The sequence below is a fragment of the Dyella jejuensis genome, from assembly GCF_044904675.1.
Classification (GTDB): Bacteria; Pseudomonadota; Gammaproteobacteria; order Xanthomonadales; family Rhodanobacteraceae; genus Dyella_B; species Dyella_B jejuensis.
This window is the reverse complement of sequence record NZ_JADIKJ010000001.1, coordinates 57,672-115,342: the sequence shown is the minus strand read 5'-3', so window position 1 is coordinate 115,342 and position 57,671 is coordinate 57,672. Positions and strand designations below refer to the sequence as shown.

47 protein-coding genes (1 of these 47 only partly in view) are annotated in these 57,671 nt (G+C 61.7%); 26 read left to right on the top strand and 21 right to left on the bottom strand.

Going from position 1 to position 57,671, the window contains the following annotated elements; translation table 11 throughout:
- Positions 1 to 359 carry the 3' portion of a cryptochrome/photolyase family protein gene (locus ISP15_RS00455; RefSeq protein WP_404543840.1) on the top strand. The gene continues 1,057 nt to the left of window position 1, outside the view, so only the last 359 of its 1,416 coding nucleotides appear in the window; its start codon lies beyond the left edge, outside the window; the stop codon is at positions 357 to 359.
- Here ISP15_RS00455 and ISP15_RS00450 read toward each other — a convergent pair.
- Positions 341 to 1,540 carry a cation:proton antiporter gene (locus tag ISP15_RS00450; protein WP_404543838.1) on the bottom strand — a complete coding sequence of 400 codons (1,200 nt, stop codon included), beginning with the start codon at positions 1,538 to 1,540 and terminating at the stop codon, positions 341 to 343. The genes ISP15_RS00455 and ISP15_RS00450 overlap by 19 nt on opposite strands.
- A 44-nt stretch (positions 1,541 to 1,584) precedes the next feature.
- Positions 1,585 to 2,997, bottom strand: coding sequence for an MFS transporter (locus ISP15_RS00445; RefSeq protein ID WP_404544352.1), 1,413 nt, complete (start codon positions 2,995 to 2,997; stop codon positions 1,585 to 1,587).
- Positions 2,998 to 3,276: 279 nt separating this feature from the next.
- On the opposite strand from ISP15_RS00445, the gene ligA reads away from it, so the two are divergent.
- Positions 3,277 to 5,670, top strand: coding sequence for an NAD-dependent DNA ligase LigA (ligA, locus tag ISP15_RS00440; protein WP_404544350.1), 2,394 nt, complete (start codon positions 3,277 to 3,279; stop codon positions 5,668 to 5,670).
- 5 nt (positions 5,671 to 5,675) lie between these two features.
- Complete coding sequence (gene epmA, locus ISP15_RS00435) at positions 5,676 to 6,650, top strand: EF-P lysine aminoacylase EpmA (RefSeq protein WP_404543834.1); 975 nt, start codon at positions 5,676 to 5,678, stop codon at positions 6,648 to 6,650.
- 2 nt (positions 6,651 to 6,652) lie between these two features.
- Here the strand turns inward: epmA and ISP15_RS00430 are convergent, their stop codons facing one another.
- Positions 6,653 to 7,303, bottom strand: a complete 651-nt coding sequence (locus ISP15_RS00430; RefSeq protein WP_404543832.1) for a response regulator — start codon at positions 7,301 to 7,303, stop codon at positions 6,653 to 6,655.
- 144 nt (positions 7,304 to 7,447) lie between these two features.
- Between ISP15_RS00430 and ISP15_RS00425 the strand changes: the two genes are divergently transcribed.
- Together ISP15_RS00425 and ISP15_RS00420 are read left to right on the top strand one after the other, a co-directional pair.
- Positions 7,448 to 8,137 (top strand): response regulator, encoded by a 690-nt coding sequence (locus tag ISP15_RS00425; RefSeq protein ID WP_404543831.1) that lies wholly within the window; start codon positions 7,448 to 7,450, stop codon positions 8,135 to 8,137.
- A gap of 132 nt (positions 8,138 to 8,269) precedes the next feature.
- Positions 8,270 to 8,515 carry a hypothetical protein gene (locus ISP15_RS00420; RefSeq protein ID WP_404543830.1) on the top strand — a complete coding sequence of 82 codons (246 nt, stop codon included), beginning with the start codon at positions 8,270 to 8,272 and terminating at the stop codon, positions 8,513 to 8,515.
- 272 nt (positions 8,516 to 8,787) lie between these two features.
- Here ISP15_RS00420 and ISP15_RS00415 read toward each other — a convergent pair whose 3' ends face one another.
- The 6 genes from ISP15_RS00415 to ISP15_RS00390 all read right to left on the bottom strand — a co-directional run bounded on the left by ISP15_RS00415 (position 8,788) and on the right by ISP15_RS00390 (position 16,714).
- The gene (locus ISP15_RS00415; protein WP_404543828.1) at positions 8,788 to 9,795 is read right to left on the bottom strand and encodes an NAD(P)H-quinone oxidoreductase; all 1,008 of its coding nucleotides are present in this window, start codon (positions 9,793 to 9,795) and stop codon (positions 8,788 to 8,790) included.
- 19 nt (positions 9,796 to 9,814) lie between these two features.
- Positions 9,815 to 10,516: a pirin family protein gene (locus ISP15_RS00410; RefSeq protein WP_404543826.1), complete on the bottom strand. Its 702-nt coding sequence runs from the start codon at positions 10,514 to 10,516 to the stop codon at positions 9,815 to 9,817.
- Positions 10,517 to 10,620: 104 nt separating this feature from the next.
- The gene (locus ISP15_RS00405; RefSeq protein WP_404544348.1) at positions 10,621 to 12,054 is read right to left on the bottom strand and encodes an MDR family MFS transporter; all 1,434 of its coding nucleotides are present in this window, start codon (positions 12,052 to 12,054) and stop codon (positions 10,621 to 10,623) included.
- 237 nt (positions 12,055 to 12,291) lie between these two features.
- The gene (locus ISP15_RS00400; RefSeq protein WP_404543824.1) at positions 12,292 to 13,497 is read right to left on the bottom strand and encodes an acetyl-CoA C-acyltransferase; all 1,206 of its coding nucleotides are present in this window, start codon (positions 13,495 to 13,497) and stop codon (positions 12,292 to 12,294) included.
- 133 nt (positions 13,498 to 13,630) lie between these two features.
- Complete coding sequence (locus ISP15_RS00395) at positions 13,631 to 16,018, bottom strand: 3-hydroxyacyl-CoA dehydrogenase/enoyl-CoA hydratase family protein (protein WP_404543822.1); 2,388 nt, start codon at positions 16,016 to 16,018, stop codon at positions 13,631 to 13,633.
- Positions 16,019 to 16,099: 81 nt separating this feature from the next.
- Positions 16,100 to 16,714 (bottom strand): TetR/AcrR family transcriptional regulator, encoded by a 615-nt coding sequence (locus ISP15_RS00390; protein WP_404543820.1) that lies wholly within the window; start codon positions 16,712 to 16,714, stop codon positions 16,100 to 16,102.
- 226 nt (positions 16,715 to 16,940) lie between these two features.
- Between ISP15_RS00390 and ndk the strand changes: the two genes are divergently transcribed.
- The 13 genes from ndk to tadA all read left to right on the top strand — a co-directional run bounded on the left by ndk (position 16,941) and on the right by tadA (position 30,455).
- Positions 16,941 to 17,366 (top strand): nucleoside-diphosphate kinase, encoded by a 426-nt coding sequence (ndk, locus tag ISP15_RS00385; protein ID WP_404543818.1) that lies wholly within the window; start codon positions 16,941 to 16,943, stop codon positions 17,364 to 17,366.
- A gap of 8 nt (positions 17,367 to 17,374) precedes the next feature.
- Entirely contained in the window at positions 17,375 to 18,493 is a 1,119-nt protein-coding gene (gene rlmN / locus ISP15_RS00380) for a 23S rRNA (adenine(2503)-C(2))-methyltransferase RlmN (protein ID WP_404543815.1), read from the top strand.
- Positions 18,483 to 19,277: a type IV pilus biogenesis/stability protein PilW gene (pilW, locus tag ISP15_RS00375; RefSeq protein ID WP_404543813.1), complete on the top strand. Its 795-nt coding sequence runs from the start codon at positions 18,483 to 18,485 to the stop codon at positions 19,275 to 19,277. Before rlmN ends, pilW begins: the two co-directional genes overlap by 11 nt.
- Before the next feature lie 71 nt (positions 19,278 to 19,348).
- On the top strand, positions 19,349 to 20,323 hold the full coding sequence (locus tag ISP15_RS00370) for a helix-turn-helix domain-containing protein (RefSeq protein WP_404543812.1): 975 nt from the start codon (positions 19,349 to 19,351) through the stop codon (positions 20,321 to 20,323).
- 155 nt (positions 20,324 to 20,478) lie between these two features.
- A complete protein-coding gene (locus ISP15_RS00365) occupies positions 20,479 to 21,129 on the top strand; it encodes a YfgM family protein (RefSeq protein ID WP_404543810.1) in 651 nt (216 codons plus the stop codon).
- The gene (gene bamB, locus ISP15_RS00360; protein ID WP_404543809.1) at positions 21,126 to 22,325 is read left to right on the top strand and encodes an outer membrane protein assembly factor BamB; all 1,200 of its coding nucleotides are present in this window, start codon (positions 21,126 to 21,128) and stop codon (positions 22,323 to 22,325) included. The genes ISP15_RS00365 and bamB overlap by 4 nt, the downstream gene beginning before the upstream one ends.
- An 18-nt stretch (positions 22,326 to 22,343) precedes the next feature.
- Entirely contained in the window at positions 22,344 to 23,738 is a 1,395-nt protein-coding gene (gene der / locus ISP15_RS00355) for a ribosome biogenesis GTPase Der (protein ID WP_404543806.1), read from the top strand.
- 118 nt (positions 23,739 to 23,856) lie between these two features.
- On the top strand, positions 23,857 to 25,026 hold the full coding sequence (moeB, locus tag ISP15_RS00350; protein WP_404543804.1) for a molybdopterin-synthase adenylyltransferase MoeB: 1,170 nt from the start codon (positions 23,857 to 23,859) through the stop codon (positions 25,024 to 25,026).
- Between the two features lie 90 nt (positions 25,027 to 25,116).
- Entirely contained in the window at positions 25,117 to 25,968 is an 852-nt protein-coding gene (gene folD / locus ISP15_RS00345; protein ID WP_404543802.1) for a bifunctional methylenetetrahydrofolate dehydrogenase/methenyltetrahydrofolate cyclohydrolase FolD, read from the top strand.
- A 163-nt stretch (positions 25,969 to 26,131) separates the two neighbouring features.
- Positions 26,132 to 27,589 carry an IMP dehydrogenase gene (guaB, locus tag ISP15_RS00340; protein WP_404543798.1) on the top strand — a complete coding sequence of 486 codons (1,458 nt, stop codon included), beginning with the start codon at positions 26,132 to 26,134 and terminating at the stop codon, positions 27,587 to 27,589.
- Positions 27,590 to 27,684: 95 nt separating this feature from the next.
- On the top strand, positions 27,685 to 29,265 hold the full coding sequence (gene guaA, locus ISP15_RS00335) for a glutamine-hydrolyzing GMP synthase (protein ID WP_404543797.1): 1,581 nt from the start codon (positions 27,685 to 27,687) through the stop codon (positions 29,263 to 29,265).
- 175 nt (positions 29,266 to 29,440) lie between these two features.
- A complete protein-coding gene (locus tag ISP15_RS00330) occupies positions 29,441 to 29,713 on the top strand; it encodes a hypothetical protein (RefSeq protein WP_404543795.1) in 273 nt (90 codons plus the stop codon).
- Positions 29,714 to 29,966: 253 nt separating this feature from the next.
- Positions 29,967 to 30,455, top strand: a complete 489-nt coding sequence (tadA, locus tag ISP15_RS00325; protein WP_404543793.1) for a tRNA adenosine(34) deaminase TadA — start codon at positions 29,967 to 29,969, stop codon at positions 30,453 to 30,455.
- Here the strand turns inward: tadA and ISP15_RS00320 are convergent.
- The 3 genes from ISP15_RS00320 to ISP15_RS00310 all read right to left on the bottom strand — a co-directional run bounded on the left by ISP15_RS00320 (position 30,426) and on the right by ISP15_RS00310 (position 33,609).
- A complete protein-coding gene (locus ISP15_RS00320) occupies positions 30,426 to 31,298 on the bottom strand; it encodes an NAD-dependent protein deacetylase (protein ID WP_404543791.1) in 873 nt (290 codons plus the stop codon). The genes tadA and ISP15_RS00320 overlap by 30 nt on opposite strands.
- A gap of 117 nt (positions 31,299 to 31,415) precedes the next feature.
- Positions 31,416 to 32,777: an alpha-L-fucosidase gene (locus ISP15_RS00315; RefSeq protein WP_404543789.1), complete on the bottom strand. Its 1,362-nt coding sequence runs from the start codon at positions 32,775 to 32,777 to the stop codon at positions 31,416 to 31,418.
- Positions 32,778 to 32,823: 46 nt separating this feature from the next.
- On the bottom strand, positions 32,824 to 33,609 hold the full coding sequence (locus ISP15_RS00310; protein ID WP_404543787.1) for an IclR family transcriptional regulator: 786 nt from the start codon (positions 33,607 to 33,609) through the stop codon (positions 32,824 to 32,826).
- A gap of 507 nt (positions 33,610 to 34,116) precedes the next feature.
- Between ISP15_RS00310 and ISP15_RS00305 the strand changes: the two genes are divergently transcribed.
- From ISP15_RS00305 to ISP15_RS00290, 4 genes are all read left to right on the top strand, one after another.
- A complete protein-coding gene (locus ISP15_RS00305) occupies positions 34,117 to 35,136 on the top strand; it encodes a glucokinase (protein WP_404543786.1) in 1,020 nt (339 codons plus the stop codon).
- Between the two features lie 9 nt (positions 35,137 to 35,145).
- Complete coding sequence (locus tag ISP15_RS00300; protein WP_404543784.1) at positions 35,146 to 36,819, top strand: alpha-L-fucosidase; 1,674 nt, start codon at positions 35,146 to 35,148, stop codon at positions 36,817 to 36,819.
- A 137-nt stretch (positions 36,820 to 36,956) separates the two neighbouring features.
- On the top strand, positions 36,957 to 39,914 hold the full coding sequence (locus ISP15_RS00295; RefSeq protein ID WP_404543781.1) for a TonB-dependent receptor plug domain-containing protein: 2,958 nt from the start codon (positions 36,957 to 36,959) through the stop codon (positions 39,912 to 39,914).
- Between the two features lie 588 nt (positions 39,915 to 40,502).
- Positions 40,503 to 40,769 carry a hypothetical protein gene (locus ISP15_RS00290; protein ID WP_404543778.1) on the top strand — a complete coding sequence of 89 codons (267 nt, stop codon included), beginning with the start codon at positions 40,503 to 40,505 and terminating at the stop codon, positions 40,767 to 40,769.
- Positions 40,770 to 40,872: 103 nt separating this feature from the next.
- Here the strand turns inward: ISP15_RS00290 and ISP15_RS00285 are convergent, their stop codons facing one another.
- Positions 40,873 to 41,889, bottom strand: coding sequence for a polysaccharide biosynthesis/export family protein (locus ISP15_RS00285; RefSeq protein ID WP_404543777.1), 1,017 nt, complete (start codon positions 41,887 to 41,889; stop codon positions 40,873 to 40,875).
- Between the two features lie 431 nt (positions 41,890 to 42,320).
- Between ISP15_RS00285 and ISP15_RS00280 the strand changes: the two genes are divergently transcribed.
- The 3 genes from ISP15_RS00280 (at position 42,321) to ISP15_RS00270 (ending at position 46,396) form a co-directional block, all read left to right on the top strand.
- Entirely contained in the window at positions 42,321 to 42,755 is a 435-nt protein-coding gene (locus ISP15_RS00280) for a low molecular weight protein-tyrosine-phosphatase (protein WP_404543775.1), read from the top strand.
- A gap of 23 nt (positions 42,756 to 42,778) precedes the next feature.
- Positions 42,779 to 44,980, top strand: coding sequence for a polysaccharide biosynthesis tyrosine autokinase (locus tag ISP15_RS00275; RefSeq protein ID WP_404543772.1), 2,202 nt, complete (start codon positions 42,779 to 42,781; stop codon positions 44,978 to 44,980).
- A gap of 81 nt (positions 44,981 to 45,061) precedes the next feature.
- Complete coding sequence (locus ISP15_RS00270) at positions 45,062 to 46,396, top strand: lipopolysaccharide biosynthesis protein (protein WP_404543770.1); 1,335 nt, start codon at positions 45,062 to 45,064, stop codon at positions 46,394 to 46,396.
- 136 nt (positions 46,397 to 46,532) lie between these two features.
- Here ISP15_RS00270 and ISP15_RS00265 read toward each other — a convergent pair whose 3' ends face one another.
- The 8 genes from ISP15_RS00265 to ISP15_RS00230 form a co-directional block, all read right to left on the bottom strand.
- On the bottom strand, positions 46,533 to 47,702 hold the full coding sequence (locus ISP15_RS00265) for a right-handed parallel beta-helix repeat-containing protein (RefSeq protein WP_404543768.1): 1,170 nt from the start codon (positions 47,700 to 47,702) through the stop codon (positions 46,533 to 46,535).
- 260 nt (positions 47,703 to 47,962) lie between these two features.
- Positions 47,963 to 49,144: a glycosyltransferase family 4 protein gene (locus ISP15_RS00260; RefSeq protein WP_404543765.1), complete on the bottom strand. Its 1,182-nt coding sequence runs from the start codon at positions 49,142 to 49,144 to the stop codon at positions 47,963 to 47,965.
- Between the two features lie 33 nt (positions 49,145 to 49,177).
- A complete protein-coding gene (locus ISP15_RS00255) occupies positions 49,178 to 50,344 on the bottom strand; it encodes a right-handed parallel beta-helix repeat-containing protein (protein ID WP_404543762.1) in 1,167 nt (388 codons plus the stop codon).
- Positions 50,341 to 51,807, bottom strand: a complete 1,467-nt coding sequence (locus ISP15_RS00250) for an asparagine synthase-related protein (RefSeq protein WP_404543760.1) — start codon at positions 51,805 to 51,807, stop codon at positions 50,341 to 50,343. The genes ISP15_RS00255 and ISP15_RS00250 overlap by 4 nt, the downstream gene beginning before the upstream one ends.
- Before the next feature lie 204 nt (positions 51,808 to 52,011).
- On the bottom strand, positions 52,012 to 53,514 hold the full coding sequence (locus ISP15_RS00245) for an asparagine synthase-related protein (protein WP_404543757.1): 1,503 nt from the start codon (positions 53,512 to 53,514) through the stop codon (positions 52,012 to 52,014).
- A complete protein-coding gene (locus ISP15_RS00240; RefSeq protein WP_404543755.1) occupies positions 53,511 to 54,566 on the bottom strand; it encodes an EpsG family protein in 1,056 nt (351 codons plus the stop codon). Before ISP15_RS00240 ends, ISP15_RS00245 begins: the two co-directional genes overlap by 4 nt.
- 15 nt (positions 54,567 to 54,581) lie before the next feature.
- Positions 54,582 to 55,490, bottom strand: coding sequence for a glycosyltransferase family 2 protein (locus tag ISP15_RS00235; protein WP_404543753.1), 909 nt, complete (start codon positions 55,488 to 55,490; stop codon positions 54,582 to 54,584).
- Positions 55,491 to 55,533: 43 nt separating this feature from the next.
- Positions 55,534 to 56,691: an undecaprenyl/decaprenyl-phosphate alpha-N-acetylglucosaminyl 1-phosphate transferase gene (locus tag ISP15_RS00230; RefSeq protein ID WP_404543751.1), complete on the bottom strand. Its 1,158-nt coding sequence runs from the start codon at positions 56,689 to 56,691 to the stop codon at positions 55,534 to 55,536.
- A gap of 670 nt (positions 56,692 to 57,361) precedes the next feature.
- On the opposite strand from ISP15_RS00230, the gene ISP15_RS00225 reads away from it, so the two are divergent.
- Positions 57,362 to 57,616: a hypothetical protein gene (locus ISP15_RS00225; RefSeq protein WP_404543748.1), complete on the top strand. Its 255-nt coding sequence runs from the start codon at positions 57,362 to 57,364 to the stop codon at positions 57,614 to 57,616.
- Positions 57,617 to 57,671: the final 55 nt, after the last annotated feature.

The following is a 57,671-nucleotide window of genomic DNA, read 5'->3' as shown; positions in this document are numbered from 1 at the left end:
TCCTCACCAAGAACCTGCGCCAGCATTGGCGCCATGGGGCGCGCTGGTTTTGGGATACGTTGGTGGACGCCGATTTGGCGAGCAATACCTTGGGCTGGCAGTGGGTGGCCGGTTGCGGTGCCGACGCGGCGCCGTATTTCCGTGTTTTCAATCCGGCGACGCAGGCACGGAAATTCGATCCCCAGGGCGAATATATCCGCCGCTGGCTGCCGGAACTGGCCGGCGTGCCGGAAGCTTCGGTGCATGAACCCTGGAAGGAGCCGTCGTTGCTCAAGCGCAGCGGCTATCCCGCACCGGTGGTTGACCTGGGCGAATCGCGGCAGGCGGCGTTGGCTGCCTATCAGGCGTCGCGCGGCTGAGCGGGCACGGTGCCGGCGTTTCGCCGCAATAGCCATGCGAGGATAGGTGGCGTCACCATTGCCGTCAGCAGCGACATCGCCACGATGATCGCGTACATCTGGTCGCTGAAAATGCCCGCCGCCAGGCCCAGGCTGGCAATGACGACGCCCACTTCTCCGCGCGGCACCATGCCGAAGCCGACAATCATTGCGCCGCCACGGCCCAGTGACAGCGCGCCGAGAAAGCCGCCCAGCAACTTCGAGACGATGGCGATCACGGTGACCACGGCCAGCGCGATCAACGCATTGGCATTGGCGAGTTGATGCAAGTCGATTTTGCTGCCGGTAAGTACGAAGAAGAAGGGGGTGAGCAACGCGAGCAAGGGTTGGATCTGTTGTTCCAGCGTATGTTGCTGCCGGGTTTCGGAAGCAATCATGCCGGCCAGGAACGCGCCGATGATCGCCGCCAATCCGAACAAGGTGGAGACGTAAGCCAGCCCGAGGCAAAGCGCCAGCACGATCAATAGCGGCGAGTGGACGCTGCGCGGCTTGTCCAGCCAGGTCGAGTTCCAGCGCATCACGCGCGTGCCGCCCCAGCCGATCACCGCAATAAAGCCGATCGCGCCTGCCAGCACCATCAGCAAATGCGCGGGATCGAATCCTTCGCCGCCCTGCAGCGAGGCCACCACTCCCAGCAGCAGCATGGCGAGAATATCGTCGATCACCGCGGCGCCAAGGATCACCTTGCTCTCCACCCGCTGCAACACGCCCAGTTCCTGTAGCACGCGCGCGGTAATGCCTGCCGAAGTCGCCACGAAGGCGGCGGCGACGAACAGCGATTTACCCCACTCGAAGCCGCTGGAATGCGCCCACAGGCCACCCATGGCGAACGGCAGCAACACGCCGAGCACGCCAACCAGGAATGCCGATTTGCCCACTTTTTTCAGGTCTTCAAGCCGCGTTTCTAGCCCCACCGAGAACAGCAACAGAACCACGCCGATTTCCGATAGGACATCAAGCGGCGTGCCTGAAGCAATTTGCGCAGGAGTGATCCAGCCCAGCAGCGACGGGCCGATCACGCAACCGGCGGCAATCTCGCCCACCACGCCCGGTAGCTTCAGGCGCTGCGCGACCTCGGCGCCGATTTGCGCGGCGACGAAGACGATGAATAGCGACAGCAGGATTGTGTTGGCGTGATGCATGGTCGGGATCCATCGATCATGAGCATGCCTGCCATGCTACCCGTTCATGCAGTGGATGACACCGAGCCCGCGGGTGGGACTTTGTCGAGTCTGGCAAACACACGGCTGGCGATGGCCGTAATCACGGCCAGCACGATCACCGTCCAGCGGAACGCCGCCACGTAGGCGGCATTGCTCTGGCCATGCAGCAAGTTCTGCATCAGGATGGTCGCCAGGGCGATGCCAAAGCTCATCGACAGGTATTGCGTGGTGGAAGCCATCGATGACGCCATCGAAGCGTGCCTGATATCCAGGTCGGTATAGACGAGCGTGTTCATGACCGTGTATTGCATGCCCATGAAGCCGCCATATACGAACACAAGCAGCGCGATCAGCAGCATCGGCGTATGCGGGCCGAGCAGGGCGAACAGCGCCAGCAGCACGGCGACGATCAGCGTGTTGCCAAATAGCAGGCGGCGGTAGCCCAGCCGTATCAGCATGCGATTCACCAGCCATTTGGCGCTGATCGATCCCAGCGCCTGCGGCACCATCATCATGCCGGCCATCAGCGGCGACCAGCCGCAGCCAACCTGCAGGAACAACACGATCAGCAGGAACATGCCGCTGATGCCGAGCCGCGTAAGCAGATTGCCCGATAGCGCCACCCAGACGCTGCGCACGCGCAACAGGCTCAGGTCGGCCACCGGATGTTCGATACGGTGGCTGTGCCAGACATAGGTGATGCCAAAAACCAGGGCCAACATCACCAGCATTCCCATTTGCGCCCAGCGCACGGTCTGGTCGGCGGCAAACTCGGAGGCAGCCAATAGCAGCGCGGACGCCGCAGCAAACAGCAGAAAGCCGAACAGGTCGAAACGATGGGCGGTATCCAGGCGGTATTCGGGCATTTCCCGCAAGTTGAGCCACACCCCGACCATGCCCACCGGCACATTGAGCAGGAAAATCAGCCGCCAGTTGGTGTATTCCACCAGCGCCCCGCCCAGCAGCGGACCGAGCACCGAGCCGAGCAGGCCAAAGGTGGCGACGGTGCTCATCACTTGCACGAAATCGCGCTTGTCGATGGTGCGGACCAGCACGTAGCGTCCCACCGGCATCAGCGCCGCGCCGCCGCACCCTTGGAGCACGCGGGCCATGACCAGTTCCGGCAGGGTTTGCGAAACGCCGCAGAGCAGGGAGCCGATCGCGAATACGCCGATGGCGACACCGAACACCCGGCGCGTGCCGAAGCGATCGCACAGCCAGGGGCTGGCCGGTATCAGCACGGCCAGGGTGAGCACATAGCTGGTCAGCGCGCTGCGCATGTTCAGCGGTGTCTCGTGCAAGGCAGTGGCGATTGCCGGGACCGCCGTATTGACGATGGTCGAATCGAGCGACTGCATGAAGAAAGCCGCGGACACCAGCCAGATCAGGCCGCCATAGCGCTCCCGGGAGGAAATCGTCGCGCCCGTTTCCGCCATGGCCGTAGCGGCGGCAGATGAAACGGGAGGGGAGGAAGGCATGGCGGTATGATACCTGCTATGGCAGTTATTAGGCTTAAAGAATGTGGAATCGGCTGAAATGCCTGCGCTCGAACGTGCCGGCGTGGCTCCCGTACTCACGAAGCAGGAGCGCATAGTGGATGCGGCATGTTGCGCGCCGGTGCTTCGGCCGCGCGAGCCTTGCGCCGGCTGGAATCCGCGCGCCGGAACAAGACCGGCCGGCAACTCCGCAACCCCGCGAATCGTTACACTTCCAGCATGAGTAAATCGTCAGCATCCCTTCTGCCGGCGCATCGTGCGGACGACCTGCGCAAGCGAATCGACCAGGCCAACTATCGCTATCACGTCCTCGACGATCCGCAGATCACCGATGCCGAGTACGACGCCTTGATGCGCGAGCTGGAAGCGCTGGAGGCCGAATACCCGCAATTGGCAACACCGGACTCGCCGACCCGGCGCGTGGGTGGCCGTGCCCGCGGCGGCTTCGCGCAAGTGCGCCATGCATTGCCGATGCTGTCGCTGGGCAATGCCTTCGAACAGGAGGGCGCCAGCGACCGGGAGCGATACCGTGAGGTGGCAGAGTTCGAGCGCCGCATCGAACAAGCCCTGGGGCGACGCAACCCGGTGTTCTCGGTCGAGCCGAAACTCGACGGCCTCGCCATCAGCCTTCGCTATGAGGGTGGCGTGTTTGCGCAAGGTGCGACTCGCGGCGACGGCGAGACCGGCGAAGACGTCACCGCCAACCTGCGCACCGTGCGCGCCATTCCGCTGCGGCTGCGCGGCGAGGACTGGCCTCGCGTACTGGAAGTACGCGGCGAAGTGATCATGCTGCGCAAGGATTTCGAAGCTTTCAACGCTTATGCGCGCGAACACGGCGAGAGGCCGCTGGCTAATCCGCGCAATGGCGCCGCCGGCTCGTTGCGGCAGTTGGATCCGGCGATCACCGCCCGGCGCAAACTCAGCTTTTATGCCTATGCAGTGGGCTTGGTCGAGGGCGGCGACTTGCCGCCGACGCATTCCCAGACCTTGCAGAAGCTACGCGACTGGGGCTTTCCGGTGTCGATGGAGGTAGGCGTCGCCAAAGGCTTCGAGGGTCTGATCGCCTACTTCCAGCGCATCGGTGCCAAGCGCGATAGCCTGCCTTACGACATCGACGGCGTGGTCTACAAGCTGGACGATTACGCCGGCCAGCGCGAGATGGGTTTTGTCGCGCGCGCGCCACGCTGGGCGATCGCGCACAAGTTTCCGGCACAGGAGCAAAGCACATCGGTGGATGCGATCGAGATACAGATCGGCCGTACCGGCGCCGCTACGCCGGTAGCACGGCTGACGCCGGTGCAGGTCGCAGGCGTTACCGTAACCAATGCCACGCTGCATAACGCCGATCAGGTGGCGCGCCTGGACGTGCGCGTGGGCGACACGGTGATCGTGCGTCGGGCAGGCGATGTAATTCCCGAAGTGGTGCGGGTGATGGAGGATCGCCGACCGCCCGGAACGCAGCCCTGGTCCATGCCGGCGCATTGCCCGGTATGTGGCTCGGCACTGGTGCGTGAGGAAGGCGAGGCCGCATGGCGTTGTTCAGGCGGATTGGTATGCCCTGCGCAACGCAAGGAAGCCTTGATCCACTTTGCTTCGCGGCGGGCCATGGATATCGAAGGTATCGGCGAGCGTTTCGTCGATGCGCTGGTGGATTTTGGCTACGTGCACACGCCAGCCGATCTGTACCGGCTCTCGCTCGAGCATTTCCTGGAGATGAAGCAGCGTGCCGATGAGCGCGACGGCACTACGCCCGAAACAGTCAAGGGCGGCAAGGTGGCCACCAAGTGGGCGGAGAACCTGGTTGCGGCCATCGAGCACAGCAAACGCACCACGTTGGCGCGCTTTCTCTATGCACTCGGCATCGTGCACATTGGCGAAAGCACCGCCAAGACGTTGGCGAGCTGGCTGGGGCAACTGCAGTGGGTGCGCAGCATGCCCGCCGCGATTCTGCGTGAATTGCCGGACATCGGCGGCGAAGTAGCCGGTTCGATCGCCGCATTTTTCAGGCAGGATGGCAACCGCGCGGTTGTGGATGCGCTATTGAAGGCCGGCATCACGCTGAGCGACGAGACCGATCCCGCACCGCGACTGCACCAGCAGCTGAGCTTGGCCGTGCTGCTGGAGCACGCCGGCATCCATGGCATCGGCCGTCGCAACGCGGAACTGCTCGCCACGTATTTTTCGTCGATCGACGAGCTTTACGCCGGCGGCAGCGCACACTGGATGACCGCCGGATTGCCGCAAAATGCGGCATCCAGCTTGGCGGAATTCCTGGCCAATCCCGATCGTCGCACTGCGTTGCAGGAGGCGGAGGCAGCCATGCATCGGCTGCTGGCGGCGACACCGCAAGCTGCTGCAGCCAACGCCCAAGCGCTGCCGCTGGCGGGTCAGACAGCAGTACTTACCGGCACACTTGCCGGCATGAGCCGCGATGAGGCGAAGGAAAAGCTTGAGGCGCTTGGCGCCAAGGTGGTGGGCAGTGTTTCGAAGAAAACCAGCTTCGTGGTGGCGGGAGAGGCGGCCGGCTCCAAGCTCGAGAAGGCGAACGAGCTTGGCGTGGACGTATGGGATGAAGCCCGTTTGCTTGATCTGCTCAAGCGGCACGGAGCCTGAGCGCCATGGAAGCCAACAGCACTATCCTCACTCCATTTCGCCGGCGCCTGCAAGGACGCGCGCAACTTTATGCGATGATCCGGGCGTTCTTCGCCGAGCGCGGCGTGCTGGAAGTCGAAACGCCGATCCTGTCGGCGGCCGGCAATACCGATCCCAACATCGAAAGTTTCAGTGCGCCCTTCCATGGACATGTCGATGCTGGCGCGCGTGAACGCTGGCTGCGCACTTCGCCGGAACATCCCCTGAAGCGCCTGCTTGCCGATGGGGTGGGCGACTGTTACGAACTCGGTCGAGTCTTTCGCAACGGCGAAGCAGGTGAGCGGCACAATCCCGAATTCACCATGCTGGAGTGGTATCGCGTCGGCTGGACGCATCGCCAGTTGATGGAGGAGACCATCATGCTGGTCGAGTCGGCACTGGCGCTGGTAGGGCGGCGTGCCGAGGTGCTGATAGAAGGTTATCGACAGTTCTTCATCGATGAACTGGGCCTGGACCCGATGCATGCCAGCATCGACGAACTGCGCAAGCCGCTGGCCCGCTACCACATCGATCCGGAAGGACTCACGCGCGACGACTGGCTTGATCTTTTGATTACCCACGAACTGCAGCCGGCTTTTCCGCGCGACCGCATTACGGTGATCCACGATTACCCGGCCAGCCAGTCCGCGCTCGCGCGCGTGCGCCCTGGCGAGCCGCCACTGGCGGAACGGTTCGAGCTGTACCTGGGGCCATACGAACTGGCCAACGGCTATCACGAACTCAACGACGCGGTGGAACAGCGATTCCGCTTCGAGCGCGACAATGCGCGGCGGCGCGAGCGCGGCCTGCGCGAGATGCCGATCGATGAACCATTGTTGGCGGTGCTGGGACGCATGCCTGATTGCGCCGGCGTGGCGTTGGGCATCGAGCGTTTACTCATGTGCCTGGCGGGTACCGATCGGATCGGCGACGTGCTGGCTTTTCCGTTCTCGCAGGCCTGATTTTATTTGCCGGACGGCTTTTGCGTGAGGCCAAGCTCGATTGCGTATTTGAACAGGTCCGCATCCTGCTCGATGCCGAGCTTGCGCATGGCGCTGATCTTTTGCGTGCTGATGGTCTGCTTGCTGCGACCGAGCTTTTCGGCGATGGCGTTGATGCTGTCGCCGCTCACGTACAGGGCGATGACTTCGGATTCGCGTTGCGACAGCCGGGAAGAAGTGGTGGTATGCGAGGCCTTCATTACCTTGGTGATGCGCGGCGAGAAATAGCGGCGGCCCAGATGTACTGCCTGCACCGCATTGCGCAGATGCGACATGTCGTCGGCCTTGCTCAGGATGGCGTTGACGCCGCGCGCCAGCAGGCTGCGGACCAGCACGGCCCGGTCCATGCTGGTGATGATGATGATGCACAGGTCCGGATAGCGCTGGCGAAGGAAGTCGACCAGTTCGAGTCCATCGCCGTATTGGCCGCCCGGCATGGCATAGTCAGTGATGAGCACGTCGCACGGTTCGGCATCGAGCAGGGATACCAGTTGCGTGGAATCGACCGCGGAGCCGATTCGGCGCACCGTGTTGAGACTGTCGAGGGCTGCCTCGATACCTAGCCGGATCACCGGATGATCGTCAGCCAACACGACACGAATATGGTTGTCCATCCTGGTCGCGCCTATCCGCAGATATCGACAGAAAACGGCTTTCTGCCGCCCGGATCATCGTAATACAACCCGTCAGCAAGGGCACTATGGGCTGTGCTAGCTTAGGCGCCGTCCCAAGCGGTCCACGGATTCGAGGAGCCTACTTTGACCATACGGGTTGCCGTAGCTGACGACCACCCGACCTTGCTGGCCGGGATGGAGCACCTGTTATCCAAGTTCGAGGGGATTGCGTTGATCGGCCTGGTCTCCGACTCCACGGCGTTGGTGGATTTGCTTGGCCGGTCGATTTGCGATGTTGTGGTCACTGACTTTTCCATGCCAGGCGGTCGCTACGGAGATGGCCTGTCACTGCTGCGTTTTCTAAAACGACGGTTCCCTGCGATACGCCTGGTCGTGCTTACCAGTATCGAGAACAGTGCCGTCATGCAGGGTATTTTGAATGTCGGTGCCACCGGTATCGTCAGTAAATCCGATGAACTTGCCCAGCTGGAGGTGGCCATTCGCATGGCGCACCTGGGCAATCGCTATCTTTCGCCCAAGGTCGAGCAGTTGGTCAACCAGGCGGTGGAGGAGGGCGAGGAAGGGCGTTCAGCGAAGCTCAGCAAACGGGAAACCGAAGTGCTGCGCATGTTCGCTGAAGGGTTGAGCGTATCGGAAATTGGCTTGCGCGCAGGCCGCAGCAGCAAGACCATCAGTGCACAAAAGATGGCTGCGATGAAGAAGCTCGGGCTGAAACACGATACCGATATCTTCAATTACGCACAGACCCATGGCTTGGTGCAGGCATCGCAGACGTCCCAGAAGAACGCGAGGCGGGATGACAGCTCTGTGTGAAAAATCCTACGCACTGTGCGCGTAGGCGTGTTGTTCGATAGGCATGGTCCGATAGCGCGTGGTTGTCTATGTAGATAGCCTCTGTTCAGTCGAGGCCGATCGTCAGTGGGCCTTTCACGTACAAAGGGACTTATGGACGAGTCATACGACGCCGCCGTCTCTGCCGCCTTGCTCAGTTATAGCGTGCTGAGCAAGACGCAGCGTGCCGTCTTCATGGATCGCCTTAATCATTTCCTGTTCGTATCCCCGCAGCAGCAGCGGCGATTGGCGAAGGACTGGTTCGATTCATGCAAGGACTCAACCACTCCCCTGGTGCAGATGATCGCCGAATCTTCCGCCGCCTACGTGACGCAAAGCAATGGCCGCAAGAGAAAATAGCCCTCCAGGTGGCCTGTTCGCACTACCTGCGTAGCCCGCGTTAGCGTTGTGCGGCTGTCAGTGGTTATGCGTGGCGCAGGCCCTGCCGCCAAGGCAGGTCGCGCGCTGCCTCACGAACCGCGAGGTTAACCCGAAGGGCGCGGGGTCTGCCGCCAGATGGCCTCAGCACCCGGTCATGTACGGACGTACTCCCTCGTTCTTGCTTCGCTGGCGAGCAAACAGCTGCTGGCGCGCGCCATGCCAATAGTGTGAATGGGCCTTGGCTCCTTGCATCACCAGCGCAGCATGATTTTGCCGATATGCCCGCTGCTTTCCATCAGCGCATGCGCATCAGCCGCGTTGGCGGCCGGAAAGGTCGCGTGGATTACCGGACGCAAGCGTCCCTCGGCAAATAACGGCCAGGCGTATTCGTACAGCTTGGCCGCGATCGCGGCCTTGAAGCTGGGAGATCTCGGCCGCAAGGTCGAGCCGGTCACGTTGAGGCGGCGGCGCATGAGCTTGCTGGCATCGACGCTGACCGTGTTGCCGCCAAGGGTGGCGATGAGGACCAGGCGTCCGTCCTCGGCCAACGCTTCGATTTCGCGGGCAACATAATCGCCGGCAACCATATCCAGAATCACGTCGACGCCAATGCCATCCGTCCATGCCTTGCTGCGCTCGACGAAATCGTCGGTGCGATAGTTGATGGCGCGCGCACCGAGCGATTCGCAGGCGCGGCATTTCTCTTCGCTGCCGGCGGTCGCGAACACAGGATGCCCGAGCGCATGGGCGAGCTGTATGGCCGTAACGCCGATACCGCTGGAACCACCCTGGACGAGCAACGTTTCCGGAGAGCCATCTTCCCTTTTGCCGAGCCGTCCGCGATCGAACACGTTGCTCCACACGGTGAAATAGTTTTCCGGCAGCGACGCGGCTTCCAGCACGCTCAACCCGTGTGGCGCCGGCAGGCATTGGCCAAGCGGCGCTACCGCGTATTGCGCGTAGCCGCCGCCAGCGAGCAACGCACATGCGGTATCGCCGCGCTTGATTCCAAATGGGTTGTGGCCGCTGAAATCCCCGTCTACCACTTCGCCGGCCACTTCCAGGCCCGGCAGATCGGATGCCCCGGGAGGCGGTTCGTAGCGACCCATCCGTTGGAAGACGTCGGGCCGATTGACGCCGGACGCGGCAACCTTGATCAATACTTCGCCGGTCCCTGGTTGCGGAATCGGTCTTTCGACCAGCCGCAAAACATCAGGTCCGCCGGGATGGGCGATTTCGATCGCTTGCATGGATGCCATCGTGTCGCTCCGTGGGTATTTATCTGGCGGAATCGACGAGCACCAGCTCGGCGTCCTCGAGCGCTTTCACGTTCAAGCTGGTTTCATCGCGAATCGCGGCGCCGTCGCGGGCGCCGATGCGCACGCCATTGACGTCTACCGACCCTTTGGCCGGCACCAGGTAGGCGTAGCGATCCTTGCCGAGCATATAGGCCGCCGTTTGGCCAGCCTTGAGTGTGATGCCAAGGACACGTGCATCGGTGCGTAAGGGGAGGGCTTCCGTGTCTTCCCGGAATCCGCTTGCAAGCGGCGTGAACCGGCCGGAACGTTCGCCGGAAGGAAATGGCTTGGCGCCCCATGACGGCGGCCTGCCTTGTTGGTCGGGGATGATCCAGATCTGGAAGATGCGTGTGGTGCCGGGTTCCAGGTTGTATTCGCTATGCGTAATGCCGCTGCCAGCGCTCATGACTTGCACGTCGCCCGCCTCGGTACGGCCTTCGTTACCAAGGTTATCGCGGTGGGTGATCGCGCCTTCCCGTACATAGGTGATGATTTCCATGTCCGCGTGTGGATGGGGCGGAAAGCCGGTCGCCGGAGCAATCGTGTCATCGTTCCACACACGCAGCGCGCCCCAGCCCATGCGGCTGGGATCGTTATAGCTGGCGAAGGAAAAGTGATGCCTGGCTTTGAGCCAGCCGTGGTCGGCTTGGCCCAGGCTTTCGAAGGGACGTCGTTCGATCATGAGGCCACCTTATGAGCAATTGCGCAGACAGCCAAACATAAGGCCGGTCACGGCGGCGTGGAACTGCTGTCAGGGAAACAGTGCGTTGCCCGTTGCGCGTTGCATCAGCGCTGGCGGTGGCCGCTCAGTTCATGTCCTGCATCATGCGCGAAAGCACGATGCCAGCGGGTGGAAGTCAGTGAAATGGCGGTAACGATCAGGAAGGCCACCGAAAAATTCAGCCGGCTCGGCTCGACATTCTGTCCAACGGCCATGGTGAACTTGAGGATCAGCGCTCCGCAGCAAACACCTACCGACAGCATCAGTTGCTGGAGCGTGGAATAAAAACTGTTGGCGGCACTCATGCGGTCAGCAGGTACCGCTTCATAGGCTACGGTGTTGTACGCGGCGAACTGGAACGACATGAAGGCCCCGCAGCACACCAACAGGCCGAACATCAGCCAGAATGGCCACTCCGGCTGGAAAAAGGCGCAGACGGCGTAGCCCAGGCTGGCCAGCACGCCGTTGTAGACCATGGCGCGGCGAAAGCCGACCTGGCGCAGGATGCGCGTAGTGAATCCTCGCGCCATCAGGGCGCCAAGCGATACCGCCAGGATCAGCTGGCCGCTGCGCAGGGCGGAAAAGCCCAGCCCGATCTGGAACAACAGCGGTAGCAGGAATGGCTGGGCACCCTGGGTGATGCGCATCAGCGAACCGGACACCACCGACAGGCGAAAAGAGTCGATACGCAGCAAGCTCAGGTCCATGACCGGATCGACGCGGCGTTTTGCATGCCATACGTAGGCCAGCAGCGCGGCAGCTCCCAGTGCGATCAGGCCGAGCGCATTCGCCACGCGGGTGTTTTCACCGAACAGTTCCAGCCCGAACAGCAGGCAACCCAGCCCCGCGCTGCATAGGGCGAAACCCAGCCAGTCGAAACGCGCGGACCGTGCAATGCCGTGCACCACCGGGATATAACGCCGTACCAGCCAGTAACCCAGCACGCCGATCGGCACGTTGATGTAGAAGATCCAGCGCCAATCCAGGTACTGGACAATAAACCCTCCCAGCGGCGGTCCAGCCATCGTGCCGAGGATGGCCGGCATCAACGTCCAGGTCATGGAAGACACCAGGTGGCGACGTTCCACGGTCCGCAGGATCATGAGCCGCCCGACCGGTGCCATCATTGCGCCCCCCATGCCCTGCAACAGCCGGGCGGCCACCATCATCGGCAAACTGTGGGTGAGCGAGCAGAGGATCGAGCCGAGGATGAATACGGCGATGGACGAATTGAACACGCGCTTGGCGCCGAAGCGATCGGCAATGGTGCCACTGACCGGAATGAGAATGGCCAGTGCGAGCAGGTAACTGGTGACCGCTACGCTCATTGCCGGCGCAGAAACGCTGAAATCCCGGGCCATCGCAGGCAACGCCGTGGCGAGCACGGTGCCATCGACTTGCTCAAGGAAGATGGCGCAGCCCACGATCAGGGAAATGCTGCGGTAGTCGGGATACGCCGGCTGCGGGGTAGCCGGGGCCTCAACCTTTTCCTCAATCAACGCAGACACGATCGTTTCCTGTACGAGCGCTATCCGCTGGGCGTCGGCTTGGGCAGCAGACAACGGGAGCGCTCGGGACGTCGATGCACGGGGTTGTGCATCGCAACACGCTCATTATTCGCTGGCTGCGATGGGGCGGCAAGAGCGCGAAGTCATATCTGTCGCCGGCGATTCATGTACCGAATGAAAAAGGCGTCGTACCAGGACGACGCCTTGAGTCTTGCCCGTGCAATGATTTCAGAGCGCTTCGAAGATACCCGCCGCTCCCATACCGGTACCGATGCACATGGTCACCATGCCGTATTTCTGCTTGCGGCGACGCAGGCCATGCAGCAGGGTGGCAACGCGAATGGCTCCGGTGGCACCGAGCGGATGGCCGAGCGCGATGGCGCCGCCCAACGGATTGACCTTGCTGGTGTCCAGGCCAAGATCGCCGATCACGGCCAGTGCCTGCGCGGCGAAGGCCTCGTTGAGCTCGATCCAGTCCAGTTGGTCCTGCTTGATCCCGGTTTGCTTGAGCGCTTTCGGAATCGCTTCCTTGGGACCGATGCCCATGACCTCCGGACGCACGCCCGCCACCGAATAACCAACGAAGCGTGCGAGCGGGGTCAGGCCGTAGTCCTTGATCGCCTGTTCGCTGGCCAGCAATACGGCGCCGGCGCCGTCGGAGGTCTGCGAGGAGTTGCCGGCCGTTACCGTGCCGCCGAACTGGCCGTTGCGGAACACGGTCTTGAGCTTGGCCAATATTTCCTGCGTGGTGCCGGCGCGCGGGCCTTCATCGATGTCGATGATACGGCTGTCGGTCTTGATGCCGCGGGTGGCGAGATCCGGGTAACGGTCATTCAACTGGAACGGCGTGATTTCATCCTTGAACTCGCCGGCGGCGATGGCGGCGAGCGCGCGGCGATGGCTTTCCACCGCAAATGCGTCTTGCTGTTCGCGGCTGACCTTCCATTGCTTGGCGACGTTCTCGGCGGTAATGCCCATGCCATAGGCGATGCCGATATGTTCGTTGTCGAAGATGGCTGGGTTCATCGCCACTTTGTGGCCCATCATCGGCACCATGCTCATGCTTTCGGTGCCGCCGGCGAGCATCAGGTCGGCCTCGCCCAGGCGGATGCGATCGGCCGCCATCGCCACAGCCTGCAGGCCGGACGAACAGAAGCGGTTGATGGTGACGCCCGGCACGGTATCGGGCAGGCCGGCCAGCAGCACGCCGATGCGCGCCACGTTCATGCCTTGCTCGGCTTCGGGCATGGCGCAGCCGATGACGGCGTCGCCAATGCGGTGTGGATCGACACCTGGCGCCTGCGCCATCACGGCCCGGATGACGTGAGCGAGCATGTCATCGGGCCGGGTGTTGCGGAATACGCCGCGCGGCGCCTTGCCCACCGGCGTGCGGGTGGCGGCGACAATGTAGGCATCTTGCACTTGCTTGGTCATGGTCTTTGCTCCGTGGCGTCGCGCGATGCGCGGCGACGCGCTTTGGTCTTGTTCGTCTCCCGGCGAACGCCGGAGGACAGTGTCGTTTGCATCCAAATCGCGGGATTCCGGCGTTCGTCGGAACGACGGAGGGTTAGTTCCTCAGCGGTTTGCCGGTGGCCATGGTGTGCGCGATGCGGGCCTGGGTCTTTTCCGTCTGCGCCAGTTCCACGAAGTGCTTGCGCTCCAGTTCCAGCAGCCATTCCTCGTCGACCAGCGAACCGCGTTCGATGTCTCCGCCGCACAGGCAATCGGCGATGCGCGTGGCGATCGCCACGTCATGCTCGGAGGCCAAATAACCAGCCTGCAGGTTGGCGAGCGAAGCCTTGAATGTGGCCGTGCCGACGTCGCCGGCCACCGGCACCTGGCGGTTGTAAAGCGGCGCGCGCCAGCCGCTTTCGGCAAGCGAGATGGCCACCTGCTTGGCGACGTAAAGCAGTTCGTAGGGGTTGAACACCACCACGTCGCTATCGCGCAGCAAGCCCATTTGCCTGGCTTCCAGCGCGCTGCCGGCCACTTTGGCCATGGCGACGGTTTCGAACACCTTCTTCAAGGATTCGAACGGATCAGCGGGGTTGGATTGCGCGGCGCGAATAGCCAGTTCATGCAGGCCGCCGCCAGCGGGCAATAGCCCGACGCCGGCCTCGACCAGGCCAATATAGCTTTCCAGTGCCGCTACCGTGCGCGCGGAATGCATCTGGAATTCGCAACCGCCGCCGAGGGCGAGGCCGCGCACCGCCGAGACCACCGGCACCAGCGCATGCTTGATGCGCATGCTGGTGCGCTGGAAGTTAGCCACCATTGACCTGAAGTCGTCGACCTTGCCCGCCTGCAGCAAACCCAGCGCGCCTTTCAGGTCCGCGCCGGCGGAGAATGGCTCACCGGTTTGCCAGATCACTACCGCCTTGAGCTTTTCCTCGGCCACGCCGATCGCGTGCTGGATGCCGTCGAGCACCTGGTCGTTGACCGTATTCATCTTGGTCTTGAACGAGATGATGCCCACGCCATCTTCGCCCAGCGTCCACAGGCGCACGCCGTCGTTCTCCCATACCGTGCTGCCCTGGTCGAATTTCTCGCCCAGGAGCGGGTCGGGGAACAGCTGGCGCTGGTAGACCGGATGGTGCGAGCGCGGCTTGTCGGCATGGGCGGCGGCCGAGTAGGAGCCGCTCTTGCCGTGCACGCCGGCGCGGCCGTCGGTGACCCAGGCGGGCAACGGCGCCTTGCTCATCGCCTTGCCGGCGTCGATGTCTTCCTGGATCCATTTGGCAACCTGTTGCCAGCCAGCGGCCTGCCAGGTTTCGAACGGGCCGAGCTTCCAGCCGTAACCCCAGCGGATGGCGAAATCGACGTCGCGCGCGGTGTCGGCGATATCGGCCAGGTGATAGGCGGTGTAGTGGAACAGGTCACGGAACGTGGCCCATAGGAACTGTGCCTGCGGATCATTGGAAGCGCGCAGTTTGGCGAATTTATCGGCCGGATCCTTGATGGCGAGGATGGCCGCCACCTCATCGGAAGCCTTTTGCTCGGACGCGCGGTAGTCGCGCTTGGCGACATCCAGCACCACGATGTCCTTGCCCGCTTTCTTGTAGAAGCCGGCGCCGGTCTTCTGGCCCAGTGCGCCCTGTTCGATCAGGCCGCTCAGCCACGCGGGTGCCTTGAAATATTCGTGCCACGGATCGTCCGCCAGGGTGTCGGCCATGGTCTTGATCACGTGCGCCATGGTATCCAGGCCGACTACGTCGGCAGTCCGATAGGTGGCACTTTTCGGGCGGCCCACGGCGGGGCCGGTCAGCGCGTCGACGGTGTCGAAGCCGAGCTTGAACTGCTCGGTATGGTGCATGGTGGCCAGCATGGAGAACACGCCGATACGGTTGCCGATGAAGTTCGGGGTGTCCTTGGCGTACACCACGCCCTTGCCGACGGTGGTGGTGAGGAAGGCCTCAAGCCCTTCGAGCACGCTGGCATCCGTGAGCCTGGTCGGAATCAGCTCCACCAGGTGCATGTAGCGCGGCGGGTTGAAGAAATGCACGCCAGTGAAGCGATGGCGCAGCTCTTCCGGCAATGCTTCGGCCAGGCCGTTGATCGACAGTCCCGAGGTATTGCTGGCCAGCACGGCGGACTTGGAGACGTGCGGGGCGATCTTTTTATACAGATCCAGCTTCCAGTCCATCCGTTCGGCGATGGCCTCGATCACCAGGTCGACATCCTCCAGGTGTGCCAGGTCGTCGTCGTAGTTGGCCGGGATGATCGACGCGGCACGGGTGGTATCGGCCAAGGGGGCCGGCGACAGCTTCTTAAGATTTTCGATCGCCTTCAGCGCGATACCGCTTTTGGGGCCGTCCTTCGCGGGCAGATCGAACAGCACGGTTTCGACGTTGGCATTGGTCAGGTGCGCGGCGATCTGCGCGCCCATGACGCCGGCACCGAGCACGGCGGCCTTGCGGATGCGTAGCGCTGGCTTGGATGAGGATGGAGCGGTCATTGGCTTCTCCGGGTACGAATGCGGAACAGGTGAGCGAGGAAAGTGAACGAGAAAGGGCGGTTGCGGCTGGCTGGCGACAAATCAGGGGGCGCTCAGGCCAGCGGCGGCGAAGCGGATCAGGTGGGCGGCAGTCTGTTCGCGATGGACGGTTTCGCTGACGTCGCTCTTGCGCTGGATAATGCCGAAGCCAGACATGGCATGAGTCAGGGCGCCGGTTACCAGATCGATACGCCAGTAGAGCTCTTCCTTGCTCAGGTGGGGCAGCAGCCGGGCGAACTCTGTAGTGAATTGGCGCATGACATGGCCGTAATTGTCGGACAGGAACTTGCGCAGGCTATCGTCGTGTTCGGCAAAGGCGCGGGCCAGCACGCGCATGAACAGGCTTCCGCCGCCATCATGGGAAAGCTCCAGCGCCGGCCGGATGAAGGCCCCGAGCACGTCTTCCAGCGTCGTGTCGGGCTGGCCGGAGACTCGCTTCAATGCGGCCAGGCGGCGTGCGCTGAGCTGGTCGAGGCGGCGCCTGAAGACCTCCTCGACCAAATTGTCCTTGGAGCCGAAGTGGTAATTCACGGCAGCGAGATTGACGCCGGCGGCGGCGGTCAGCTGGCGCAGCGAAGCGCCTTCGAATCCCCGCTGGGCGAACAGCGCCTCGGCAGCGGTGAGAATGCGTTCCTTCGTAGTGGCAGAGCTGTTCACGGGCGTCGCCTATCGAACGGAATCAAACGATCGTTTGAGCATACGCGCGAGGGGCGTGAGGCGTCAAACGCTCGTTTGCCAAACCGATGGGCGGGGTTGCTTATGGGCTAGAATCTGTCAAACTTTCGTGAGCTAAATCCGCATTTCGTGACGCATTTAGTTCTAAATTCTCTGACGACTTAAGTCAGGCCGCCCATCAAATATCCGCATACCCGGAGCAGACCGTATGGCGCTGGAGCGCACCCTTTCCATCATCAAGCCCGATGCTGTCGCCAAGAACGTCGTCGGCGAAATCTATGCACGCTTCGAGAAGGCGGGCCTTAAAGTCGTTGCCGCAAAGATGAAGCATCTTTCGCGCAAAGAAGCCGAAGGTTTCTATGCAGTGCATCGTGAACGTCCGTTCTTCAATGCGCTGGTGGAATTCATGATCTCCGGCCCGGTCATGGTCCAGGTGCTGCAAGGCGAGGATGCAGTGCTCAAGCATCGCGAGCTGATGGGCGCCACCAATCCGAAAGAAGCCGCCAAGGGCACCATCCGCGCCGACTTCGCCGATTCGATCGACGCCAACGCGGTACACGGTTCCGACGCTGCGGAAACGGCAGCGGTCGAGATCGCCTATTTCTTCGCCACAACCGAAGTCTTCCCTCGCTGAGATGTGATGTGAACCCGGTGGAAAAGGTCAATCTGCTCGACTTCGATCGCCAGGGGCTGCGCGACTTTTTCGCGCAGCTCGGCGAGAAGCCGTATCGTGCCGAGCAGGTGATGAAATGGATCTATCACCACCTGGAAGACAACTTCGAAAACATGACCGATGTGGGCAAGGCACTGCGCGCCAAGCTCGAAGCCTCGTGCTACATCGGGCCGCCTAAGACCATGTTCGAGAAAGGTGCTGCCGACGGTACGCACAAATGGCTGCTCGGCATGGATGGCGGCAACGCGGTGGAAGCGGTTTACATCCCGGAGCCCACGCGCGGCACCTTGTGCGTGTCCTCGCAAGTAGGCTGCGGACTGAACTGCCAGTTCTGTTCCACCGCGACCCAGGGTTTCAATCGCAATCTCGCCACCTCTGAAATCATCGGCCAGATGTGGGTGGCGGCGAAGTACCTGGGCAATGTGACGCACCAGAACCGGCGCATCACCAACGTGGTGATGATGGGCATGGGCGAGCCGCTGTTGAATTTCGACAATGTCGTGAAGGCGATGGGCCTGATGCGCGACGACCTTGGCTTCGGCCTCGCTTCCAAGCGCGTTACGTTGTCGACCGCCGGCCTGGTGCCGATGATCGACAAGCTGTCCGAAAGCATTGACGTATCGCTGGCCGTTTCGCTGCACGCGGCAAACGACGAGCTGCGCACCGAACTGGTGCCACTCAACAAGCGTTATCCAATTGCTGAACTGGTGGCTTCGTGCCAACGCTGGATTGCGCGCAAGCCACGCACTTCGATTACCTTCGAGTACACGCTGATGAAAGGCGTGAACGATCAGCCCGAGCACGCAAGGCAGCTGATCAAGCTGATGCGTCGCCTGCCTACCTGCAAGGTCAATCTGATTCCGTTCAATCCGTTCCCGGGCACGCGCTTCGAGCGCTCGGAACCGGAAGTGATCCGTGCGTTCCAGACCCAACTGCTCAACGCGAACATCCTTACCATGCTGCGCCGTACCCGCGGCGATGATATCGACGCGGCCTGCGGTCAGCTGAAAGGGCAGGTGCTGGACCGCACGCGGCGCCAGGCGGAATTCCAGAAGCGTCTGGCCGAGGATGCAGCCCATGCGGCGTGATCGCGTTCTGTTGGGCGTATGCGGGCTGGTCCTGTTGGCCGGATGCCATCGCTCATTGACGATTCCGCCACCGCCTTCCGATCCCACCCTGCCCGAGCAGACCAAGGCACAGAAAGCCCAGAGCGCGGCGGACGTGCACACGCGCCTGGCCCAGCATTACATTGAGATCGGCAATCTGCAGGGCGCGCTGGAAAAGGTGAAGATCGCCGTTGCCGACGACCCGGCCTTCGTCCCCGCGCAGACAGTGATGGCTTACATCTACGAGCGCATCAATGACCTGCCCAATGCGGAAATTCATTATCGCCGGGCGGTCGAGCTGCAACCGGACAAGGGCGACACCAATAACAACCTGGGACAGTTCCTGTGCCATGAAGGCAAGGCACAGGAATCCCTGCCTTATTTCGCCAAGGCCGTCGCCGATCCCTTTTACCAGACACCGGCGGTGGCATTGACCAATCAAGGCGTATGCCAGTTGCGGCTCAATGACCGCGTCGGCGCCGAAGCCAGTTTCCGGCAAGCCGTGCAGCGCAACCCCAATGACGCAGACGCGCTGTTGCAGCTGACCAACGTGCTCTATCTCAATCACGACTATTTCCACGCCAGTGCTTTCCTGCAGCGTTTCGATGCGTTGGGCCAGACCAACCCCGATTCGCTCAAGCTTGGCTATGAAATCGAATCTCACCTGGGCAACACGGACGCGGCCCAGAACTACAGCAAACGGCTAACCAGCCAGTTCCCGGATTCGGAACAGGCACAAGCCATCAATCAAACCGTACGCCCATGATTTCCGAGCAGTCCAATCCGGCAGGGCAGGAGGAGTCCACCTCCGACGCAACCGCCGCGACCGCAGCGAACATGGATAAGAGCGCTGCCGAGTTCCGCTTCAACGAGGCTCCTGGTTTTGGCTCGCGCCTGCGCGCCGTGCGCGAAGCGCGGGGACTGGATCTCGAAGCCTGTGGTCATGCCTTGCGCCTGCCTGTGCGCGTACTGCGTCAGCTGGAAAGCAACGACTTCGACGGCATTGATTACCAGGTTTATCTCGGTGGCTATATCCGCAAGTATGCGCAGTATCTGGGCATCGATGACGCCGATGCTGAAGCTGCCGTCGCGCGGCTCAAGCCAAGCGAGCCGCCGTTGGTGGCCACCGGTGGCGTGTCGCATTCTCGTTACCTGCTTGATCGCTACGCTACCGCAGCTACTTACGTGATATTGACGCTGGTGATTGCCGTGCCCACCGTATGGCTGGGCATGCGCGGCACGCTTACCCGCGACATGAGCCACCTTGCGCCACTCGATGCCGCGCCTGTGGCGCAGCAGGATGCGCCACCCTCGACGCTGCCGGCTTCGGCCGGCAGCGTGTCGAATGCGCCGGTCGGCAGCGCGGCGCTGGCCCAGGCAGCTCCCTCGGCATCGCCGCCGGCGTCAGCGTCATCCGTGGGTGCGCGCAATGCGTCCGAGCAGCCGCTCTTGGCCTCGATGGTCCCGGTACCCAGCCTCGACAGTGACGCTTCCATCGCGCCGACGGCAGGCGGGGCGGCTCCGGCTGCCACCGGCAGCGGATCGCACAGTGTCACGCTTGATCTGGCCAACAGCAGTTGGGTCGAAGTGATCGGCAAGGATGGCTCGCGCCTGGAATATGGCCTGTTGCCAGCCGGCACCAGCAAGACCTATCGCAGCGATCAGGCACTGGAAGTGCGCATCGGCAACGCAGCCGGAGCGCAAGTCCATGTCGATGGCCAGCCGCTGGCGCTCGATCCGTACCGGCACGCCAACGTGGCCCATTTCCGCGTCGACATCCAGAATGGCAAGGCAGCACCAGCAGGCGCCTAAGCCGGCTTGGCTTCGGCCCCTCGGCATCCTTTGATCGGTTATGCTTGCGCATTGTCCACCCCAAGGTGGGCGATGCTCGTGCCCGCTGGGCACGGCAGCCGAGAATCTCTCTTCTGGCGCCTCTTGTGGCGCGCCTCCTGCGATACGGTGATTGCATGGCATTTGATGCTTACGACGACTACGAACAAAGCGAACGTGTACAAAAGTGGCTGCGGCAGAACGGCCTGTCGATCGTCGTAGGCGTCGTCATCGGCCTGATTGCCATATTCGGCTACCAGCAGTGGCGCAATCATCGGGTTGCGCATCAGACCGAGGCATCTGGCCTCTACCAGCAATTGCAGTCGGTGCTCGACAGCGGCAATAGCAACGCCATCGACGTACTTACCCAGCAGCTGATGAACAATTTTGCCGATACGCCTTATGCGATGTTCGCAGTCAGCGATCGCGCGCGCCGGCAGGTGGAAGACAAGCAGTTGGACAAGGCGATTGAATCGCTCACCTGGGCCGAGCAACATGCGACCGATCCAGCATTGAAGGCGCTGGTGGAGCTGCGCATGGCGCATGTGCAGTTGGCCAAGGGCAATGCGCAGGATGCACTGAGCGTGCTCGATCGCATGCCCGCCAACAGTTACGCCATCGAGAGCCAGGAACTACGCGGCGATGCGCTGGTCAAGCTTGGACGGCGCGACGATGCCCTCAAGGCCTACCAGGCTGCCGTGAAGGCAATGGGGCCGCATGTGCAGCAGGACAACGAAGTGCAAATGAAAATCGACGATCTGGCCGCGGCCGGGAAGCAGGGTGCATGAAACGTTTTTGGCTGATCGTGTTGACGGGTTCGCTGGTGGCTCTGGCGGGCTGTCATTCCTTCAAGAAAGAGAACATCCAGCCGCCGACGCCGCTGGCCAAGGACTTCAAGCCGACCGTGCAGACCACCAAGGTCTGGACCGCGCGCGTCGGTCATGGCGCAGGCGTGAGCGGCGTGCGGATGCAGCCGACGGTGGTCGGCGGCGTACTCTATGCCGCCAGCACCGACGGCGTGATCGCCGCCTATGACGCCAACACAGGCAAGACCCTGTGGGAGAAGAAGAGCCGCACGCATGGCTGGTTCGGCTGGGGCGACAAGAAGCGCCCGGATGCCTTCTATTCCGGCGGCCCCGCGGTGGCTGGCGACCTGCTCGCCATCGGCACCCTTGACGGCCATGTCTATGGCATCAACGTCAAGGATGGCAGCCAGCGCTGGAGCAGCACCCTGCCTTCCGAAGTGATCGATTCGCCCGCCATTGCCGGTCCGCTCACCATCGTTCGCACGCAGGACGGCCGTGTATATGGCTTGGACAGCAATACTGGCGAAAGGCGCTGGGTGAACGATCAGGGCAATGTGCCGCTGCTCAGCCTGCGCGGCAATGGCCCCTTGCTGGTGGCCAATGGCGTAGTGTTTTTCGGCAGCGACGACGGCAAGCTGATCGCGCTGCGCCTGGACAACGGCGACAAACTGTGGGAGCAGAAGCTCGCCAGCGGTGAAGGGCGCACCGACATCGACCGCATGAACGATGCGGACGGCAGCATTCTGCTGGACGGTAGCACCCTCTATGCCGGTGCCTACCACGGCAACCTGACCGCCGTGGACGGCCCCAGCGGCCGGCCGTTATGGGCGCGACCGTTCTCCACCTACACCTCGCTGGCCGCCAGCGGCAACAGTCTGTTCGGCACGAATATCGATTCCCAGGTGTGGGCATTCGACAAGAGCGCCGGCGCCGACATGTGGAAGAGCGACGCGCTGAAATATCGCTGGTTGACCGCACCTGCCGTGCAGGGTGATTACGTCGTGGTCGGCGACATCGAAGGCTACGTACATTGGCTGCAGACCGGTGACGGTGCGCTTGCCGGTCGCGAACGCCTGTCCAAGAAAGCGATTCGTGCGCAGCCGGTGGTGGCGGGCGACCTGGTATACGTCGAAGACGTGCAAGGTCATCTCGCTGCCTATCGTCTCGGCGCGAAATAATTCCGGAAATCATGATTCGTGCTGCCCGTCATCGCCCTGGTCGGTCGTCCCAATGTCGGTAAATCGACCCTTTTCAATGCGCTGACGCGAAGCCGCGACGCCCTCGTGGCCGATATGCCGGGGGTTACCCGCGATCGCCATTACGGTGTCTGCCGCACCGGTGCACGTCCTTTCGTCGTCGTCGATACCGGCGGCCTGTCGGGTGTCGAGGAAGGGCTTGATGTGCTTACCGCACAGCAAGTCCGCCTCGCCATCGACGAAGCGCAGGTGCTGGTATTCGTGGTCGATGCGCGCGACGGTCTGTTGCCGCAGGATCGAAGCATCCTCGATGAGCTGCGGCGCAGTGGCAAGCCGATCATCGTCGCCGTCAATAAGACCGACGGGCTGGATGAACAGAACGCAATGGCGGAATTCGCCGTGTTCGGCATCGCCCGCACGGTACCGTTGTCCGCGGCGCATAACCGCGGCACGGAAGACCTGATCGCAGCCGCGTTACCGTTGCTGCCCGAAGAGCTGCAAGAGCTTGCGCCGGAACAGGACGACGGAATTCGCGTCGCCATCGTCGGGCGTCCCAATGCCGGCAAGTCGACCCTGATCAATCGACTGCTCGGCGAGGAGCGACTGATCGTTTCCGACGTGGCCGGCACCACGCGGGATCCCATTCGCGTGCCGCTGGAACGCGACGGCAAGCGTTACACCCTTATCGATACCGCCGGCGTGCGACGCAAGGCGCGGGTCGAAGAGGCGCTCGAGAAGTTCAGCATCATCAAAACGCTGCAATCGATGGCGGTGGCGCAGGTTGTCGTGCTGATGATCGATGCGCGCGAAAACCTTTCCGACCAGGACCTCACCCTCATCGGCCATGTGCTCGACGAGGGCCGGGCGCTGGTGATTGCCGTCAACAAATGGGATGGCATGGATGCGTACCAGCGCGAACAATGCCAGCGCGCGCTGGAACGGCGGCTTGGATTCGTGGCGTGGGCCAAGCAGGTCTTTATTTCCGCACTGCATGGCTCGGGCCTGCGCGAGCTGATGCGCGCGATCGTGCGCGCGCATACGGCCGCCACGCGCGAACTCGGTTCGTCCGATCTCACGCGCTCGCTGGAGCGCGCGTATGAAAGCTATCAGCCGCCGCTGGTGCGCGGGCATGCGCCGAAACTGCGTTTCGCCCACCCAGGCGGCACCAATCCACCCACCATCGTTATCCATGGCAGCCGCACCAAGCACATCGCGCCTGCCTACCGCCGCTATCTGGAAAATTTCTTCCGCCAGCGCTACAAGCTGGAAGGCACGCCGATCCGCATCGAATTCCGCGATGGAGACAATCCCTTCGCCGGCAAGAGAAATGTGTTGACCGAAGCCCAGCAGCGCAAGCGTCAACGCATGATCCGCGAGATGAAGCGCCGCAAGTAACCACAAGCCATACCGCGCTCCCGCGAATGCTGTTTCACGAAGCCCCGGCGCGTGCGCCGGGCGGATAGGGCAGTGCCGTAGACTTAGCGATCAATCCTGGCGAGCTACACTGTGCGGCATGAGCAAGCCCCTTGACCGCGATTCCTGGCTGGCCGAACTGCGCCAGCGCGTACTGGAGATCCCCCCCGGCGAGGCCTTCGGCCTTCAGGCGCAAGGCGCCCTGCTGCTCGATGTGCGTGAAGACAGCGAGCGCGCTGGGGGAATTCCAGTCGGGGCCTTGGCCTTGTCGCGCGGATTCCTGGAGTTGCGGATCGAAGACAGCGAGCCAAATCGCGACCGTGTCATTCTCGCGCTGTGTGCAAGCGGCCGCCGCTCCCTGCTTGCCGCCGAAGCCCTGCAGCGTATGGGCTATCGCAACGTCTCCTCGGTGGCTGGCGGTTTCGAGCGATGGAAAAGCGAAGGGCTGCCGGTAAGCATGGGTAGTCTGGACGCGGATGCCGCGGACCGCTACGCGCGTCAGCTGCGACTGCCGCAAGTAGGTGAAGCAGGGCAACTCAAGCTCGAGCAATCCGGCATTGCGCTGCTTGGTGCCGGTGGCCTGGGTGCGCCGGCGGCGCTGTACCTGGCCGCGGCAGGGATTGGGCGGCTGACACTGATCGACGACGATCGCGTTGAACGCTCCAATCTGCACCGTCAGGTTATCCATGCCGATGCGCGCGTGGGCATGGCCAAGACCGAATCAGCGCGCATGACGCTGGCCGCGCTCAATCCACGGGTCCAGGTGAATGTGCGCAACGAACGCTTGCACGCCGGCAATGTCGAGCGCCTTCTCGCCGGACACGACCTGGTTATCGATGGCGCCGACAACTTCCCGGCGCGCTATCTGCTTGCCGCAGCGACGCGACGACTCGTCATGCCCATGGTTTATGGCGCGGTCGAGCGCTTCACCGGACAGGTCAGCGTGTTCGATCCGCGTCGCGCCGATGCCCCTTGTTATCGTTGCCTGTTCCCCGAGCCGCCCGCCGCCGAAGACGCGCCCAACTGCAGCGAGGCGGGGGTGCTGGGCGTGCTGCCCGGTATCGTCGGTCTGCTGCAAGCGACCGAGGCGTTGAAGTTGCTGCTGGATCTGGGCGAGCCCTTGGTCGGACGCCTGCTGTCGTTCGACGCGCTGGGCATGCGTTTTCGCGAAACGCGGCTGCCACGCGATCCGGCGTGTCCGGGGTGTGGATCCGCCGCCGTGTTCCGTGGCTATGAAGATATCGAGCATGCCTGTGCCGTGCATGGCTGACCGGTCGCGTTTTCCCCCGCACTAAAACAAGTCGTGGCAGGCTGGCGGACAAGCCGGGATAATGCGCTTCCAGGAAGGCCAGGATACCCCATGAACGCACGCATCCTTGACGGCAAACGCATCGCGCAGGAATTGCTGGAGCGCATCGGTAAGCGCGTGAGCGAACGCAGGGCGCAGGGCAAGGTCGAACCTGGCCTTGCCGTCGTGCTGGTCGGGAATGACGCGGCTTCCTCGGTTTATGTGCGCAACAAGCGCAAAGCGTGTCATCAGGTTGGCTTCCGGTCCTTCGGCTACGACTTGCCGTCCACCACCACACAGCCGGAACTGTTTGCGTTGATCGACCGGCTCAATACCGATCCGGCCGTGCACGGCATTCTGGTGCAATCGCCGCTGCCCGCGCATATCGACGAGGACGCCCTGGTCGATCGCATCGATCCGAACAAAGACGTGGATGGTTTCCAGGCGGTGAACGTAGGGCGGCTCGCGTTGCGCCGGTTCGGCCTGCGGCCTTGCACACCCAAAGGCGTCATGACATTGCTGGGCCACACCGATCGCCCGGTGCGGGGCCAGCACGCCGTGGTGGTGGGCGTGTCCAATCATGTCGGACGGCCGCTGGCGCTCGAATTGTTGATTGCGGGTTGCACCACTACCTGCTGCCACCGCTTCACCCGCGATCTGGAAACCTACGTGCGACAGGCCGATATACTGGTAGTCGCGGTCGGCAAGCCGGGCCTGGTCAAGGGGGAATGGATCAAGCCAGGCGCCGTGGTGATCGATGTGGGCATCAACCGCCTGGACGACGGGCGCCTGGTCGGCGACGTGGATTTTTCCGTGGCCTCGCAACGAGCCAGCTGGATCACGCCGGTACCGGGCGGTGTCGGCCCCATGACAGTGGCGACGCTGATGGAGAACACGCTGGAAGCAGCCCAGGCGCGCGAATAACCGGCACGGCACGCAGTTCGGGCATGCTGCGAACGGACGTCCATGCACTTACCCGCGGCTTCGGCAGGCAATGCCATGCACGCCTTGGCGTTTTGCTCCGCAGTACGGTCGCATCGAAGCCCGCTCCCGCGTATAATCTCCTCTTTGGAGCGAGACTTTTCGCATGCGTATCCTCGCCGAGGCCCTTACCTACGACGACGTTTACCTCGTCCCGGCCCACTCCCAAGTCTTGCCGCGCGACGTGGATACTTCCACACGACTCACGCGCAACCTTCGACTGAACATTCCCATCGTGTCCGCCGCCATGGACACGGTGACCGAAGCCCGGCTTGCCATCACCATGGCGCAGAACGGCGGCATCGGCATCATCCACAAGAACATGACCGGCGAGCAGCAGGCCGCCGAAGTGCGGCTGGTGAAGAAGTTCGAAGCCGGTGTCATCCGCAGCCCGATTACCGTTGGCCCGCACACCTCGATCCGCGATGTGCTCAAGCTGACCCGCGCGCACAATATTTCCGGCGTGCCGGTGGTGGAAGGCGAACAACTGGTCGGCATCGTTACCAGCCGCGACCTGCGCTTCGAGCGCAAGCACGATGATCCGGTGCGCAACATCATGACGCGCCAGGACAAGCTGGTCACCGTGAGGGAGGGTGCCAGCCAGGACGAGGTGCTGCAGCTGCTGCACAAGAACCGCATCGAAAAAGTGCTGGTGGTGAATGATGCGTTCCAGCTGCGCGGCCTGATCACCGTCAAGGACATCCAGAAAGCCCGCGACAACCCGAATGCCGCCAAGGATGCGCATGAGCGCCTGCTGGTCGGTGCGGCGGTTGGCGTAGGCGGCGACACCGAGCAACGGATCGAGGCACTGGTCGACGCCTGCGTCGACGTGATCGTGGTCGATACCGCGCACGGTCATTCGCAAGGCGTGATCGAACGCGCCGCCTGGGTGAAGAAGCGCTATCCGCAGGTGCAGGTGATTGCGGGCAACATCGTTACCGGCGAAGCCGCGCGCGCGCTGCTCGATGCGGGCGTGGACGCGGTGAAAGTGGGTGTCGGCCCCGGCTCGATCTGCACCACGCGCGTGGTCGCTGGCGTCGGCGTGCCGCAGATCACCGCCATCGACATGGTCGCCAGCGCACTGAAGGACGAAATCCCATTGATCGCCGATGGCGGCATCCGCTATTCCGGCGACATTCCCAAGGCGCTGGCCGCGGGTGCCTCCACCGTGATGCTCGGCTCCATGTTCGCCGGTACCGAGGAATCACCTGGCGAGGTTGAGCTGTTCCAGGGCCGTTCCTACAAGAGCTATCGCGGCATGGGATCGCTCGGCGCGATGGCGCTAGGTTCCAAGGATCGCTACTTCCAGGATGAGGCCGACGCCGACAAGCTGGTGCCTGAAGGCATTGAAGGCCGCGTGCCGTATCGCGGTCCGCTGCGCAACATCATTCACCAGCTGATCGGCGGCTTGCGGGCATCGATGGGTTATCTCGGCGCGGCGACCATCGACGATGTGCGCAACAACGCGCAATTCGTCAAGGTGACCTCGGCCGGCGTCACGGAAGCGCATCCGCACGATATCCAGATTACCAAGGAAGCGCCGAATTACCGGCTCAACTCCTGATTGATGCCAGGTGCGTCCTGCTTGCTCGCCATCCCGTTGCTACGGGATGGCGATGATTCCCATGCTCTCTTCTTCATTCCCTGCCGACCGCCGCCATGACCTCTATCCATAGCGACAAGATCCTTATCCTCGATTTCGGTGCGCAGTACACCCAGCTCATTGCGCGCCGCATCCGCGAGATCGGCGTGTATTGCGAGATCTGGGCCTGGGACCACAACCCGGCGGACATCGCCGCCTTTGGTGCCAAAGGCATCATCCTTTCCGGTGGCCCGGAATCCACCACTGTGCACGGCGCGCCCAAGGCGCCGCAGGAAGTGTTCGATGCCGGCCTGCCGATCCTTGGCATCTGCTACGGCATGCAAACCCTGGCTGCGCAGCTGGGTGGCGCTACGGAGGCTGCCGATGTGCGCGAATTCGGCCATGCGCGCGTCGACGTGGTGGCGGCGGACAGCCTGCTCGGAGGGCTCAGCGACCATCCGTCCAGCCATGCGCTCGATGTATGGATGAGCCACGGCGATCACGTCGCCAAGGCGCCGCCCGGCTTCACCGTCACGGCGATCACCGATCGCATTCCGGTCGCCGCCATGTCCAACGAGGCCAAGCATTGGTACGGCGTGCAGTTCCATCCGGAAGTCACCCACACCAAGCAGGGCACGGCCTTGCTCAAGCGTTTCGTGACGGAAATCTGCGGTTGCCAGACGCTGTGGACCGCCGCGCACATCATCGACGACCAGATCGCCCGCGTGCGTGAGCAGGTCGGCCAGGACCATGTACTGCTCGGCCTGTCCGGCGGCGTCGACTCCTCGGTGGTCGCCGCGCTGCTGCATCGCGCGATCGGCGACCAGCTCACCTGTGTGTTCGTCGACACCGGCCTGCTGCGCTGGCAGGAAGGCGACCAGGTGATGGCCACCATGGCCGAGCACATGGGTGTGAAAGTGATCCGGGTCAACGCCGCCGAGCGTTATTTCAAGGCGCTGGAAGGCGTCGCCGATCCGGAGGCCAAGCGCAAGACCATCGGCCGCCTGTTCGTGGAGATTTTCGACGAGGAATCGGCCAAGGTCACCGCCGCCGGCAATGGGCATGTGAAGTGGCTGGCGCAGGGCACCATCTATCCGGACGTGATCGAGTCGGCCGGCAGCAAGACCGGCAAGGCCCACGTCATCAAGAGCCATCACAATGTCGGCGGCCTGCCCGAGCACATGAAGCTCAAGCTGGTGGAACCGTTGCGCGAGCTGTTCAAGGACGAAGTGCGCCGCATCGGGGTCGAACTCGGCCTGCCGCGCGAAATGGTTTATCGCCATCCGTTCCCGGGGCCGGGCCTGGGCGTTCGTATCCTGGGCGAAGTGAAGGCCGAATATGCCGAACTGCTGGCGCGCGCCGATGCGATTTTTATCGAAGAGCTGCGCAGCGCCGATCTCTACGACAGCGTCAGCCAGGCGTTCGCGGTATTCCTGCCGGTGAAGTCGGTCGGCGTCGTCGGCGACGCGCGCGCCTACGAATGGGTAATCGCCCTGCGGGCAGTCGAAACCATCGACTTCATGACCGCACATTGGGCGCACTTGCCTTATGAGTTCCTTGGCAAGGTTTCTAATCGTATTATCAATGAGCTACGTGGTGTTTCTCGTGTCGTTTATGACATAAGCGGCAAGCCGCCCGCAACGATCGAGTGGGAGTGAAGGGATAATATTCTTTCCTTTTTGGTCATTTACGCGACACATCTCCGTCGACAAGCGGCTCGAATGACGCAAATCGAGTCGTTTCGGCAGGCTGGCGAGCGGATGAGTCCTTCGTCAGTGGCGAAGGCCTTGCCTCCCTCATCAAATCCCCTCCACCAAGCAAGGACGGGAAGGGATGATGAGCGATGGATTTATGGCGGTCTATGGAGATTGGGACGTCTTGGACGAACCGCTGCGTCTTGGCCGGCTCCATGCGCATCGCACGCTTGCGGGGGGAGTGTTCGAATTCGAGTTCGGCCAAGAGCTATTGAAACGGCCGGATATTGCCGCGCTCAAACTTGACCCGAGGCTGGGCTGGTATGCGGGGCGCCAGTATCCACCGCAAGGCCAGGACACTTTTGGGGTATTTGCCGATGCCAGCCCGACCGCTGGGGACGGTGGTTGCTGATGCGTCGCCGCCTGGAGCGAGCGCAGCGCGCCGGTCTGGCGGATGCCAATGCCAGGCTCTACGAATCGGACTAGCTGCTGGGTGTGCACGATACTTATCGCGTCGGTGCGCTGCGTTTCCGTTGCCGTGACGAAGGCGCGTTCCGACCACCAGCACGGCGTCGCCGCACCGCCGTTCGTGCAATTGCGGGCATTGGTTACAACGCTTTTCCGTAACGCCACATCACTTTAAGAAAGTAATTTAACTATTTGAAATGGAAGAGAACTTAGACCAAGAGCCGTCCATCTTCAGCGTTGAGGATGAGGCATATATGCGCCGCGCTCTGCAACTGGCGGAGCATGCGCGCGATGCCGAAAACGAGGTGCCGGTGGGTGCCGTGCTGGTGCATGAGGGTCGGATCGTCGGCCTGGGCTGGAATCGCAATATCACCCTGCATGATCCCACCGCGCACGCCGAGATCATGGCCTTGCGCGCTGCAGGCGAAAAACTGGCGAATTATCGCATCGTCGGGGCCACGCTCTATGTCACCCTGGAGCCTTGCGCGATGTGTGCGATGGCGCTGGTGCATGCGCGCATTGGCCGTGTCCTGTACGGCACCACCGATCCGAAAACCGGCGCGGCCGGCAGCGTGTTCGATACCTTGATTTCCGAGCGGCACAATCACCGGATCGACGTAAGAGGCGGCTTGCTGGCCGATGAGTCCGCCGTGCTGTTACGCGATTTCTTCCGCGCGCGCCGCTGATTCGCCGCTCAGCAGGAATGCCAGCGCTTTCGCGCAGGATTGTTCGACCTTCAATCCAAGCAACGGATCGGCGCGGGTACGTCCAAGATTGACGGCTGCGATCGGCTTGCCCGCTTTTGCGGCAGCGTGCGCAAACCGATAGCCGGAGAACACCATCAGCGACGAGCCGACGACAAGCATCGCGTCGGCGGCCTCCAGTGCCTGCATCGCGGTGGTAACGCGATCACGCGGCACGTTCTCGCCGAAAAACACCACATCCGGCTTCAGGATGCCGCCGCAATGTGGGCAGGGCGGGACCGAGAACGTGCTGAAATCGAGGCCGTCCAGTTCCGCATCGCCGTCCGGCGCATCGGCGGCATCCAGGTGCGACCAGCCAGGGTTGAGCGCCAGCAAAGCCTGCTGCACGGCATGGCGCGGGGAGCGCCGTTCGCAATCCATGCAGCGCACGGTGTCTAGCCGGCCGTGCATATCCAGCACGCTTCGGCTGCCGGCAAGCTGGTGCAAGCCGTCGACGTTCTGCGTCAGCAGCAATTGCAGCTTGCCCGAATCTTCCAGCCGTGCGAGGGCGCGGTGCGTATCGTTCGGCTGCGCATGGCCGAAGCGACGCCAGCCGACCAGGCTGCGTGCCCAGTAGCGCTGGCGGGTGAGCGCTTCGCCCATGAACGCCTGGTAGGTCACCGGTTGCGTGCGTTTCCAGCCGCCATGGGCATCGCGATAGTCCGGAATGCCCGAATCCGTGCTGCAGCCAGCCCCAGTCAGCACGAACAGGCGGCGATGCGTGGCGATGAAATCCTGCAGGGCGTCGTTGCCGTTGTCCACGGGCATGGCTTGCACAGGGGCCATGATGACCTGTTACCTCATGTCATGGGTCGAGAAGTATGCGCGGTTTGCTTCAATCTGGTGGCGCCCGCATGCCTGGACAAGGTGTCGCCTTGCGGGTGCGGTATGCGGGCAGGGTTGCTAACCATGTCCTTGGGCATCGAATAGCTGGAACTCGCGGATGCGCGCCGTGCACGCGCTGGAGAGAATGTTCAGGCGCATCCGGCTGGTGGTCACCGGCGCAAAGCGATCGATCTTCATGTGGCCGATGGCCTCGGCTTTTGCCACGGAAGTCCAGGCACCCTGCGTCCACGCTTCGATGGCGTATTTCTGCACGCACTGCCCGTCATTGAGCCATTCCATGGTGAGTGCGCGATTAATGGTGATTGGCTGGGCAAAGGCGACTTCAAGCGCCGCGTGATGCGAGCCTTCCGGCGCGGACCAGAACGTGTCGCGATCACCGTCCAGCGCAGCTTCGGCATTGTCGCTGCCATGGCGATGATGGCGCGCCAGGTTCTTGTCGGCGCCATAGCGTGCCTGTAGCGCATCGCCGAACGCCTTCAGGCGTGTTACGTCGGCATCGGGTAGACGTCCATGGCGATCAGGCGCAATGCCCAGCATCAATTGGCCGCCGCGGCCGACACTGTTTTCCCAGATATCGACCAATTCGTCGACGCTTTTCAACGTCTGGTCGCTGTTCGGATGCCAGAACCATTGCAGCGTGTGCAACGGCGTGTCTACCTCGACCGGGCGCCAGCGCAAGTCGCCATGGCGATCGATCACATTCCAGTTTTCGCCACGGATGTGCCCGTCTTCTTGGCCAACCCACCGGATATCGCCATAACCGAACAGCGAAACATCGGCAAACACCAGGGTGTTTGGTTGATAGGTGCGCAGCTCTTCGACATATTTTTTGAAATCGTAGACGTGGCCTGCGCTGCCGGCACCATCCAGCCACCATTCGGCCAGCGGTCCGTAACCCTGCACGAGTTCGTCCATTTGCGCGAGATAGTAGCTGTCATACGCGGCCGAGTCTTGGTAGCGCGGTTCGTGTCGGTCCCATGGCGATAGATAGATGCCAAATTCCATGCCTTCCTTGCGCGTGGCCGCTTCGGTCATGCGCACCAGGTCGCCCTTGCCGTTCATCCATGGACTTTGCTTGACGGAATAATCGCTTTGCCCGGTTGGCCACAGCGCAAAGCCGTCATGATGCTTGGCCACCAGCACCAGGTATTGCGCGCCAGCGGATTTGGCCGCGCTAACCCATTGCGCCGGATCGACGTGATCGGGATCGAACACCTTCGGATCGGCCTTGCCATCACCCCATTCGCGGTCGAGAAAGGTGTTGGTGCCGAAATGCACGATCACGCCAAACTGCAGATCCTGCCAATGCACCTGTTGCGGGGAGGGCTTCACGTCGACGAAATTCTGCGGCAAGGCGGTGCTACTGGCACCGGCGGCGACTGTCGCCAGCATGAGTGCAACGCATCGACGGATGGGCATCTGTTCAAGTCCTCGGCGTGGGTGGATGCAAGGCGTACAAGAAAATTTATGGCAGGCCGGCGGGTCGCGCAGAGCTGCCGAATTGCAGCGCCGCGGAAATTTCCCGGGTGGCGTCAAGCAACAAACCGATGACGGTGTCCCTGGTGGGGGCTGAGTTTTGCTGCTTGAGGTAGGGAATGGTGAGCGCACATGCGGCGGCGCCGTGCTGCATGATCGGCGCAGAGAGATCGGTTACCCCCTCCACGGCATGGCTGGCCTCGCTTGCATAACCGCAGGTGCGCAATGGGCTCAGCAACTTGACCAGTTTCTTTCGGTCCGGGATCGGCTCGTCGCGTGCGATCAGGTCGAGCCAGCGGTCGCGCACGGGATCGTCCTGGAAGGCCAGCAACACATGGCCCGAGGTCGATCGAGCCATCGGGCGGCGGTAGCCGACTTTCACCACCAGCGCGACTTCTCCGGGCGGGTCCGCGCGAGCGATCACCACGATCTGCCCCCCGGAAGGGACGACCAGATGGCAAGCCTGGCCGCTGCTATCCGCGAGGCGATGCATGACCGGCATGGCAGCCTCGATCATGCTTTTCACCCGCGGCTGTTCCATGCCAAGCCGAAACAGTCGTGGCGTCACCGAATAGCCAAGCTCGCCCTCGCCGCGCCCGATGTAGTCGCGTTCTTCCAGCACTTGCAACATGCGGAAGATTTCGCCGCGGGAACGGCCGATACCTTCAGAAATTTCCGCAATGCTGAGCGGCTGGCTGGCCCCAGCCAGCAGTTCGAGGATGTCCAGCCCTTTGTCGAGCGCGGGCGCACGGTATTTGGAAGAGAGATTGGGCATGCTTTTTGGCCCCTGTTTGCCACCAATCGCCAGGCCGGGTCGCGGTTGGCTCTGGAAGGTCATCCGCAGCATGTTGCGATGGATCTGCGGATGTCAATGAATCGCTGTTTCATATTTGCACAAAAGGGGAGGGTGCTGTCCGAGGCGGTTCTCCGTCGATCTGCAGATTGCCGCGGGTGGGCAGGGCTCTCCATGAACACGCGCCAGAAACTGCTGCGGTGCAACTTGCCTCGATCTAAATGACGCCTATAAGCTTTTACACATAAATATAAAAACAGCGTTCGTATATGAAACAAACGCTGACGGGGGCTCGGATCGGCTGTCGGAACCATCGGAGGGAGACATGCAGGGTTTGGTGCAGCGAAATAACGGCGCAAACGCCTGGCCTGCGGCCAGCAAGGATTTGCGCCGCGCATGAATGCCGATTACCGGTCCCATGGTGACCTCCGCAGCGCTACGCATGCGCCATCTCAGGCGCAGTTCACCGATATATCGCGGGAGAACGTCATGCCGCCTGTGGCAGCGAAGCCGCTCGGCGATGAGCCACACGCATTTCTAGCCGCCGATGTCGGCGGCACGCATGCGCGCATCGGGCTGGTCGCATTTCGGCCGGATCGGAAGACGCCGAGCATGCTTGCGTACCGTGTCTACAAGTGCGCGGAATTTTCGGGCCTGGATGCGATTGTCCGCGCGTTCTGCGATGCGTTCGCGATCAGGCCGCGTCATCTTGGGTTGGCCTGTGCCGGCTTCCTGCACGCAGGAAGCGTGGTCAACAACAATTTGCTGTGGCCGGTGGTGCCGGCTGCGCTGCAGGCGGCGCTGGCATTCGACGCGGTCGATGTACTCAATGATTTCGAAGCGCTGGCCTACGGCACGGCTTATCTCGATGCCGACAGCATTACGACCCTGCATCGGCCCGCACAAGATCAGGTTAGTGGCCCGGTCGTGGTCGTCGGTCCAGGTACCGGCCTGGGGGTAGCGGTGCGATTGCCGGCCGCGCCGTCGCGAGTGCTGGCGACCGAAGCGGGGCACATGCAGTTAGCGGCGCGTGTGGGACGCGAACAGCAGGTAATGAGTCAGCTGGTGTCCGCCGACACGCACGTTCCCTACGACTACGTGTTGTCCGGACCGGGAGTGCTGCGCCTGTATCGGGCCGTATGCCGGCTGGAACACGTTGCGCCGCTGTGGAGCGAGCCTGCGGCTATCACCGCGGCCGCCTGCACAGGCAGTAATGCCCAGGCGCTGGAAACGTTGCAGCTGTTTTGCGGATGGCTCGGCTCCTATGTTGGCGATCTCGCCATGCTGTATGGCGCGACCGGCGGTGTTTATGTGGCCGGTGGCTTCCTTTCGCACCTCACCGATTTCATCGCCAAAAGCAGCTTCATTGAGCGCTTTCTCGACAAAGGCGTCGTGCGCCCGTTCCTGCAGACGGTTCCGGTGCATGTGGTGGATCATGGCCAGCTCGCGGTCGTCGGCGCGGCGAGCTGGCTGATGAATCGTTACCCGCAGTCCGCGCATTCGCATTGACGGGGCGCCATGGCGATACATCCGTCCAGCTTGCGCGGTGCCGGAGCATGGATTGCGCTCGCGTCCTTGCTGTGCAGCGCTAATGCCATTGCCGAACCAGTGCATGCCACCGTGCCGCCCGACGCGGCGACCATCGAGCAGCAATGGGTAGCCGCTAATCGTCCCTTCGACGGTGCGCGCCAGGCGATGCTCGCGCAGGTCAGCAAGCTCGCCTGGCAAGGTCCAATGCAGCCGGACTGGCAGCGGCTTACCGCTTATGCCACGCCCGAGTGGTATCGGGATGCCAAGTTCGGCATCTTCATTCATTGGGGTGTTTATTCGGTTGCTGCGTACAAGGGCGAGTGGTACCCGCGCCACATGTACGAGCGCACGGGCGAGTACGCCGATTACTACCGCCATCAAGTTGCCACTTACGGCCCGATGCCCGCGGTCGGCTACAAGGATCTGATTCCGTTGTTCAAGGCCGGGCATTTCGATCCCGTGGCCTGGGCAAAATTGTTTCGCGAAGCCGGCGCACGTTACATCGTGCCGGTCGCCGAGCACCACGATGGCTTTGCCATGTACGACTCGAAACTGTCGGACTGGACTGCCGTGAAAATGGGGCCGCATCGCGATGTGATCGGCGAGCTAGCCAGGGCGGTGCGCGCGCAGGGCATGAAACTGGGCCTATCCTCGCACCGCGCCGAGCATGACTGGTTTTTCGAGTATGGCCGTACCTTTGATTCGGACGTCAACGATCCACGCTATGCCGCGCTGTACGGACCGGCGCATCCTTCCGCTTCCGCCAAGGGCGAAGATGGCCAGGACGTGGACTGGACGTTCGTTTCCGATGCTTATCTCAACGACTGGCTGGCGCGTTCGTCTGAAATCGTGCAGGACTATCACCCGGACCTGATGTACTTCGACTGGTGGGTAGGCCAGCCGCGTTTCCGTGGCGCGCTGGCCGAGTTTGCCGCGTTCTATTACAACCAGGCTGCGGCGCGCGGGCAGGGCGTGGTGCTGAACTACAAACTCGACGACATGCGGCCAGGCACCGGCACGTTGAATATCGAGCGTGGACAGGCCGCGGATATCCGCGCCCAACCCTGGCAGACCGAAACCTCGATCAGCCCGGATTCGTGGGGATACGCGCAAGGCGATACCTACAAGTCGCCGGATGAAATCGTGCAACTGCTTGCCGATGTGGTGAGCAAGAACGGCAACCTGCTGTTGAATATCGGTCCGAAGGCCGATGGCACTATTCCCGCGCCGGCGCAGCGCATCCTGCGGGCGATCGGTCAATGGATGCGCGTCAACGGTGATGCCATCTACGGAACGCGGCCATGGCAGCGTTTCGGTGAAGGCCCCACCCAGGTGGCTGCCGGCACCATGCAGGACACCAAGACCAAGCCCTACACCGCCGAGGATTTCCGCTTCACCACCAAGGACGGGCATCTCTATGCACTCGAGATGGCGTGGCCGAGTACGGGCCATGCACTGATCCATTCGATCACACCTGCCATGCCGGTGATGGCGGTAACGCTGCTCGCCAGCGGCAGGCCGGTAACGTTCCACCAACAAGCTGACGGCTTGCAACTCGATCTTCCTGCACAGCCTGTTGGCGTGCACGTCTATGTCTACCGCATCGAGACCAAAGAACATGTCGCGGTAGCGACAAGGGAGGGCAGCGCGGCCAATCCATGAACGGTTGCCTCCGCAAGAACAGTCGTCATGCCGAACGCAGGTCATGGCGATTGAGCGTACGCAGTTAAAAAGTGCGGTCCCGATAGGGGTCGGAAACCGCACAAGACAATTCCAATTTCACCGGGAGGGGAGAAATAATGAGCACCATCCGCTTACGCCGTGGCGTATTGGCCAGTTCCATGGCTTTGGCGCTGTTCGCGCCGCTTGCTTTCGCACAGACATCGGCGACGCCTGCCGGCAATCAACCGGCCGCGCCGCAGTCCGCATCGCCCGGCACCCAGACGACTGCGCCGCAAAAGGCGAAGACGCTGGAAAAAGTGGTCGTCACCGGTTCGCGCATTCCGCGTTCCACCATCGAAGGGCCGGCTCCGGTCGACATCGTCACCGGCGAGCAGATCAAGGCACAGGGCTTCACCACGCTGTGGGAGTTCCTCGATTCGATGCCGCAGATCTCCGCGCCGGATTTCCAAAATCGCGTTTCGACCTGGGGCAACAGTGCGGTCAACGCGCGCGTGGTGAACCTGCGCAACCTCGGTCCCGACCATACCTTGTTGTTGATCGACGGCCATCGCGTTACCGACTATCCGATGCCGGGCAACAGTGGCGAAACCACCTTCCAGAACTACAACAACATTCCGGTCGGCATGGTGGATCACGTCGAAATACTCGGCTCGGGTGCTTCCTCGATCTACGGATCGGACGCGGTAGCTGGCGTGATCAACGTGATCCTCAAGAAGAATTACGTGGGCGATGACATCAAGCTGACCGCGGGTGGCGCCACCCAGGGCGGCCGCAGGTACGGCGATTTCCTCTATACCGGCGGTCGATCGGGCGAGAAGTGGCATCTCATGTACACCTACGAACACACCAATCGTTCGCCGCTGTGGGGTAGTGACCGCCCATACACGGATTCCGATGCCGATGCCGGTTACGGTGCGTACAATCCGATCGATCGCATGTTCGGTTATCCGCGCAGCGCCGGCATTTTTCTGAACGGCCCGACGCTCAACCAGGTCAACCCGGGTGCTGGTTCCGTGCCGTTCGTCAGTCCGCCCGCCGGTTCCTGCGGCAAGTTCGGTAATAACTTCAGCCAGTACAACTACCGTACCGTCAACACCAGTGGCGACCAGGTGCTGCCAGGCGTCACCAACTGGGGTTCGTACTGCCAGCAGAATGCCATCTACAAAGACTGGGTGCTGTCGCCGGGTTATCGCGCCGACAACGTGTATGTATCCGGCGAGTACGATTTCAATGAATCGGTGCAGGCTTACGGTTCGGTCGGCCTGTATACCAATACCGGTACCACCAACACCCAGCTGCCTTTCTTCGGGCCGTCGTTTGCAAGCATGCCCAACAATTTTTACGACCAGACCACCGGGCAGATCATCACGAACTACGGTCGCCAGCTCACGCCGGCGGAAATGGGCAGCTACGGCAATACCCACGACTACGAAACCAATTGGGATATCCACGCCGGCCTGAAAGGCACGGTCTTCGATAACTGGGATTGGGATTTGAATCTCGGCAGCAGCAAGTACATCGTGCACGAGGACTACACGGCCCTGAATTCCTTGGCCATGGCCAATTTCTTCTTCGGCCCGCAACTTGGCACCACCACGGTCGGCGGCAACAGCTATCCGGTCTATGCGATCAACGCGCAACGCTTCTGGAATCCGATCACGCCCGCCCAGTATTCGACCTTCGCCGAAGGCGGCGAGAATAGCGCGGTGAGCTGGATGAACCAGGCAACCTTGAACCTGACCAACGGTGAGCTATTCAATACCTGGGCCGGCGCGGTAGGCGCATCGTGGGTCTTCGAAGCCAATCACGAGGGTTTCTCGCTGGCGCCGGACCCGCGCGGATTCAGCGATACCTTTGCCGATCCGTTCTACAACTATTACACCGGTGGCGGCACCCGCACGCGCTTCTCGACAGCGACCGAGTTCCGCGTGCCGTTGGCCGACTCGCTGATCTGGACGATCTCCGGCCGCATCGACAAGTACGACGACCACAGCAGTGCGGACGTCGCCAAGACCTGGGGTACCGGTATCGAGTGGCGCCCGCTCGATGGCCTGCTGATTCGCGGCACCTACGGCACCAACTTCCATGCGCCGGACATGCAGGCGATCTACCTCGACAATTCCACCCAGACGGTCGGCGACTACAACGATCCGCTGGAGTGCATCAAGACCGGCGATCGCACGTGCGCGAATTACCAGCACGCCTCCTACTTCAACCAGTACCAGGGCGGCAGCCCCAACCTGTTGCCTGAAACCGGCCATTCCTGGACCTATGGCTTCGTGTGGGATATCCCGGGTGTCGATGGCCTGGCCTGGTCGGTCGACTACTGGCACATGGGCATCAGCAATGCCATCTCGTGGATCGGGCTGCAACAAGCACTCAACGACGAGGCTGGCTGTTTGACCGGTTTGCAGGTCAGCGGTGCGCCCTATATCGAGCATGCGCTCGGCTCGGAATACTGCAAGGAGGCGATCGCCAATGTCGTGCGTGATGCCAACGGCAATATCCTCAGCGTTCACACCGGACCGATCAACGAAGCATCCCTGTATGTCAGCGGCATCGACAGTTCGCTGACCTACAAACTGCCCACCGAGCATTGGGGCAACTTCAATTTCGATCTGAACTACACCAACAACCTTTCCTACAAGGAGCGCACGCTGGCCTCGGATCCGCTGATCAATACCCGCTACGAATATCCGGCGAGCAAGATCACCGGAAATGCCCATTGGCATCTGGGGGCATGGGACTTCACTCTGCATGGCGAGCGCACCGGGGAGATTCGCGCGGCAAACTATGCCGGTTGTGAAGTGCTGCCCAACGGCATCCAGCCGGGTATCGGCGATCCGGCCTGCGTGACCTACTACGGCCATGTTCCACCGTGGATCATCTGGAGCACTTCAGGGTCCTACGCATTCAACGACAAAGTGAAGCTCGGCGTAAACGTCGCCAATATCTTCAACAAGGTCGGACCCATCACGGATTACGCAGGTGGCTTCGAATTCATCCCCACGCAGCAGGGCGACGATTACACCGGTCGCGAAATATTCGTAACGCTGGATTGGAAGATCGATTGATAGCAGTAACCGAACGGGCCAGGCCAAAAGCCTGGCCCGTTCGATTTTGCATTTTGCAACTGCGGCAGCCAATGCCTGTCACTATCGAAACCGCGCTTGGCATGGCGCGGCGTTGCGTGTCCAGCATCACGTCCTCGATGTAGCCGGGTGCCGGCGCTTGCCGAGGTGCACTTCCGCCGAGGCCCTGCTGATGCGGCTGCGATGCGGCCGGCACTGCACACCCAGATCAAAGGATACGAGATGCCTCGGCTCTGTAAGGTCTGCGCCGAGTCCTCCACGTCTGGCGATAGCGATAACCGCACATGCCAGCACTGAATAATCATTTACCGCGTGGAACGGATATGGGGGTTATTGCCTCGCATATCCCGGCCGCCGCCGAGCACCTCGTGCGGCGCGCTCGGCGACAGCAGGCCGTTGGCCGCTGCTGACCAGCATGGCCATTGCGGTTGCGGCGGCAGGCACGCCGGTGTCGCTGCGCCTTGGGGCTATGGAGCACGTCGGTTCGCAAATCGCCCCGAAAGAAGATCGGTTGTATTTATTGTAACGTTACAATAAATTAAACGAAGTCATGTCAGATGAGGGTTTTCCATGGTCGATCCACGCGATCCCGGAACGATTGCGATGTCACTGCAGCAGCGGCCACGCCGTGGGCGTCCAGTAACAGGCAAAGCAAAATCCGCGGCCGAGCGCATGCGGGCATATCGCGCACGGCATGTCACGGTGAAAAGCGAGGTGCTTCGTACCGTCATTGCGCAGTGTCAGGAGATTCGTCAATTGCTGGATGACAACCAGGCGTTGCGTGGCGAGCTTGATGCGGCCTACGCCAGGATTGCCCGGCTGCAATCGCGAGACTGAAGCGCCTGGACTGAAGGCGCTTTCAACAATAAGCCGCACGACGGATGTCGCGCGGCTTATGTTGTACGCATAGAGGGGCCAGGTTATTAGCCTGGATGCGCGATCATGGCGTCGCGTTGATCTCTTCCTTGGCGAAGGCGGCGTTGCCGACCAGGCTGGATAGCGGCACCAACTGGCTGAGTACGCGGCCCCATTGGGTGATGGCCGACGGGCCGACAAACACCACATCGCCAGGTCGCACGCGGAAATCGTCCGCTAGTGCAAAAGCGGCAGGCGAACGCGCATTGAGGTGAAACACCGTGGCGGGCTCCTTGGCGAGATCTTTCACGCCACGTATCACGTAGACGGAGTTGCCGCTGGAGGTGACCGGATCCAGTCCGCCCGCGCGTCCCAGCGCCTGGGTCAGGCTGAGATGATCGGTCTTGAAGGTAATCGCCATGGGCCGCATCACTTCGCCCATCACGTAGATTTCCTTGTTGTCATTATATGAGAGGAACAGGCGGTCACCGGGCTTGAGATAGATATTCTGCTCGGTAGCACGGTCGATCGTGTTCAAATCAATGTGATATTGCTGACCGTCGCGGGTCAATATCAAGTTGGAAAGGTCCGCCTGCGTGGTATCGATGGTGGCGCTACCGATGGCTTGCGCAAGCGTCAGGGGGATGGTGCCTACTTGCTGCGGATCGGTCTTCGTGAATGCGCCCTGCAAAGTGATCAGCTGGCTGCCGTAACTGATGACGCTGACGTCCACCTGCGGATTCTGCACATACTTGGTGAGCTTGCTGCTGATCGCTTCGCGTAGCTGGTCGACGGTCATGCCGGCGGCCTTGATCACCCCCACGTAGGGATAGAACAGCGTGCCATCCGAGCGTACCAACCGGCTGTTGGCTGCCGCCTGTTGTTGCGCGCCGGCCGGTGCGGTCAATTCCGGGTGATCCCACACGGTAATGTAGAGCGTGTCGCCGGGACCAATGCGATACGGCTCTGGTCTATAGCTGAGAAGCTCAGGTGAAACACTTTGCACGGCTGACGCGACCTGATCCTCTTCGAGCCACTGCGGCGTGATCTGCACGAGTTGCACGCGCCCGGTTTCTGGATGCGATAAGGCTCGTTCGGACATGTGTTGTCCCGGGACTACCGCGCAGCCATACAGAAGCAGGGTAGTGAGGACTGCTACCAAAATAGATAAAGCTTTCATGTGCACTCCAATGTGACATGCATGACGCGGAGCGCTGGGCGGTTAAGCGCTGGATCTGTAGCGAGACTGCGGTCTGGCTGCATTAATTAGACCCCATGACGCCGTTAATAACACGTAAATTAACCATGCTCGAACGCAACCTTTTCTCTCACGAAGATAAAATTTTCGTGCTTATTGGATAAATGGCGCGGAAATCTATGTCGATTTCATCAAGAAAAGCATATAAGCACATCGCGTGCGCGTGCACGCCGTCTACAGATTAGAGCTGTTCTACTCTGCTGACGTCTTTAAATCCGCGAGAGGCCTGAGGGAGGCTTCTTTTCTCAGCGCATACGGCAGGAGCGCTTCCTTACGTGTTCAAACGTATTCTAGTGATATGCATAGGCAACATCTGCCGTAGTCCCATGGCGGAATTCTTGTTCCGTCAGCAGTTAACGCATCGCGATATCCATGTCAGCAGTGCCGGGTTGGGTGCACTTGTTGGCCGCCCCATGGACGTTCATGCGATGGAGATCATGAAAGAGCATGGCATTGACGCTGCCGGCCATCGTGCGCGCCAGCTGGAGCCGAAGATGTTGCGTGAAGCCGACCTGGTGCTCGCGATGGAGCGGGATCACCTGGCGGCAACGGCACGGCTCGCGCCGGAGGTAAGCGGCAAATTGTTCTTGCTCGACAAATGGCATGACGCCAGCGATGTACCCGACCCATATCGGCGGCCACGACAGGCGTTCGAACATGCTTATGCATTGATCGAACGCGGTGTCGGCAGCTGGCTGCGTTATTTGTAAGTGTATTTCACCGGAGCGGCCCCATGACTACCAAGCAGACCTTTTCGACACGGGATGACGATATCGACCTGCGTGCATTACTAGGCACGCTCTTCGATAACAAATGGCTGATTGTCGCAATCAGCGTGGCATTTCTCATCATCGCCGTACTTTATTCGGTGCTCGCGACGCCGATCTACCAGGCCAGCGCATCCGTGCAGGTTGAACAAAAGACACCAAGCCTGCCAGGACTTTCCGACCTCACGCAGACGCTTGGCATTTCCACCTCGCAGGCGGTAACCGAGATCCAGTTGCTTGGTTCGCGTTCGGTGATCGGGCAGGCGGTGGAAAACCTCAAGCTGGACATCGAAAGCCAGCCGAAGCATTTTCCCTTGTTCGGCGCTTTTCTTGCGCGGCGCTTTGTGTCGCAAAATCCCGGCCAGCTGGCCTCCCCGATGTTGGGCTTGAGTCGTTATGACTGGGGCGGTTCGCAGTTGAACATCTTTCAGCTCGAGGTGCCGGGCGATCTGCTGGATGAGAAGCTGCAATTGATTGCCGGCGAGCAAGGCGCGTATACCTTGCTGGATGATGACGGCAACGTGCTGGTGAACGGCCACGTGGGGCAGCTTGCCACCGGCAACGGCGTCACCATTCAGGTGAAAACCTTGCAGGCCAACCCGGGCATGCGTTTCCGGGTGATCCGCCATTCGCACATGGCGACGATCACCGAATTACAGAAGGACATCGAGGCGAACGAGGAGGGCAAGGATTCGGGCATCATCGAGCTTACCTACAACGACAAGGACGCGGTGCTCGCCACGCAGCTGTTGAACCAGGTCACCCAGCTGTACGTGCGCCAGAACGTGGATCGCAGCGCGGCCGAGGCGGCAAGCAGCCTGAAGTTCGTGCAGGAGGAGCTGCCCAAGGTGAAGCAGGAGCTGGAGCGGGCGACCCAGGCATTGAATGCGTTCCAGCTGCGCGAGCACTCGGTCGATATCTCCATGCAGACGCAATCACTGCTGGATCAGAATGTATCGATCGATACCAACCTCGAGCAGCTGCGCATGCAGATGACCGACGTGTCGCATCATTTTACGCCTGAGCATCCGGAATATCGCTCGCTGCAACAGCAGATCGGGCAGCTGGAAGGCGAGAAAAATGCGCTGCAGCAGCAGATCGGCCACTTGCCCAATACGCAGCAGGAGCTGCTCAAGCTCACGCGCGATGTAACGGTGAGCAACCAGACCTACACCAGCCTGTTGAACCAGGCGCAACAGTTGGATATCGCGCGCGCCGGTTCTGTCGGCAACGTGCGAGTGATCGACAAGGCCGCGGTAAATCTTGCCAAGCCGTGGTGGCCAAGGCCGCTTTGGGTGATACCGGGTGGCCTGGTGCTTGGATTCTTGTCCGCGCTGGCTTTCGTTTTCGTGCGCCAGTTGCTGAACCATGGCGTGGAAGATCCAGTTGCCATCGAACGCCTCGGCCTGCCGGTGTACGTTTCCATTCCGCTTAGCGACGTGCAGCGTAAATCCGCGTTCCGTCGGCACCATCACTCCGGAGCCCAGCCGCATCTGCTGGCGTTGACGGCACCGGGAGACATGGCCACCGAAGCCTTGCGCAGCCTGCGTACCAGCCTGCATTTCGCGCGGCTGGAAACCAAGAACAATGTCTTGATGATTTCCAGCTCCAGCCCGGGCGTAGGCAAGAGCTTCGTCGCGGCGAACCTCGCTGCGGTGATGGCGCAGGCCGGGCAGCGCGTGCTTCTGATCGATGCGGACATGCGCAAGGGCGTCCTGCACAAGGCGCTCGGGGGCAGGGCGGAGAACGGCCTGTCCGAAGTGATCGCCGGCCAGTCGGAAGCGGCACAGTCGATCCGTCCGGTGGATGGCGTCAGCCAGCTGTTCTTCATGGCACGCGGCAAAATTCCGCCGAATCCTTCCGAACTGCTGATGCATGCCAACTTCACCACCGTGCTCGAGAAGCTCAAGCCGCGCTTCGATTTGATCATCATCGATACCCCGCCGATCCTGGCGGTTACGGATGCGGCCGTGATCGGGCATCACGTCGGCACCAGCCTGATGGTGGTGCGGTTCGGCGTGAACCAGACACGTGAGATCGCTCTGGCCAAGCAGCGCCTGGAGCAGAATGGCGTGCCGATCAAGGGTGCGATCTTCAACCTGGTTGAAAAGCGGAGCGCTGGTTATTACGCCTATGCCTATTACGCATACGCTACAAGCAAGGTATAACCCGCTCGTGGTGGACGTCCGATGCGCAGCGAAGCTTTCGCTGCGCATCGGTGTCCTGGGTCCGCGCAAGGTCTTCGCGGCATGAAGCGCGATGTCCTCGTTCCGGACGGCGGTTTCGCCGCTCGCCTGCCGCAAGGGTGGCGACATGCGCTCGGCGCCATTTCCATGCTGTGGATCACCACTGGACTCGGCGCCGCCCTCACGTTTCTTACCCAGGCGCTATTGGCGCGTGAGCTGGCGCCAGCCGGCTACGGCCTGTTCGCTTCGTCATTGGCGACCATCACCATGGTCGCACCGTTGGCGGGCTTCGGCCTGCCGCAGTACTGGCTGCAGGTTTATGGGGTGGAAGGATGGGCGGCCAATCGATGGTTGCGCCCCTCATTGCGTTTTATCGGAGCGAGCACGCTGCTGACGTTGTCGGCCGTGACAGTGTGGTCGTTCACCGGCGCGACGCCGGATGCCAGGCGCATCTTGTGGTTGTTGCTGCCGGTGGTGCTCAGCATTTTGGCGGTGAACCTGCTCAGCAGCCAGCAGCGGCTGGAGGAGCGACACCGCGCCATGGCCTCATGGCAGTTGATGATTCCGGGCAGCCGGTTGCTGGTGGCGACCCTGCTGTTGTTGATGCCCAGGCTTGACGTGCACTTCGTTGCCGCCGGCTTCGGCATCATCGCCCTGTGCGTTGCCTTGCTGGCGCTGCCGCGGTTGCTCACGATGCTGCGCGGCGGGATGCAACTGCATGGGCATGGACAGCGGCCGGCAACCATGCCGGATGCGGTACCGCCGAGCATGACGTACCTATGGTCGCAGGCGTGGGCCTACGGCGCCGAAGCGGTGCTCTATCCGATTTTTTTCCAGATCAGCACGGTATTGCTGAAATATCTCGGAGGCAACGCGCAAGCAGGCATCTTCGGTATCGCGCTGGGCGTGATGACCGCGATCTACTTGATACCGGCCACGCTGTACCAGAAGTTCCTGTTGTCCAAGCTGCACCGATGGGCCGCGCACGATCCGGCGAAGTTCTGGATGGTCTATCGCCAGGGCAGCATCGCGATGCTGGTCTCCGGTTTGCTGGTGGGCGCGGCGCTGGCCTTGGTATCGCCGTGGATCGTACCGATCATCTTCGGCGAGAAGTACCAGCCGGTGGTGAAAGTCCTGATGGTGCTCGCTGTATGCGTGCCGATACGCTTCCTGTCCACAGCGGTCAGTTCCTCCTTGCTCAATGAGCAGCACATGCGTTACCGGGTTTTCGCCATGGGGTTGAGTGCGGTCGTGGTGATCGTGCTTAACGCGCTGCTGATCCCGGCCCACCACGAAATGGGTGCGGCGGTTGCCACCGTCATTGGCGAAACATCGCTGCTGCTGGCCTTGTACATGGGTGTACGCCGGTTCCACTCGGACAAGCGTCGGGCGCGTTGAGCCCGCATTGCCTTTCCAGATGGCCGTTCCGAAAAAAACGGGCGAATATGCATTCGCCCGTGCAAGGTCATGCTCTGTTGCGGAAAAAAACGAGTATGTCGATGCGGGCCGTGTCAGCAACCCGCATCGTTTGGCGTCAAAGCTGCGGTGAGATGACGTTGTTGGCCTGGGCGATGCCCGTGGCGGAGCTTTGGATCGAGATATCGCGCGGATCCCAGCCCTTGGTGAAGATGGACTCCTTGTGGTCGTAGAACCATGCATCGCCGTTATAGGTGATGCTGTTGTTGGTGATCTGCACGTCTTTGGTCGGGCTGGAAATCTGCACGCCGAACAGGTAGTTCTCGGTCAAGTTGTTGCTGGTGATCTGCACATTGTCGGCACCGCTGTCGAACACGCCGAAGCCCTGGTTGTTCTCGGCCGTGCTGCCAGTCAGCACGACACCGCTTACGTTGGCGTGCATTTCCAGGCCATTGCCCACGTTGTTGGACAGTGTGCTGGCTTCGATGCGTACCTGCTGGGTCGTGCCCTGGGTCTGCGGTTCGATGTCGATGCCGGCCTGCGGTGCGGCGCCATTGGAGCTGGTAAAGCTGCTGTTGACAACGTACAGCTGCGTGCACGGCCCAATGGTCAGGCCCTGGCGCCGGTTGTTGCTGGACTGGACCCGGTTCAGCGTTACGCCGCTCGATAGCACCGCAGTGCTGCCCGACCCGGTCGCGCCGACCAGCACGCCATCGCCCCACGAATTGGAGACGGCGATGTCATGCACGTAGACCGATTTGGAGCCCTCGATGTTGATGCCGTAACCCCATTCGCCGCCGGTATTCTGGTGCTTGGTACGGTCGCCGACGATGTGGCCGCCGACGATTTCCACGTTGTTGACGTCCCACACCTTCAGGACCCAATAGCGCTGGGCGTTGTTGGGAATGGCGACGAGCGAAGCATTCCCGGCCATCGACAGGCGCGTGTGCGAGCGCATGGTGATGCCCTTGAGGGTATTGATCATGTAAGTGCCGTTCGGCACCGAGATGGTGCCGCCGCTGGCGGGCAGGGCGTTGATTGCTGCCTGGAATGCGGCCGTGTCGTCGGTGGTGCCATTGCCCATGGCGCCCATGTTGCGAACGCTGATGACCGTCGAGCCGACCGAGACGGCGGGTGTCTGCGTCCACCAGTTGGTAGCGGACGCCGGCGAAGCCACTGCGGATAACGCCAGAGATGCGACGGCGAATGCCAGCAATTTGCGGCGAGCGTTCAGGTTGATGCCAATTTTCCCTACTACCGATGCGCATCCTTGCTTGGGGTTTTTCACGTTCGTGAAGATCAGCGCATTACTTTTCACAGCGGGAACAGCCTCATTTGCGTCAAAACAGAGGCTACGTTGCGTCATTTACACGTGAAAGCGCAACCCCTTCCGGTGTGTTTTCGTTCACACTAGAAGAAATTACGCTTTATTTACCGGGCGAAAGGTAAACTGCACGGATGGACCCGAGGTCCATGTCCGTCAATTTCCATATGGACGTCTAAACGTCCAAATACTTCCGTCATTGACGGGCGCCGGGGCTCTTCTTCTTATTCCGCGACATCCAGCGGCAAGGCGCCTTCCGGCTCGGTGCGCGGCCGAAGCAGCTCGGCATAGACATCAACGGTTCGCTGGATGACCAGGCGTTCGTCGAAATCAGCCAGTGCCTTCTGCCGGGCATGGTCGCCAAGGCGAGACAGCAATTGGCGATCATCATCGAGCAGCGCGATCCGGTTGGCCAGTGCCTGCGCATCGCGCGCTTCAACCTGCAGGCCATCGATGCCATGCCGTGGCACCACTTCGCGGCAACCGGGAAGGTTGGTGGTGATGATTGCCAGGCCGCTTGCAGCGCCTTCGATCAGGCATTTCGGCACGCCTTCGCGGTAGTAGCTGGGCAGCGCCATCACGTCGACTGCGTTGAGCAGGGCCGGCATATCCTCGACATGGCCGAGCCAGCGTACCAGTCCCTCGTTGGACCACTGCTGCACTTGCGCGAGCGGTACCGAATGCGGATTACCCGCATCCGGCGTGCCGGCGAGCAGGCATTCCACGTCGCGTCCCTGTTCGCGCAACAGGCGAGCGGCATCGACGAATTCCCGGATGCCTTTTTCCCAGAGCAAGCGCGCCGCGAGCAGCACGCGCAAGCGTTTGTGTTCGTTGCATTGGCGGTTATCCGCCGGGCGAAAGCGCGTAGTGTTGACGCCAGAGCTGCGAATGACGCGGACCTTGCGCGCGTCTACCAGCCCCGCATCGGCAAAAGCCTGCGCATCGTCGGGGTTCTGCAGGATCAACAACGAGCGGCTGCCGCCCAGCGTCATGCGCAAGAGCAACTTGACCAGCGGTCGCAGCAGGCGCGCCTTGCGACTATCGCTGGTGAATACGTAGCCCATGCCTGCTACCGCATTGACGATCGCAGGCACGCGCGCAACGCGCCCGGCGAGCGCGCCATAGATGGCGCATTTAAGCGTAAAGCTATGCACAAGGTCGGGCCGTTCCCGCCGCAGCAAGCGGATGAGCTGATACAGCGTGCCCGTTTCGCGCAGCGGATTGAGGCTGGCGCGATCCATGGACAGCGGCAGCCAACGGAAACCGTGTCGCGCAAAGCGAGCGCCGAATTCGCCCGGTGGCGACACCATCACTACTTCATGGCCATCGGCCTGCAGGCGCAACGCAGTAGAAAGGCGAAAGTTATACAGATACCAATCGGTGTTGGCGAAAAAAAGAAACTTCATTCGGTCGCGCCCTCAAGCCGTGAAAAACGGTCTTCACGAAGAAATTTTGTTGCCTGAAAGGGCAACGCCGCGGGTGGAATCATCGATGCGCAATTCGCGGTTCTGGGCATCCGAGCTGCGCAGCGATAGCGCCGATATCACCCGGTGGAAATAGCGGTTGCTGTTGCCGTCAAGCGTGTTGCCGGTGATTTGCGCGCGATTGGTATTGCCCGCGATCGTTATGCCGATCAGGCCGTTGTCGCTGATGACGTTGTCCGCAATGGTGATCTGCGACGGTCCCACGCCAAGCTTGCCGCCTACGGTCAGGATGCCGTAGCCGGCGTTGTCATGGATGGCGCAGTCCTTGATTACCAGGCCGGCAACGTTGTCGTGCGTCTCCAGTCCCGTTCCATGGTTGCCGGTAATGGTGCAATGGCTGATGGTGATGTTCTGCGCCATGCCTTGCCCTTGCGGTTCGATATCGATACCGGCCTCGGGTTTGGTGCCCTGTGTATTACTGAAAGTGGAATTCATGACGGTAACGCCATTCACCGGCCCGATCGACATGCCCTGGCGCCGATTGCCGGTGGAAATCACGCGGTTGATCGTGACGTTGGTGGCCGGCACGGCGTTGCCATCCGGACCGAGGGCGCCGACCCAGATGCCATCGCCCCAGCAGTCGGAAATATGCAGGTCCGAAACGCTGACGTTGTTCGACGCTTCGATGTTGAGGCCGTAGCCCCATTCACCCGTCGTGCCCATATGGCCGTTGCGTTCGCCGACGATGCGGCCACCGACGATCTGCACGTTGTTCACCCGCCACACCTTGATCACGTGCGAGCGCGGCAGGTTGTTCGCGATGGCGGTGAGTTGTGCCGTGGGCGCCATCTGCAGCGACATGTTCGAGCGCAGGCTGATCGCGCGCGAAGCGTCGATCATGTAGTTGCCTGGCGGTATGGTCACGGTACCGCCGGCCGCGGGCAGCGCGTCGATAGCCGACTGAATCGCCGCGGTGTCGTCATGCGTGCCATCGCCCTTGGCGCCTTTGTCGCGAACATTGATCACGACGCCGGACGCACCGCCTTGCGGCTGGCCTGCCCACGCCTTCAACGGCGTGGGCAATGTCGATAGCAGCAAGGCCGGCAAGCTCAGTTGCAGCGAACGGCGAAGAAAGTCGCGGCGCGTATCGGAGGCCTGGTCATCGTTGGCGGCGCGCTTCATGACAGCCGCTCCTCGACCGGCCGCGATCCATGCCTGATGCGGCTGAGCAGCCATGGCAGCGTGATGGCGAGCAGATAGAACTTGGAGGCAAAATACTTGTTGTCGAGCCGATCGCGGTGGTTTTCCAGCCAATGCGGCGCACCTGGCAGCAGGCTTTGTGTCTGCAGCGCAAAAGCATGCACCTGATCGAATCGTTGCCTGGCCAGTCCGCACAGGTCAAAGCGGAACGAGCCCTTGTTCTTTACATACGGAAGCTGCTGGAAATGCTGGGCGATGTAATTGCGCATCAGCACCTTGTTGACGCCACCCGGGCCGATCAGGCGGTCATCCGGAACGTGATGGAAAATCCAGTCGCGCAGGTCGCTATCGCAAAACGGATAGACCAGGCGCAACGCCATCGCGTTGGCTGCGTACATGCCCTTGGCCAGCGCGGCCGACTCGGCGATGATGACGGAGATGCGACGTACCGCTTCAGCCGACTCGGCGGCGGAAATATCCGTCTGGAACGTTTCCATGCGCTGTCGCGAACAGGCGGCGATGTCCCACCCGAACAGCTCATCCACTTCTACGTCGCTAAAGCGCGAGCCGGGGAAGTAACGCTCGAACTGGTCCATCTGCAAGGTGGACAATGCAAAGCAAAGGCGGAAGCTGCGGCTGACCAGTTTCGACTTGAACAAACTTTGCGGCAGCCGCACGCGGCGCGCCAGCATCGCAAGCACACGCTGCTGGCTGTGCAGCGGCACGCCGAAATACTGGTCCGAACCCAAGGCATCGATGATGCCATCGCCGTGCCGGAGGCTTACTTCAGTAGCGAGATCCGCATAAGAAAGGGCGGCGAAATCCGCGGTAAGCAGCGGCATGCGTGGCAGCATCGCCAGATAGCGGTCGTAGGCGCGGCCAGGATCGCAAACCAGTGCTTCGTGGCGCAGGCCCAGCTTTCGCGCCACGTATCGCGCGGATGCCACTTCGTTTTCCTCGTCGCCGCCGAGGTAGGTAAGGCAGACGGTCTGCGGCCTGGCATCGGCCACCGCGATCGCCATCGTGGTTGAGTCTTTGCCGCCGCTCTGCAGCATCCACGGCGCGCGCATGTCGCTGGTGGAATGGGCGACCGCATCGCACAGCAAGCGATGAAATGTTTTCAGCAGATCCTGGTCGTCCACGTCCTCCGGTGCCGGCCGCGAAGAGGCCAGCGCCGACTGGAATGGAAAGTGGAACTGGGGATGCTCGTGGAGATCCTGCCGTGGATCGAAGCCGGAAGCGGCGACTTTCACGTCCTTGTAGATGGAATGCGGTGGATAGACGAACGTGTTGCGCAACAGGTCGGCAATCGATACGAGATCCAGCGGCGCCTTGCCGGGATCGAGCTCGTCGAGTACCGAAAAATCAACCTCGTCCTGGTACGGCGACGTGCTGAGCTGAATGCGTGAGCGGACAGCGGAATCGTGTGCTTTCTTTGGCAACATGGCGGAAGTCATAGGAATCACCAGATGCATGACGTGGCAGTAAACGCCTGCGTGGGCGGCCACGGAACTTTTCACGCAGTCGTGCATGGCGCCGCGGCGCCTCTACGTTGACTGCGATAGAAGATGACACGTCGCCGGCGGCAAGACTGCCGCTGACGCGCGCGCAGAAAAATCCTTGTTCTATTCGCGACCGTTGGTGCTCGGTCATGATGAAACACTTTCGTTGATGGCCACGTCCTGGTGGCGGGGTGCGGCCTGCATGCGGTTGAGCAGCCATGGCAGCGTCATCGCAAGCAGGTAGAACTTCGAAGCAAAATACTTGTTGTCCAGCCGGCTGCGATGCGTTTCCAGCCAGCGCGGTGCGCCTGGCAGCAGCGCCTGCGCCTGCAAGGCGAACGCATGCACCTGGTCGAATCGCTGCCTGGCCAGGCCGCGCAGGTCGAAACGGAAGCAGCCCTTGGTTTGCACGTATGGCAGCTGCTCGAAGTGCTGGGCGATGTATTTGCGCATCAGTACCTTGTTGACGCCGCCAGGGCCGATCAGCATGTCGTCCGGCACATCATGGAAAATCCAGTCGCGCAGCTTCGGATCGCAATACGGATAGACCAAACGCAATGCCATGGCACTGGCGACATACATGCCCTTGGCAAGGTGGGCTGACTCGCCCACGACCAGCGAGATACGGCGGACTGCCTCAGCCGATGCGGCAGCCGTGATATCAGCATGGAAAGTATCCATGCGCTTGCGTGAGCGCGACGCGATGTTCCAGCCAAACAGCTCATCCACTTCCGTATCGCTGAAGCGCGAGCCGGGAAAATAACGCTCGAAGCCATTCATCTGCAGCGTGGCCAGGGCGAAGCAAAGCTTGAAACTGCGGCTGACCAGGCGAGACTTGAATACGTCCTGCGGCAAGCGCAAGCGCCGCGCAAGCATGGCGAGCAAGCGATCCTGCCGATGCAGCGGCACACCGAAATATTGATCCGAGCCCAGCGCATCGATGATGCCGTCGCCGCGGTTCTGACCGACTTCGGTGGCGAGGTCCGCATAGGACAAGGCGGCGAAATCCGCGGTCAGCAACGGCGTGCGCGGCACCAGCGCCAGATAGCGATCGTAGGCGCGGCCGGGGTCGCAGACCAGCGCTTCGTGGCGCAGGCCCAGCTTTTTGGCAACGAAGCGGGCCGAGGCCACCTCGTCTTCTTCCTTGCCGCCGAGGTAAGTAAGACAGGTGGTGCGCGGACATGCTTCGGCCACGGCGATGGCCATGGAGGTGGAATCCTTGCCGCCGCTTTGCAGCAACCAGGGCGACTGCATGCCGGCGGTGGAGCGGGCTACCGCGTCGCACAGCAACCGGTGGAAAGTCTGCAGCAGCACAGGGTCCGGCACCGCTCCCGCGGGTGGTCGCGAGGGCGCCAGCGCCGCCTGGAACGCGAAGTGGAATTGCGGATGATCGTGCATGTCCTGCGTTGGATCGAAGCCGGTGGCGGCGATCTTTACGTTCCGATAGATGGTGTGCGGCGGATAGACGAAGGCGTTGCGCAGCAGGTCGGCGATCGATACCAGGTCGAGGGAGGCGAAATCGTGGTCGTGCTCGCCGAGCGGCGAGAAATCCACTTCACCTGCGTCGGGCGAGGCGTTGATCTGGATACGGTCTGGCGTGGCGGCATGGACGGTGGCGTCCAGGTGTCCTCCGAGCGTTGCTGCGTTCATACGACCACCTGATTAGTTACGTAATAGAGAAAAGCGGCGCAGGACAAGATCAGTGCGCCGCGCAGCAGGATGGGGTTGCGCAGCATGGACAGGCGATTGTGGAACAGCAGCGCGGCCACCATCAGCGAAGCGGCCAGATAGGCCGGCAACAGATAGCGATTGGAGAAGTTGCCCCAGCCCATGATGAAAAACGGCAGCACCATCACCAGGTAGACCGAGGTGCTGTCCTTGATGCGCTGATTGAAGGGCTTGCGCACCAGACCTGACAGCAGGAACGGCAACAGGTACCAGAAAATCGAAAACACCGCGAAATCGATGCGCACGCCGGAGCGGTAATTGGCGCTGAGGCTGTAATCCATCACGGCGTTGTACAGCGCCGGTACGGCCGAACGCACCACCACCATGGTCAGCCCGGTGCAGTAAGCCACGAATGCGAAAATGGCGGCGATGCGCTGCAGCCGTACATTGAGCAATAGCAATGGCGCGCAGGCCAGGTACAGCAGCGAGGAGTAATGGAAACAGCAGGCCACTACGCCGTACAGGAAAAAGCCGCGCCACTGCCGTTGTTGGAAACATAGCAGCGCGGCGAACACGGGCAATGCCGCCAGGCCCTGGCGCATGGCATTGATCGATGCGTTCACGAACATCGGTGAAAACAGCAGCATCATCAGGCAGGCGCTGAGGAACGTCATATAGCCACGGCCGCCGCCGAGATAATCGAAATAGCGGCGCGCAGCCAGGAAAGCCATGCACAGCAATGTGGCAAACAGGATCAACTGATACGCCTTCACGCTGAAGCCGCAGGCACTGAGCAGCTCGGTCAAGAACAGGAAGCCCGGTTCGAAGCGCGTTTGCGCCGGGCCACCGCGCAATGACTCGAAGAATTGCGCATAGACATAAGTATCGGTGCCCACGTCGATGCCACGCATGCCGACGATGAGATCGGCCGCTACGCAGACAAACGCCAGCAATATCAGGCTCAACATCATGCGCGCGTTGGTCGCGATGTTCGATGGTTCGGAGTGTTTCAGGTACGGCGCGACTGAGTTCATGCGTCGATGTTCCGCTCAGGTACTACGTTCAACGTGGAAGGCGCCGGCATGGCGCCGGCGGAAAGTCAGCAAGCGCCGGCGCAGGTAGCGCACATAGCCCATGGCGTCGGCGATGGACATCTGCCACCAGCCCAACAGGCCTTGCTCGTGCAAGGTCTTGCGCACATCGACGGCCGCCTCGTACATGGCCACCAGGTCGCCGCTGAGTCCGCCAGCGCCGAACGGCGGCTTGTGCCATGACGCCAATATCTGGTTGAGCTTGGCGCAGCGATGGCCGGAGAGCAGGATCTGCGCCCACAGCAGGAAATCCTCCGCGCGCCAGCGTGTTTCGTCGAAACGGAACGGCAGGTCGCGTCGAAGCATGATCGAGGCTGTCGGAAACGGGCTTCGCAACATCAGCAGGTGGCGGGGAAAGACCCGCAGCTTGACCGGCAAGCGTAGCGACGGTGCCGGCGTGGCGCGCGATTGCACATTCATCTCATGGGCGATCAGCGCGATCGTCGGATCGGCGGCCAGCGCGTCCAGTTGCAGCTTCAGCTTTTGCGGGTGCCAGCTGTCATCGGCATCGAGGAAGGCGATCCACGGCTGGGTTGCGTGACTCCAGCCCCGGTTGCGTGCCGCTGACGGTCCACCGTTGCGCGGCATCGCCAATACCTTGATCCAGCCTGGCGGATAAGCTCGCGCAACGGCTTCCAGGCGCTCCAGCGTGCCGTCGCCGCTGCCGTCATCCACCAGGATCACCTCGCTGGGCAGCACCTTCTGCGCGGCCACCGAAGCGACCGCGCTGTCAATCGTATGCGCGCAGCGATAACACGGTACGACGACGCTGACCGGAGCCGCGGCGGTAAGGCTGGCGTCGGCGTCATGGCGAACGGGGGTCGTTGCGGTGGCGACGAATCCCTTTTTCAGCTGTGTGCGTTCCATCCGGTTTACCCATGTCCGTTCGTTGTTTTTTGCATGCATGCAGTCACTTTTTCGATGCAATTACCGCATCGCGCTGCACGGCCTCGTCCTCTTGTTCGTAAGTGGCGCCGATCACCGGTGCTTGCAGTTGGGCCACCATCGCAGTGCTGCGCGTCAGCTGGGACAGGTGCAGCGCGGCGGTTGCAGTAGCCTGGCGTGCCTGCTGGCCCCGACGAACACGGCCTACCAGGGCGATATAGATGACGGCGAGGGCGCCAAACGTAAGCAAGTTGCTGCCCGGTGCCAGATGGCGCGTCAAGGAGCCCATGAAGACCAGCGACATGGCCAGTCCGATCAGCGCCAGCAGGGTGGCGCGAGGGCCGAGGCCGGCATCCATCATGATGTGATGGATATGCCCGCGATCAGGCTTGAAGGGCGACTTGCCTTCCCGCATGCGCCGCACCATCACCGCCAGCGTGTCCAGCACCGGCAGGGCGACACACCACAGCACGTCCACCGTCGACAGATGCGGCTGCGCTTCCTGGCTGAGCTCAATCAAGGTCCAGGCGAGGAAGTAGCCCAGCATCATGCTGCCTGCGTCGCCGAGGAAAATCTTGCGTCCCACCAGGCCGAGGTTGGCGGCGAGATCGGGCAGCAGCGCGGCGGCCAGCAACAGCAACAGGATTACGCTATGCCATTGCGACACGCCCTGGAACAGATTGATGGCGCCGATGCTGACCAGCGCCAGCATGCCGGCCAAGCCGTCGATGCCATCCATCATGTTGAAAGCATTGAGCACGCCGATGACCCCGATGATCGTCAGCGGAATGCCGAGCGTGCCCAATTCAAACTCATGGCCAAACAAATGACCCAGCGTATGCACATACACACCCGTGATGTACACCATCGTCAGCACTGCGCCGGTCTGCACCAGCAGGCGGGTGCGTACACTGAGATCGAAGCGGTCGTCCAGCGCTCCGGTCAGCGCCAGTATCGCGCCGGTGCCAAGCAGGGCATTGGTGAACAGCGGCGATTGACCGTCGAAGCATGAGCTGACGACCACGCCGAAGAAGGCTGACAGGCCGCCGATCAAGGGGATGTTTCCAACGTGTTGCTTGCGCTCGCTAGGCCGGTCGACCAGGCCTATGGATTCAGCATGGCGATACAGGAAGATCATTGCAGCAGCAGAAGACAGAACAGCCATCACAAACGAGATCAGCATTCGATACTGCATGGGGTGCTCCCAAGACCTTCTATCGTTGACGCGGCAGTACGTCGACGAACGGGTTATCCACATGCTTTTTCGGGCCGCATGTGGCGCGAATTCCCCCTGATTTATTGGCAAGCGAACGTGGATTCGCTTGGGCGGTCCGAGGGGGACTTTATTCGGGTATCGGTGTATTCCTTGTTAAAAAACGTGCTTTATTTGGCGTTTTTATCCGTCATTTTCTGGTAACACCCGAAGGTTGATATTTTTTGTAAAAGAGGGTGCTGCGGCGCGATAAATGGCGCTGGCTGACCTGTTTGAGCCCCTGGTTTCGCGATCAAGAGCGGAGCGGCGATGGGGTATGCCGGGGGTGGGGAGAGTTTGGCCGCCTACCATGTGCAAAAAGCGTGATGCGTGAAATACATCACATGTTTTAAGGTGGTCGGGTGCGGGGCAGGGGCATGTCGGGTGATGTCTGGCACAGAAACACCACATGGCGGGAGTCAGGCCACGAGATCGCTCCCGGCAGCGCGTATTACCTCCACGTCTATGGCAATCCGATCAGGCGGTACGCGCGGTGCGGGCTGGCAACTCGGCAGCGGCAAGAACATTCCCTCGGTCACCTGTTCCAGATCAGTGGCCTCGGTAGCGTGCGCGGCTATGAAACGGGCATCCTGTCCAGCCCGTGCGGTACTGCGCCAACCTGGAATGGCACCACAACCTGTTCGACCGCGTGGACGCATATGTCTTCGTCGACCACGGCACCATCTATTCGTATTGCCCGACCAGCAAGAGCATCACCGGTATCGGCCCGGGCTTTCTTTATCGTTTCCGCCTTTGGCTCACGTTGTCGGCGGATGTGGCCAGGTCGCTCGATACGGTCATCCCGAACCAGGGAAGTTATCGCGCGGATGCCCGCCTGACCCCGTACTGGAAATGACCGCCGGGCCCTGGTGCCGCAGGATGCTTGCTTCGGGCTGACAGATTGCGTGCAG

What these genes read in the sequence shown, in the direction of transcription:
- pilW (WP_404543813.1), top strand. Translation starts at nt 18,483, where the DNA reads ATGCGGCGTGATCGCGTTCTGTTGGGCGTATGCGGGCTGGTCCTGTTG.
- ligA (WP_404544350.1), top strand. Translation starts at nt 3,277, where the DNA reads ATGAGTAAATCGTCAGCATCCCTTCTGCCGGCGCATCGTGCGGACGAC.
- ISP15_RS00365 (WP_404543810.1), top strand. Translation starts at nt 20,479, where the DNA reads ATGGCATTTGATGCTTACGACGACTACGAACAAAGCGAACGTGTACAA.
- ISP15_RS00430 (WP_404543832.1), bottom strand. Translation starts at nt 7,303, where the DNA reads ATGGACAACCATATTCGTGTCGTGTTGGCTGACGATCATCCGGTGATC.
- ISP15_RS00240 (WP_404543755.1), bottom strand. Translation starts at nt 54,566, where the DNA reads ATGAACTCAGTCGCGCCGTACCTGAAACACTCCGAACCATCGAACATC.
- guaB (WP_404543798.1), top strand. Translation starts at nt 26,132, where the DNA reads ATGCGTATCCTCGCCGAGGCCCTTACCTACGACGACGTTTACCTCGTC.
- ISP15_RS00320 (WP_404543791.1), bottom strand. Translation starts at nt 31,298, where the DNA reads ATGGCCCCTGTGCAAGCCATGCCCGTGGACAACGGCAACGACGCCCTG.
- ISP15_RS00305 (WP_404543786.1), top strand. Translation starts at nt 34,117, where the DNA reads ATGCCGCCTGTGGCAGCGAAGCCGCTCGGCGATGAGCCACACGCATTT.
- ISP15_RS00450 (WP_404543838.1), bottom strand. Translation starts at nt 1,540, where the DNA reads ATGCATCACGCCAACACAATCCTGCTGTCGCTATTCATCGTCTTCGTC.
- ISP15_RS00285 (WP_404543777.1), bottom strand. Translation starts at nt 41,889, where the DNA reads ATGTCCGAACGAGCCTTATCGCATCCAGAAACCGGGCGCGTGCAACTC.
- ISP15_RS00300 (WP_404543784.1), top strand. Translation starts at nt 35,146, where the DNA reads ATGGCGATACATCCGTCCAGCTTGCGCGGTGCCGGAGCATGGATTGCG.
- ISP15_RS00395 (WP_404543822.1), bottom strand. Translation starts at nt 16,018, where the DNA reads ATGACCGCTCCATCCTCATCCAAGCCAGCGCTACGCATCCGCAAGGCC.
- ISP15_RS00275 (WP_404543772.1), top strand. Translation starts at nt 42,779, where the DNA reads ATGACTACCAAGCAGACCTTTTCGACACGGGATGACGATATCGACCTG.
- guaA (WP_404543797.1), top strand. Translation starts at nt 27,685, where the DNA reads ATGACCTCTATCCATAGCGACAAGATCCTTATCCTCGATTTCGGTGCG.
- ISP15_RS00250 (WP_404543760.1), bottom strand. Translation starts at nt 51,807, where the DNA reads ATGTTGCCAAAGAAAGCACACGATTCCGCTGTCCGCTCACGCATTCAG.
- ISP15_RS00230 (WP_404543751.1), bottom strand. Translation starts at nt 56,691, where the DNA reads ATGCTGATCTCGTTTGTGATGGCTGTTCTGTCTTCTGCTGCTGCAATG.
- ndk (WP_404543818.1), top strand. Translation starts at nt 16,941, where the DNA reads ATGGCGCTGGAGCGCACCCTTTCCATCATCAAGCCCGATGCTGTCGCC.
- ISP15_RS00260 (WP_404543765.1), bottom strand. Translation starts at nt 49,144, where the DNA reads ATGAAGTTTCTTTTTTTCGCCAACACCGATTGGTATCTGTATAACTTT.
- ISP15_RS00245 (WP_404543757.1), bottom strand. Translation starts at nt 53,514, where the DNA reads ATGAACGCAGCAACGCTCGGAGGACACCTGGACGCCACCGTCCATGCC.
- moeB (WP_404543804.1), top strand. Translation starts at nt 23,857, where the DNA reads ATGAGCAAGCCCCTTGACCGCGATTCCTGGCTGGCCGAACTGCGCCAG.
- ISP15_RS00410 (WP_404543826.1), bottom strand. Translation starts at nt 10,516, where the DNA reads ATGATCGAACGACGTCCCTTCGAAAGCCTGGGCCAAGCCGACCACGGC.
- ISP15_RS00445 (WP_404544352.1), bottom strand. Translation starts at nt 2,997, where the DNA reads ATGGCGGAAACGGGCGCGACGATTTCCTCCCGGGAGCGCTATGGCGGC.
- ISP15_RS00400 (WP_404543824.1), bottom strand. Translation starts at nt 13,497, where the DNA reads ATGACCAAGCAAGTGCAAGATGCCTACATTGTCGCCGCCACCCGCACG.
- ISP15_RS00420 (WP_404543830.1), top strand. Translation starts at nt 8,270, where the DNA reads ATGGACGAGTCATACGACGCCGCCGTCTCTGCCGCCTTGCTCAGTTAT.
- ISP15_RS00295 (WP_404543781.1), top strand. Translation starts at nt 36,957, where the DNA reads ATGAGCACCATCCGCTTACGCCGTGGCGTATTGGCCAGTTCCATGGCT.
- ISP15_RS00370 (WP_404543812.1), top strand. Translation starts at nt 19,349, where the DNA reads ATGGATAAGAGCGCTGCCGAGTTCCGCTTCAACGAGGCTCCTGGTTTT.
- folD (WP_404543802.1), top strand. Translation starts at nt 25,117, where the DNA reads ATGAACGCACGCATCCTTGACGGCAAACGCATCGCGCAGGAATTGCTG.
- ISP15_RS00330 (WP_404543795.1), top strand. Translation starts at nt 29,441, where the DNA reads ATGATGAGCGATGGATTTATGGCGGTCTATGGAGATTGGGACGTCTTG.
- ISP15_RS00235 (WP_404543753.1), bottom strand. Translation starts at nt 55,490, where the DNA reads ATGGAACGCACACAGCTGAAAAAGGGATTCGTCGCCACCGCAACGACC.
- bamB (WP_404543809.1), top strand. Translation starts at nt 21,126, where the DNA reads ATGAAACGTTTTTGGCTGATCGTGTTGACGGGTTCGCTGGTGGCTCTG.
- ISP15_RS00255 (WP_404543762.1), bottom strand. Translation starts at nt 50,344, where the DNA reads ATGAAGCGCGCCGCCAACGATGACCAGGCCTCCGATACGCGCCGCGAC.
- ISP15_RS00270 (WP_404543770.1), top strand. Translation starts at nt 45,062, where the DNA reads ATGAAGCGCGATGTCCTCGTTCCGGACGGCGGTTTCGCCGCTCGCCTG.
- ISP15_RS00310 (WP_404543787.1), bottom strand. Translation starts at nt 33,609, where the DNA reads ATGCCCAATCTCTCTTCCAAATACCGTGCGCCCGCGCTCGACAAAGGG.
- epmA (WP_404543834.1), top strand. Translation starts at nt 5,676, where the DNA reads ATGGAAGCCAACAGCACTATCCTCACTCCATTTCGCCGGCGCCTGCAA.
- tadA (WP_404543793.1), top strand. Translation starts at nt 29,967, where the DNA reads ATGGAAGAGAACTTAGACCAAGAGCCGTCCATCTTCAGCGTTGAGGAT.
- ISP15_RS00315 (WP_404543789.1), bottom strand. Translation starts at nt 32,777, where the DNA reads ATGCCCATCCGTCGATGCGTTGCACTCATGCTGGCGACAGTCGCCGCC.
- ISP15_RS00290 (WP_404543778.1), top strand. Translation starts at nt 40,503, where the DNA reads ATGGTCGATCCACGCGATCCCGGAACGATTGCGATGTCACTGCAGCAG.
- ISP15_RS00415 (WP_404543828.1), bottom strand. Translation starts at nt 9,795, where the DNA reads ATGGCATCCATGCAAGCGATCGAAATCGCCCATCCCGGCGGACCTGAT.